The sequence below is a fragment of the Streptomyces sp. NPDC044061 genome (assembly GCF_056434305.1).
The window spans coordinates 44,609-100,236 of record NZ_JBWKFL010000032.1; the positions used below are offsets into that span (position 1 = coordinate 44,609).

52 protein-coding genes and 1 pseudogene are annotated in these 55,628 nt (G+C 70.2%); 27 read left to right on the top strand and 26 right to left on the bottom strand.

Annotated features, from left to right (window positions below; all coding sequences use genetic code 11):
- Together AC07CM_RS37235 and AC07CM_RS37240 are read right to left on the bottom strand one after the other, a co-directional pair.
- Positions 1 to 1,290 (bottom strand): annotated as a pseudogene (locus tag AC07CM_RS37235) (thioredoxin domain-containing protein); the annotation flags it as partial.
- On the bottom strand, positions 1,271 to 1,861 hold the full coding sequence (locus tag AC07CM_RS37240; protein ID WP_478880928.1) for a helix-turn-helix domain-containing protein: 591 nt from the start codon (positions 1,859 to 1,861) through the stop codon (positions 1,271 to 1,273). The pseudogene AC07CM_RS37235 and the gene AC07CM_RS37240, both read right to left, overlap by 20 nt.
- Before the next feature lie 119 nt (positions 1,862 to 1,980).
- Between AC07CM_RS37240 and AC07CM_RS37245 the strand changes: the two genes are divergently transcribed.
- Together AC07CM_RS37245 and AC07CM_RS37250 are read left to right on the top strand one after the other, a co-directional pair.
- Positions 1,981 to 2,370 carry a hypothetical protein gene (locus tag AC07CM_RS37245; protein WP_478880929.1) on the top strand — a complete coding sequence of 130 codons (390 nt, stop codon included), beginning with the start codon at positions 1,981 to 1,983 and terminating at the stop codon, positions 2,368 to 2,370.
- 109 nt (positions 2,371 to 2,479) lie between these two features.
- The gene (locus AC07CM_RS37250) at positions 2,480 to 5,683 is read left to right on the top strand and encodes a tetratricopeptide repeat protein (protein ID WP_478880930.1); all 3,204 of its coding nucleotides are present in this window, start codon (positions 2,480 to 2,482) and stop codon (positions 5,681 to 5,683) included.
- A gap of 101 nt (positions 5,684 to 5,784) precedes the next feature.
- On the opposite strand, the gene AC07CM_RS37255 is transcribed toward AC07CM_RS37250, so the two are convergent.
- Together AC07CM_RS37255 and mca are read right to left on the bottom strand one after the other, a co-directional pair.
- Positions 5,785 to 6,030: a hypothetical protein gene (locus AC07CM_RS37255; RefSeq protein ID WP_478880931.1), complete on the bottom strand. Its 246-nt coding sequence runs from the start codon at positions 6,028 to 6,030 to the stop codon at positions 5,785 to 5,787.
- The gene (mca, locus tag AC07CM_RS37260) at positions 6,023 to 6,904 is read right to left on the bottom strand and encodes a mycothiol conjugate amidase Mca (RefSeq protein ID WP_478880932.1); all 882 of its coding nucleotides are present in this window, start codon (positions 6,902 to 6,904) and stop codon (positions 6,023 to 6,025) included. Before mca ends, AC07CM_RS37255 begins: the two co-directional genes overlap by 8 nt.
- Before the next feature lie 101 nt (positions 6,905 to 7,005).
- On the opposite strand from mca, the gene AC07CM_RS37265 reads away from it, so the two are divergent.
- A complete protein-coding gene (locus AC07CM_RS37265; protein ID WP_478880933.1) occupies positions 7,006 to 7,404 on the top strand; it encodes a DUF4307 domain-containing protein in 399 nt (132 codons plus the stop codon).
- Positions 7,405 to 7,602: 198 nt separating this feature from the next.
- The gene (greA, locus tag AC07CM_RS37270; protein ID WP_478880934.1) at positions 7,603 to 8,103 is read left to right on the top strand and encodes a transcription elongation factor GreA; all 501 of its coding nucleotides are present in this window, start codon (positions 7,603 to 7,605) and stop codon (positions 8,101 to 8,103) included.
- 64 nt (positions 8,104 to 8,167) lie between these two features.
- Here greA and AC07CM_RS37275 read toward each other — a convergent pair whose 3' ends face one another.
- The 3 genes from AC07CM_RS37275 to ilvA form a co-directional block, all read right to left on the bottom strand.
- Positions 8,168 to 9,025: an ABC transporter permease gene (locus tag AC07CM_RS37275; protein ID WP_478880935.1), complete on the bottom strand. Its 858-nt coding sequence runs from the start codon at positions 9,023 to 9,025 to the stop codon at positions 8,168 to 8,170.
- A complete protein-coding gene (locus AC07CM_RS37280; RefSeq protein ID WP_478880936.1) occupies positions 9,022 to 10,005 on the bottom strand; it encodes an ATP-binding cassette domain-containing protein in 984 nt (327 codons plus the stop codon). The genes AC07CM_RS37275 and AC07CM_RS37280 overlap by 4 nt, the downstream gene beginning before the upstream one ends.
- 198 nt (positions 10,006 to 10,203) lie before the next feature.
- Entirely contained in the window at positions 10,204 to 11,433 is a 1,230-nt protein-coding gene (gene ilvA / locus AC07CM_RS37285; RefSeq protein WP_478880937.1) for a threonine ammonia-lyase, read from the bottom strand.
- 162 nt (positions 11,434 to 11,595) lie between these two features.
- Here ilvA and AC07CM_RS37290 point away from each other — a divergent pair, with 162 nt between their 5' ends.
- From AC07CM_RS37290 to AC07CM_RS37300, 3 genes are all read left to right on the top strand, one after another.
- A complete protein-coding gene (locus AC07CM_RS37290) occupies positions 11,596 to 12,102 on the top strand; it encodes a MarR family winged helix-turn-helix transcriptional regulator (RefSeq protein WP_478880938.1) in 507 nt (168 codons plus the stop codon).
- 130 nt (positions 12,103 to 12,232) lie between these two features.
- Positions 12,233 to 12,766, top strand: coding sequence for a sigma factor-like helix-turn-helix DNA-binding protein (locus AC07CM_RS37295; RefSeq protein WP_478880939.1), 534 nt, complete (start codon positions 12,233 to 12,235; stop codon positions 12,764 to 12,766).
- The gene (locus tag AC07CM_RS37300) at positions 12,763 to 13,011 is read left to right on the top strand and encodes a hypothetical protein (protein ID WP_478880940.1); all 249 of its coding nucleotides are present in this window, start codon (positions 12,763 to 12,765) and stop codon (positions 13,009 to 13,011) included. The genes AC07CM_RS37295 and AC07CM_RS37300 overlap by 4 nt, the downstream gene beginning before the upstream one ends.
- A 12-nt stretch (positions 13,012 to 13,023) precedes the next feature.
- On the opposite strand, the gene AC07CM_RS37305 is transcribed toward AC07CM_RS37300, so the two are convergent.
- Positions 13,024 to 14,178 (bottom strand): cystathionine gamma-synthase, encoded by a 1,155-nt coding sequence (locus tag AC07CM_RS37305; protein WP_478880941.1) that lies wholly within the window; start codon positions 14,176 to 14,178, stop codon positions 13,024 to 13,026.
- 141 nt (positions 14,179 to 14,319) lie between these two features.
- Between AC07CM_RS37305 and AC07CM_RS37310 the strand changes: the two genes are divergently transcribed.
- From AC07CM_RS37310 to AC07CM_RS37330, 5 genes are all read left to right on the top strand, one after another.
- The gene (locus AC07CM_RS37310; RefSeq protein ID WP_478880942.1) at positions 14,320 to 15,438 is read left to right on the top strand and encodes a hypothetical protein; all 1,119 of its coding nucleotides are present in this window, start codon (positions 14,320 to 14,322) and stop codon (positions 15,436 to 15,438) included.
- A 184-nt stretch (positions 15,439 to 15,622) separates the two neighbouring features.
- Positions 15,623 to 17,260, top strand: a complete 1,638-nt coding sequence (locus tag AC07CM_RS37315; protein WP_478880943.1) for a M48 family metalloprotease — start codon at positions 15,623 to 15,625, stop codon at positions 17,258 to 17,260.
- Between the two features lie 48 nt (positions 17,261 to 17,308).
- On the top strand, positions 17,309 to 18,400 hold the full coding sequence (locus tag AC07CM_RS37320) for a hypothetical protein (RefSeq protein ID WP_478880944.1): 1,092 nt from the start codon (positions 17,309 to 17,311) through the stop codon (positions 18,398 to 18,400).
- 161 nt (positions 18,401 to 18,561) lie between these two features.
- Positions 18,562 to 19,275, top strand: a complete 714-nt coding sequence (msrA, locus tag AC07CM_RS37325) for a peptide-methionine (S)-S-oxide reductase MsrA (RefSeq protein ID WP_478880945.1) — start codon at positions 18,562 to 18,564, stop codon at positions 19,273 to 19,275.
- Between the two features lie 116 nt (positions 19,276 to 19,391).
- Positions 19,392 to 19,706: a DUF4291 family protein gene (locus AC07CM_RS37330; RefSeq protein WP_478880946.1), complete on the top strand. Its 315-nt coding sequence runs from the start codon at positions 19,392 to 19,394 to the stop codon at positions 19,704 to 19,706.
- On the opposite strand, the gene AC07CM_RS37335 is transcribed toward AC07CM_RS37330, so the two are convergent.
- The 3 genes from AC07CM_RS37335 to AC07CM_RS37345 form a co-directional block, all read right to left on the bottom strand.
- Entirely contained in the window at positions 19,658 to 20,068 is a 411-nt protein-coding gene (locus AC07CM_RS37335) for an ATP-binding protein (protein ID WP_478880947.1), read from the bottom strand. The genes AC07CM_RS37330 and AC07CM_RS37335 overlap by 49 nt on opposite strands.
- Before the next feature lie 236 nt (positions 20,069 to 20,304).
- Positions 20,305 to 20,730 (bottom strand): tautomerase family protein, encoded by a 426-nt coding sequence (locus AC07CM_RS37340; RefSeq protein WP_478880948.1) that lies wholly within the window; start codon positions 20,728 to 20,730, stop codon positions 20,305 to 20,307.
- Between the two features lie 31 nt (positions 20,731 to 20,761).
- Positions 20,762 to 21,463, bottom strand: coding sequence for an SDR family oxidoreductase (locus AC07CM_RS37345; RefSeq protein ID WP_478880949.1), 702 nt, complete (start codon positions 21,461 to 21,463; stop codon positions 20,762 to 20,764).
- A gap of 85 nt (positions 21,464 to 21,548) precedes the next feature.
- Here AC07CM_RS37345 and AC07CM_RS37350 point away from each other — a divergent pair, with 85 nt between their 5' ends.
- Positions 21,549 to 22,136 carry a winged helix-turn-helix transcriptional regulator gene (locus tag AC07CM_RS37350; RefSeq protein ID WP_478880950.1) on the top strand — a complete coding sequence of 196 codons (588 nt, stop codon included), beginning with the start codon at positions 21,549 to 21,551 and terminating at the stop codon, positions 22,134 to 22,136.
- A gap of 422 nt (positions 22,137 to 22,558) precedes the next feature.
- Here the strand turns inward: AC07CM_RS37350 and AC07CM_RS37355 are convergent, their stop codons facing one another.
- Complete coding sequence (locus AC07CM_RS37355; protein WP_478880951.1) at positions 22,559 to 26,425, bottom strand: AAA family ATPase; 3,867 nt, start codon at positions 26,423 to 26,425, stop codon at positions 22,559 to 22,561.
- 170 nt (positions 26,426 to 26,595) lie between these two features.
- Here AC07CM_RS37355 and AC07CM_RS37360 point away from each other — a divergent pair, with 170 nt between their 5' ends.
- The 7 genes from AC07CM_RS37360 (at position 26,596) to AC07CM_RS37390 (ending at position 31,294) form a co-directional block, all read left to right on the top strand.
- Positions 26,596 to 27,030 (top strand): DUF4291 family protein, encoded by a 435-nt coding sequence (locus tag AC07CM_RS37360; RefSeq protein ID WP_478880952.1) that lies wholly within the window; start codon positions 26,596 to 26,598, stop codon positions 27,028 to 27,030.
- Between the two features lie 527 nt (positions 27,031 to 27,557).
- Positions 27,558 to 27,746, top strand: a complete 189-nt coding sequence (locus AC07CM_RS37365) for a hypothetical protein (protein ID WP_478880953.1) — start codon at positions 27,558 to 27,560, stop codon at positions 27,744 to 27,746.
- Complete coding sequence (locus tag AC07CM_RS37370; RefSeq protein WP_478880954.1) at positions 27,743 to 28,447, top strand: cytochrome b N-terminal domain-containing protein; 705 nt, start codon at positions 27,743 to 27,745, stop codon at positions 28,445 to 28,447. The genes AC07CM_RS37365 and AC07CM_RS37370 overlap by 4 nt, the downstream gene beginning before the upstream one ends.
- Positions 28,447 to 29,421 (top strand): hypothetical protein, encoded by a 975-nt coding sequence (locus AC07CM_RS37375; protein WP_478880955.1) that lies wholly within the window; start codon positions 28,447 to 28,449, stop codon positions 29,419 to 29,421. Before AC07CM_RS37370 ends, AC07CM_RS37375 begins: the two co-directional genes overlap by 1 nt.
- Before the next feature lie 165 nt (positions 29,422 to 29,586).
- Entirely contained in the window at positions 29,587 to 29,937 is a 351-nt protein-coding gene (locus AC07CM_RS37380; RefSeq protein ID WP_478880956.1) for a hypothetical protein, read from the top strand.
- A 167-nt stretch (positions 29,938 to 30,104) separates the two neighbouring features.
- A complete protein-coding gene (locus tag AC07CM_RS37385) occupies positions 30,105 to 30,728 on the top strand; it encodes a DUF6230 family protein (protein ID WP_478880957.1) in 624 nt (207 codons plus the stop codon).
- A gap of 86 nt (positions 30,729 to 30,814) precedes the next feature.
- Entirely contained in the window at positions 30,815 to 31,294 is a 480-nt protein-coding gene (locus AC07CM_RS37390; RefSeq protein WP_478880958.1) for a DUF6114 domain-containing protein, read from the top strand.
- Between the two features lie 100 nt (positions 31,295 to 31,394).
- Here the strand turns inward: AC07CM_RS37390 and AC07CM_RS37395 are convergent, their stop codons facing one another.
- Positions 31,395 to 31,892, bottom strand: coding sequence for a hypothetical protein (locus tag AC07CM_RS37395; RefSeq protein ID WP_478880959.1), 498 nt, complete (start codon positions 31,890 to 31,892; stop codon positions 31,395 to 31,397).
- Between the two features lie 450 nt (positions 31,893 to 32,342).
- Between AC07CM_RS37395 and AC07CM_RS37400 the strand changes: the two genes are divergently transcribed.
- The gene (locus tag AC07CM_RS37400; RefSeq protein WP_478880960.1) at positions 32,343 to 33,314 is read left to right on the top strand and encodes a trypsin-like serine peptidase; all 972 of its coding nucleotides are present in this window, start codon (positions 32,343 to 32,345) and stop codon (positions 33,312 to 33,314) included.
- Positions 33,315 to 33,396: 82 nt separating this feature from the next.
- Here the strand turns inward: AC07CM_RS37400 and AC07CM_RS37405 are convergent, their stop codons facing one another.
- Positions 33,397 to 33,696 carry a hypothetical protein gene (locus AC07CM_RS37405; protein ID WP_478880961.1) on the bottom strand — a complete coding sequence of 100 codons (300 nt, stop codon included), beginning with the start codon at positions 33,694 to 33,696 and terminating at the stop codon, positions 33,397 to 33,399.
- Positions 33,697 to 33,857: 161 nt separating this feature from the next.
- On the opposite strand from AC07CM_RS37405, the gene AC07CM_RS37410 reads away from it, so the two are divergent.
- Both AC07CM_RS37410 and AC07CM_RS37415 read left to right on the top strand, forming a co-directional pair.
- Positions 33,858 to 35,135, top strand: coding sequence for an ATP-binding protein (locus tag AC07CM_RS37410; RefSeq protein ID WP_478880962.1), 1,278 nt, complete (start codon positions 33,858 to 33,860; stop codon positions 35,133 to 35,135).
- A gap of 313 nt (positions 35,136 to 35,448) precedes the next feature.
- Positions 35,449 to 36,177 (top strand): hypothetical protein, encoded by a 729-nt coding sequence (locus AC07CM_RS37415; RefSeq protein WP_478880963.1) that lies wholly within the window; start codon positions 35,449 to 35,451, stop codon positions 36,175 to 36,177.
- A 130-nt stretch (positions 36,178 to 36,307) separates the two neighbouring features.
- On the opposite strand, the gene AC07CM_RS37420 is transcribed toward AC07CM_RS37415, so the two are convergent.
- Positions 36,308 to 37,351 carry an NAD(P)-dependent alcohol dehydrogenase gene (locus AC07CM_RS37420; RefSeq protein ID WP_478880964.1) on the bottom strand — a complete coding sequence of 348 codons (1,044 nt, stop codon included), beginning with the start codon at positions 37,349 to 37,351 and terminating at the stop codon, positions 36,308 to 36,310.
- A gap of 170 nt (positions 37,352 to 37,521) precedes the next feature.
- Between AC07CM_RS37420 and AC07CM_RS37425 the strand changes: the two genes are divergently transcribed.
- Complete coding sequence (locus AC07CM_RS37425) at positions 37,522 to 38,418, top strand: helix-turn-helix domain-containing protein (RefSeq protein ID WP_478880965.1); 897 nt, start codon at positions 37,522 to 37,524, stop codon at positions 38,416 to 38,418.
- A 17-nt stretch (positions 38,419 to 38,435) separates the two neighbouring features.
- Here AC07CM_RS37425 and AC07CM_RS37430 read toward each other — a convergent pair whose 3' ends face one another.
- The 6 genes from AC07CM_RS37430 to AC07CM_RS37455 all read right to left on the bottom strand — a co-directional run bounded on the left by AC07CM_RS37430 (position 38,436) and on the right by AC07CM_RS37455 (position 47,016).
- Positions 38,436 to 39,206 carry a globin domain-containing protein gene (locus AC07CM_RS37430; RefSeq protein ID WP_478880966.1) on the bottom strand — a complete coding sequence of 257 codons (771 nt, stop codon included), beginning with the start codon at positions 39,204 to 39,206 and terminating at the stop codon, positions 38,436 to 38,438.
- Between the two features lie 82 nt (positions 39,207 to 39,288).
- Positions 39,289 to 42,591 carry a S8 family peptidase gene (locus AC07CM_RS37435; RefSeq protein WP_478880967.1) on the bottom strand — a complete coding sequence of 1,101 codons (3,303 nt, stop codon included), beginning with the start codon at positions 42,589 to 42,591 and terminating at the stop codon, positions 39,289 to 39,291.
- 242 nt (positions 42,592 to 42,833) lie between these two features.
- A complete protein-coding gene (locus AC07CM_RS37440; protein ID WP_478880968.1) occupies positions 42,834 to 43,517 on the bottom strand; it encodes an ABC transporter ATP-binding protein in 684 nt (227 codons plus the stop codon).
- 105 nt (positions 43,518 to 43,622) lie between these two features.
- Complete coding sequence (locus AC07CM_RS37445; protein ID WP_478880969.1) at positions 43,623 to 45,074, bottom strand: ABC transporter permease; 1,452 nt, start codon at positions 45,072 to 45,074, stop codon at positions 43,623 to 43,625.
- Positions 45,075 to 45,206: 132 nt separating this feature from the next.
- On the bottom strand, positions 45,207 to 46,454 hold the full coding sequence (locus AC07CM_RS37450; protein ID WP_478880970.1) for a L,D-transpeptidase: 1,248 nt from the start codon (positions 46,452 to 46,454) through the stop codon (positions 45,207 to 45,209).
- Positions 46,455 to 46,671: 217 nt separating this feature from the next.
- Positions 46,672 to 47,016, bottom strand: coding sequence for a hypothetical protein (locus tag AC07CM_RS37455; protein ID WP_478880971.1), 345 nt, complete (start codon positions 47,014 to 47,016; stop codon positions 46,672 to 46,674).
- Between the two features lie 110 nt (positions 47,017 to 47,126).
- Between AC07CM_RS37455 and AC07CM_RS37460 the strand changes: the two genes are divergently transcribed.
- A complete protein-coding gene (locus AC07CM_RS37460; protein WP_478880972.1) occupies positions 47,127 to 47,462 on the top strand; it encodes a hypothetical protein in 336 nt (111 codons plus the stop codon).
- Between the two features lie 42 nt (positions 47,463 to 47,504).
- Complete coding sequence (locus tag AC07CM_RS37465) at positions 47,505 to 48,299, top strand: hypothetical protein (RefSeq protein ID WP_478880973.1); 795 nt, start codon at positions 47,505 to 47,507, stop codon at positions 48,297 to 48,299.
- 58 nt (positions 48,300 to 48,357) lie between these two features.
- On the opposite strand, the gene hutH is transcribed toward AC07CM_RS37465, so the two are convergent.
- The 3 genes from hutH to AC07CM_RS37480 all read right to left on the bottom strand — a co-directional run bounded on the left by hutH (position 48,358) and on the right by AC07CM_RS37480 (position 52,022).
- Positions 48,358 to 49,896, bottom strand: a complete 1,539-nt coding sequence (gene hutH / locus AC07CM_RS37470) for a histidine ammonia-lyase (RefSeq protein ID WP_478880979.1) — start codon at positions 49,894 to 49,896, stop codon at positions 48,358 to 48,360.
- Between the two features lie 80 nt (positions 49,897 to 49,976).
- Positions 49,977 to 51,128 (bottom strand): GGDEF domain-containing protein, encoded by a 1,152-nt coding sequence (locus tag AC07CM_RS37475; RefSeq protein WP_478880974.1) that lies wholly within the window; start codon positions 51,126 to 51,128, stop codon positions 49,977 to 49,979.
- A 99-nt stretch (positions 51,129 to 51,227) separates the two neighbouring features.
- Positions 51,228 to 52,022 (bottom strand): enoyl-CoA hydratase/isomerase family protein, encoded by a 795-nt coding sequence (locus AC07CM_RS37480; protein WP_478880975.1) that lies wholly within the window; start codon positions 52,020 to 52,022, stop codon positions 51,228 to 51,230.
- Positions 52,023 to 52,226: 204 nt separating this feature from the next.
- Here AC07CM_RS37480 and AC07CM_RS37485 point away from each other — a divergent pair, with 204 nt between their 5' ends.
- On the top strand, positions 52,227 to 52,808 hold the full coding sequence (locus AC07CM_RS37485; protein WP_478880976.1) for a hypothetical protein: 582 nt from the start codon (positions 52,227 to 52,229) through the stop codon (positions 52,806 to 52,808).
- Positions 52,809 to 52,811: 3 nt separating this feature from the next.
- Here the strand turns inward: AC07CM_RS37485 and AC07CM_RS37490 are convergent, their stop codons facing one another.
- On the bottom strand, positions 52,812 to 53,927 hold the full coding sequence (locus AC07CM_RS37490; RefSeq protein WP_478880977.1) for an adenylate/guanylate cyclase domain-containing protein: 1,116 nt from the start codon (positions 53,925 to 53,927) through the stop codon (positions 52,812 to 52,814).
- A 606-nt stretch (positions 53,928 to 54,533) separates the two neighbouring features.
- Positions 54,534 to 55,394, bottom strand: a complete 861-nt coding sequence (locus AC07CM_RS37495) for a biotin--[acetyl-CoA-carboxylase] ligase (RefSeq protein ID WP_478880978.1) — start codon at positions 55,392 to 55,394, stop codon at positions 54,534 to 54,536.
- Positions 55,395 to 55,628 lie beyond the last annotated feature (234 nt).

Genomic DNA, 55,628 nt, shown 5'->3' on the forward strand with positions numbered 1-55,628 from the left:
GTCGGCCTGATGGAGGTACCCCCTGGTCTGGAAGAGGAGGGAGCTCTGGACCCCTTTCGGGGGGGCGACGCCTTTGTCGTCCTGGCCGGGCGGGCCCCCTCCCCCCCCCCCCGCCAGGAGACGCTCCCTGATCGACTCGACCTTCCCGGCGTCGAAGACGCCCTCGCTCACCGGAAGCTGAAGAACCGACTGCCCGTGCTCGAAGGTGCCCTCCTGCGTCACCCCGAAGTACTGCGCAGCGAGTTCGGCGTCCTCCTCCCCGAGGACCCGGCGGAGCTGCTCGGGAGTCCACACGTAGTACGCGCCCTCGACGTGCCGCCCGCTTCCGTCGTCGCTGTCGGCGTCGAAGGCCGAGGCGAACCCGCCCTCGCCCGTGCGCAGTTCCCGCACCAGGAAGTCGGCGGTCTCCAGCGCGACCCGCCGGGCGAGGTCGGAGCCGGTGGCCCGCCACAGATGGGCGTACACCCGGCACAGCAGGGCGTTGTCGTACAGCATCTTCTCGAAGTGCGGCACGACCCAGTCGCGGTCCACGGAGTACCGGGCGAACCCGCCGCCGAGCTGGTCGTAGATGCCGCCCCGGGCCATCCGCTCACACGTGTCCCGTGCCATCTGCAGGGCGCCCTCGGCGCCGGTCCGCGCGTGATGCCGCAGCAGGAACTCGAGCACCATGGACGGCGGGAACTTCGGCGCCCCGCCGAATCCGCCGCGCTGCGGGTCGTACTCGCGGGTGAGCCCGAGCAGGGCCTGCGCGAGCTCCTGCTCGCCGGGAACCTGGGCGATCGCGTAGCCGATCTCCCGCTGGGCGAGATCGCGCACGATCTTCCCGGCCACCTCGCCGACCTCGTCCCGCCGCTCGTCCCAGGCCTGCCGCACCCCTTCCAGCACCTGCCGGAACGAGGGCATCCCGTGCCGGGGCTCCGGCGGGAAGTACGTCCCGAAGTAGAACGGCTCGGCATCCGGCGTGAGAAACACGGTCATGGGCCAGCCGCCCTGCCCGGTCGCCGCCTGAACGGCCTCCATGTAGACGGCATCGACGTCGGGACGCTCTTCGCGGTCGACCTTGACGTTGACGAAGTGCTCGTTGAGAAAGCCGGCGGTGGTCTGGTCCTCGAAGGATTCGTGAGCCATCACGTGGCACCAGTGACAGCTCGAATAGCCGACGCTCAGCAGTACCGGCTTGTTCGTCCTGCGGGCCTCGTCGAAGGCGCCGGCCGACCAGGGCCACCAGTCGACGGGGTTGTCGGCGTGCTGGAGCAGATACGGGGACGTCTCATGGGCCAGTCGGTTCACCGTTCCACTCTCCCACGCGCTCCGGCACCGCGTAGAAACGCATCGACACCGGGCGTGCCCCGTCGGGGGCCTTTTCGCGGGGGTGGCCGTAGCGGGTCAGCAGGGCTTGGTAGTCGTGCATGAAGGCGAGCAGTTCGTCCCTGGTCATCCAGGTGCCGTGGCGCTGGACCTGGGCCCAGCCCTCGGGGCCGCGGTACTCCTGGTGGGCGCGGCGGAAGAGGGCGGTGTCCACCTCGATCTTGAGGTGGGCGAGTTGTTCGGCCGCCGCGTACTCCTCGGGGGACATCGTGGCCGGGTCCGGCGTGGTGTGGCTGAAGGGGAGGGAGCGCCACCAGCGCTCGCGCCCGCCGGACTTCTCCGGGATCTCCTCGATGAGCCGTTGCTCGGCGAGTTTGCGCAGGTGGTAGCTGGTGGTGCCGGAGCTCTCGCCGAGCTCGCGGGCGAGGACGGTGGAGTTCGCCTCGCCGTGCCGGCCGAGGTAGTCGAGGATCCGGCGGCGCAGGGGGTTGCCGAGGGACTTGTAGAGAGCGGTGCGCTCCAGGCTGGTCATCTCGGGCATGCCGTCGGTCATGCGGTCACCGTAACGCCGAGAACCCTGAGCCGTCCCCGATGTCTGCCGATTTTTCTTTGCAGAAATTTCTCTGCGGTCTATGGTGGGAGCAGGCGACAGACGACGGACGGGGGTTCTTCATGAAGGTCGCGCTGAAGAGGTGGGCGCTGGTCCTGCTCGGGACAGGAGCCGTTCTGCTCGTGCCGTGGATGGTGGTCCTCGCCCGCACTCTGCCGGGCAGCACGGAGGTACGGCACTGGTCACTGGCCTGGATCGGCCTCGACGTCCTCATGGCGGCGGGCTGCGCCACCACGGCCCTGCTCGGACTGCGCGGCGATCCACGGGCACGGCTTACGGCCTCGGCGACGGCGGCGGTCGCGGTGCTGGACGCCTGGTTCGACATAACGACCTCACCGACCGGCGCCCCGCTTGTCGAGGCGCTCGCGTGCGCGGTGGCGGAGGCGGCGCTGGCGGGTGCGTGTGTGTACCTGGCGCTGTCCAAGGGGCGCGGCCCACGGGAGTCCTCGTAGCCTCGGCCACCAAATCCTCACCCACCCACTGATCTTCGCCCCCTCGCGCTCCCGCCTTCCCCGAAGGACACTCGTAGGCAAAGGAGTTGTCGCCGGAGGGGGACGGGACATGCGGGACGGCCATCGGGTGGAGGCCGAACGGCTGCTGGAGCGGGCCGTGGAGGAGGAGGTACGGCGTTCCGGCGGGCGGACCGACGGGCAGGCGCTGCTGACGCGGGCGCGCGGCGCGCTGGACGCCATGGCGCAGTCGGCCGCCGAGGAGTACGAGGTCTACACGGACGCACTCGACGAGTCCGAGGCCGGCCGTCTCACCTTCGGCCAGCGTTACGCACGCGAGGGCGCGGGAACGGCCCTGCTGGTGGCCGCCGTCGCCGCGGTGGCCGCCGCCGTCGCCGACCTGTCCCTGGGCACCGGCGCCGGTACGGCCGTCGGCGCGGGAGTCGCCGCGGGCGTGGTGGGTGCCGCGGCCACCGTGCTGAAGGTGGCGGGCTCCCATCTGCCCGCCGCCCATCATCGGGCGGGCGAGGTCGGACAGCCCGGCGGCCCCGAGCAGTTGCGGCTGCAGTGGCTGACGGCGCTGGAGGTGCGCGGCATCCGCCCGTTCCTCGACCAGCAGCGGGTGCTCAGTGCCTCCACGGGCCCGAAGAAGGCGAGCGGCCCGGCGTTGCGCGGGGCGGACAAGAGCGCGGCGGCCCGCAGGCGTACGGTGCTGGAGCAGTCGTTCGGTCAACTGCCGGAGCCGGACGGACCGTTCGCGGGGCGCCGCGAGGAGCTGGCGCGGATCAGGCAGTGGGCGCAGTCGGCCCGGGCGGCCACGGAGACCCGGCCGACGGTGGTCGTGCTGCACGGGGAGCCGGGCTCGGGCCGTACGACGCTCGCGGTCCGGGCGGCGCACGATCTCAGGGACCACTTCCGGGGCGCGGTCGTCGTGGATCTGCGCGGCGGCAGCCGGGAGGAGCCCCCGTTGCCCGTCCGGGACGCCCTGCTGCATCTGCTCAACCGGCTGGGCGCGCCCCGCGAGCAGCTGCTGTTCCGTGAGCGTTCCTCCCCAGACCAGCAGGTCAAGCGGCTCGGGGAGCTGTACCACCGGCATCTGACGGGCTTGCCTGTGACGATCGTGCTGGACGACGCCTCGGACGCGGAGCAGGTGTGCGCGCTGTTGCCCGAGCACTCCGACAGCCTGGTCCTGGTGACCGCCCGGACTCCGCTCGAGCTGCCCACGGGCCTCCCGGCCTGGGTGCATCACCTGCCTGTTCAGGCGCTGGACGCGGCGGGCGCCGAGGAGCTGCTGGGCGCGGCGGCGCAGGACGCGTCGGGGCCGTACGACGCCGAGTCCGCCGACCTGATCCGTCAGTTGTGCGGGGGGCTGCCGCTGGCGCTGCGGGTCGCGGGTTCGTCGCTGGGTCCGCGCTCGCCCCGGCAGCTGGCCTCGGATCTCGGCGCGTACGGGCCGGTGGAGCCGGTGGAGCGGGTGCTGTGGCTGCGCTACACCGACCAGCAGGAGAGCGGGCGCCGGCTGCTCAGAAGGCTGGCGCTGGCCGGCCGGGCGTCGCTCGGTGCGGCGGCGGCCGCGGCCCTGCTGGCGACGGACGAGCGGGAGGCCACGCGTCATCTGGTGGCGCTCGCGGGGGCCGGCCTGATCGACCATGTGCGCGGCAGCCGTTACCGGTTGCACGACCTGGTGCGGGCCTTCGCGCAGGCGCGGCTGCTGGACGAGGAGGACCCGGCCGAGCGCACGGCGGCCCAGGAGCGGCTGATCGTGAACTACGCGGAGCTGGCGGACTCGGTGCTGCGGCTGGTCGACGGCAACATGTCGACGCGTTCGGACCGGTTCGGCTCGCACGGTTTCACGTCGCTGGACGAGGCGTTGCGCTGGCTGGACGACGAGTCCAGCTTCATCACGGCGGCGTTGCGTCACGCGGAGGGCGTGAACCAGGCGGCGGTGCTGAACCTGCTCGGCGCCCTGTGCGACTACTGCCTGCTGCGCGGCGATCTCTACCGGCTCGGCGAGATCAGTGAGCTGGCCCAGGCCGTGGACGAGGGCCTGCTGGTGCGCTCGGTCCAGTGGCGCACCGGTATCGCGGCCCGCCAGCTGGGCGAACTCGACAAGGCACGCGCCACGCTCTCCTCGGTCGTGGACCTCTACCGGGAGGCGCACCACGACGCGGGCGCCGCCCGTGCCCTGACGTCTCTCGGGATCACCCTGCACCATCAGGGGAACCTCACCGAGGCGGCCGCCAGGCTCCAGGAGTCCCTGGATCTGCAGGCGGCCCCCGAGCTGGCGACGGACCGTGCCTGGACGATGCACGCGCTGGCGGCGGTCCAGCGTGACCGCGGTCTCCTCTCGGAGGCGCTGGACCTGCTCACCCGTTCCCTGGTCCTGCATCGCGAGGGCGGCTCGGTGCACGGCGAGGCCTGGGCGCATTTCCAGCTCGGGCAGCTGGCGCTGCGCATGGGCGATGTGCCGCGCGCGGAGACGGAGCTGCGGGCGGCGCTGGAGCGGTACGGCCGTACGCGCGACGCCCGCGGTGAGGCGTGGGCGCTGACCCAGCTGGCCCGGGCGCGGCTGGTCGACGGCGACGCCTCCCCGGCCGTGGAGGGCCTGCGCCGGGCGGCGGGCCGGCATCGGGAGAACGAGGACGCGCGCGGTGAGGCGTGGACGCTGTACTACCTCGGTCAGGCTCTGGAGGAGACCGGTGAGCTGGATCAGGCGGTGCGGGACCTGGAGCGCTCCCGGCAGATGTTCTCCCGGATGCGTGATGTCTACGGCCTCGCCTGTGCCCGGCACCACTCGGCCCGGGTGACCCGAGACGAGCGGGCCGCGCAGACCGGCTCGCTGCGCAACTCCGGCTTCGCCCGCCAGTTGCTCGTGGACGCCCGCGCGGACTTCCAGCGCATCGGGGTCGCCCACGGTGAGGCCTGGACGTGTCTGGAGCTGGCGGTGGTGGACGCGGGCAACGCCCGGATCCAGCAGGCGCTGTCGCTGTGCGACGAGGCGCTGACGCTGTTCATGTCCTACGGCGACCGGCGTGGTGAGGAGTGGGCGCGCTTCCTGCGCTGCACTCTGCTGCCGTACGCGGCGCCGGGCGGGGTGGAGGTGGGCACGGCGGTGGCCCTGGAGGAGCTGGCCCAGCTGGCCCGCGCGGGTCATCCGCTGCGCGACGAGAAACTGGACGACTGGGTGGCCGCCTACGCCCTGCTGCTGGAGCGGGGTGTGGACCTGGAGGCGGGCTGGCAGGCCTGGCGGCTGCGCATGACGCCGGACCGCCACGCCCGGGAGGTGATGGGGGTGGCGGTTGCGGCGCGCGGCTGAGGCGCCCTGTTCTCCTGCGGTGCCGCTCTCCGGATCGGCCGGGGCGGCGGGCGACCACGACGGCGCGGCCCGGCGGTGCCGGGCCGCCCGTCACCGGCCGCTCAGCCCTGTCGCGGCTCGACCCGGTCGGAGATCTCTTCGGCTTCCCGGCCGGAGGGGCTCTCCTTGAAGTCGACCTTCTGCATGTGCTTGTTCATCGACTTCATCAGGCCCCACACCGCCAGGGCCATCACCGCGAAGACGACGAAGCCGAGGACGCCGGGGGTGACCTTGTTCTCGTCCACCTCCTTGGCGAGGGGGACGAGGTGCGTCACTGCCAGGCTCACGCTTGCGCTCATGTCAGGCATTGTCGCGGATGCCCGCGAAGAGGTCGTCCTCGGGGAGGGAGGTATCGACGAGGGACTTCGCCAGCTCGTACTCCTCCGTCGGCCAGACCTCCTTCTGCAGATCCATCGGCACCCTGAACCAGCCGCCGTCGGGGTCGATCTGCGTGGCGTGCGCGATCAGCGCCTTGTCACGGATCTCGAAGAAGTCCGCGCACGGAACGTGCGTGGTCAGCGTGCGCTCCTTGCGCTCGAACTCCTTCCAGCGCTTGAGCCACTCCCCGTAGGGCGACTCCAGGCCGCGGTCGAGCATGGCCTTGTGCAGGGCCTCGGTGCGGGGGCGGTTGAAGCCCTGGTTGTAGTAGAGCTTCTGCGGCTGGTAGGCGGGGCCGTACTCGGCCTCGGGGTACTTCTCGGGGTCCGCCGCGCCCTCGAACGCCACCATCGAGATCTTGTGGGTCATGATGTGGTCGGGGTGCGGGTAGCCGCCGTTCTCGTCGTACGTGGTGATCACCTGCGGGCGGAAGGAGCGGATCTGCTTCACCAGCTCGCCGGCCGCCTTGTCGATGTCCTCCAGGGCGAAGCAGCCGTCGGGCAGCGGGGGCAGCGGGTCGCCCTCGGGCAGGCCGGAGTCGACGAAGCCGAGCCACTCCTGCCGGACGCCGAGGATCTCGCGGGCCTCGTCCATCTCCTTCTTGCGTACCTCGTGGATGTGCTCCTCGATGTACTTGTCGCCCTGGAGCTTCGGATTGAGGATGGACCCGCGCTCTCCGCCGGTGCAGGTCACCACCAGCACGTCCACCCCCTCGGACACGTACTTCGCCATGGTGGCCGCGCCCTTGCTCGACTCGTCGTCGGGGTGCGCGTGCACGGCCATCAGTCGCAGCTGGTCAGTCAAGACTCAATCCTCGTTAAGTCGGCGCCCCGCGTCTTGGGGTGCGATCGGGGCTTCTATAGTGACCGAATCGGGGGGCGAAAAATTCCGCGGAGAGGACGATCATGAGTACGGCGAGCACGCGGCTGCCCGAGGGCCGCTACGGCCGCTCCTCGGACGAGCGTGCCGACCGCAGGCTCAGGGTCGCCGGTTCGGTGCTGGGCGCGGCTCTGCTCGCCCTGGTGGGCTACTTCGCCTACCACTACGTCGCGCAGAGCGAGATCAGCGCCCAGGTGATCGCCTTCCAGGCCTCCGACGACGCGGTGAAGGTGCATCTGGAGGTCCACAAGGACTCCGGTGCCTCCGGCTACTGCACCCTGCGGTCCCAGTCGGCCGACGGCAGCGAGGTGGGGCGGGCGGACTTCCGTTTCACCGGTTCGGACACGCGTATCGACAAGGTCGTCACGCTGCGTACGACGGCCAAGGGGACGACGGCCGAGCTGCTCGGGTGTCACACGGGCTGATCCGTCCGGTCCGTCCGGTCCGCCGGGTCCGTCACCCGGAATGCGTACGCGCTGACCTGCGTTGATGTGATTCTGATGGCTTATGTCCTCCCCCTTCCGCCATTGAATTGTTAGGCTCGTGGTTTCGCCCATCCAAGAGGGAACATTCTTCTGGGTAGGGCGATGCTTTGTATTCCCAGTACCGACGAGGAGCACCCTGTGACCCAGACCAGCGAGAACGTCACCTGGCTGACCCAGGAGGCGTACAACAAGCTCAAGGACGAGCTTGAGTACCTTACTGGTCCTGCGCGCACGGAGATCGCCGCCAAGATCGCGGCCGCGCGCGAGGAGGGCGACCTGCGCGAGAACGGCGGGTACCACGCGGCCAAGGAGGAGCAGGGCAAGCAGGAGCTGCGTGTGCGCCAGCTGACCCAGCTGCTGGAGAACGCCCAGGTGGGCGAGGCTCCGGCCTCCGCGGACGGTGCCGTCGCGCCGGGCATGGTCGTCACGATTGCCTTCGACGGTGACGAGGACGACACGCTGACGTTCCTGCTCGCCTCCCGCGAGTACGCGAGCGCCGACATCGAGACGTACTCGCCGCAGTCCCCGCTCGGCGCCGGTGTCATCGGCCACAAGGTCGGCGAGGACGCGGAGTACGAGCTGCCGAACGGCAAGAAGGCCTCGGTGCGGATCCTGAAGGCCGAGCCGTACTCGGCCTGACCCCGCCCCCAGGCTCGCACCACGCCCCCGGCGTCCACGTGACGCCGGGGGCGTCGCCGTACCGTCAGGCGGTGGCCGAGCGGTACTTGCGCACCGCCAGGGTGCGGAACACGACGATGATCAGGACCGAGTAGATCAGTGAGGCCCAGACCGAGTGCTGCATGGGCCAGGCGGTCGAATCGGACTGTCCGGGGTTGCCGAAGAGCACACGGGTCGCCTGGACGGTGGCGCTGAACGGGTTCCACTCCGCGATGTGGCGCAGCCAGGGGGTCATGTTGCTGGTGTCCACGAACGCGTTGGAGAGGAAGGTCACCGGGAAGAGCCAGATCAGTCCGCCGGAGGTGGCCGCCTCCGGGGTGCGCACGGTCAGGCCGATCAGGGCGCCGATCCAGGTGAACGCGTACCCGAGCAGGAGCAGCAGGCCGAAGGCGGCGAGGACCTTGGCGGCGTTGGTGTCCTGGTAGGTACCGACCCGCCAGCCGACCAGGAGGGCGACGACGGCGAGGACCAGCAGGGTGAGCGCCGTCTGGACCAGGTCCGCGAGGGTCCGCCCGGTCAGCACCGCGCCGCGTGCCATGGGCAGGGAGCGGAAGCGGTCGATGAGGCCCTTGTGCATGTCGTCGGCGATGCCCGCGCCGGAGCTGGCGGTGGCGAAGGTGACGGTCTGCGCGAAGATGCCCGCCATCAGGAAGTTCTTGTAGTCGGTCGCGCTGGTGCTACCGTCGATCTTCATGGAGCCGCCGAACACGTAGGTGAACAGCACCACGAACATGATCGGCTGGATCAGTCCGAAGATCACCATCTCCGGGATTCTGGACATCCGGATCAGATTGCGCTTGGCAACGATCAGCGAGTCGCGGACGGACCGGCCGATCGGGTTGCCGGGCGCCGCGAGGGGCGCGGCGTCGCTGACGGCACTCATTTCACGGCCTCCTTGCCGTTCTCCTCGTCGCCTTCGGCTGCCTCGGCCACGTGTCCGGTCAGGGACAGGAACACGTCGTCGAGGGTGGGGCGGCGAAGCCCGATGTCGTCGATCTCGATCCCGCGGGTGTCCAGTTCCCGGATGACCTCGGCGAGCAGCTTGGCGCCGCCGGTGACGGGGACGATGAGCCTGCGGGTGTGCTCCTCGACCGTGGTGTCACCCTTGCCGAAGCCGCGAAGCACCTCGGCGGCGGACTGTATGTGCTCGCGCTCGTGCACCACGACCTCCACGCGCTCGCCGCCGGTGCGGGCCTTGAGCTGGTCGGAGGTGCCGGTGGCGATGACCCGTCCGGAGTCGACCACCGCGATGTCGTGGGCGAGGTGGTCTGCTTCTTCCAGATACTGGGTGGTCAGCAGCAGGGTCGTGCCGCCGGAGACGAGCTGCTTGATGACCTCCCACAACTGCTGGCGGTTGCGCGGGTCGAGGCCGGTGGTCGGTTCGTCCATGAACATCACGGGCGGTGAGACCACGAGGGCGGCGGCGAGGTCGAGCCGGCGACGCATGCCGCCGGAGTAGGTCTTGGCGGGGCGGTCGGCGGCGTCCGCGAGGTTGAACTGCTCGAGCAGCTCCGCTGCCCGCTGCTTGGCCGCCTTGGCCCTCATCTGGTAGAGCTGCCCGACCATCTGCAGGTTCTCCCGGCCGGTCAGGTATTCGTCGACCGCCGCGAACTGGCCGGACAGGCCGATGGAGCGGCGCACGGTGTCGGGGTGCTTGAGCACGTCCACACCGGCGACGACCGCCCGGCCGCTGTCGGGGCGGAGCAGTGTGGTCAGGCATCGGACCGTCGTCGTCTTGCCGGCGCCGTTGGGCCCGAGCAGGCCGAGGACGGTGCCCTCGGGGACATCGAGGTCGACGCCGTCCAGTGCTCTCACGTCGCCGAAGGTCTTCACCAGACCCTCGGCATAGATGGCGCCTGGCATGTGGTCTCCACGTCGTCGGGGATTCTTCGGGAAAGGCTAGGTTTGCGCGCCCGGCTCCGCCTGCGGTTTTCCACCTGGGGCTTTTCCGCGTACAGGCCGACGGACCGACGGGACACGACACACCCTAACGCGATGTATCGCGTCTCTCAATGGGTTTTCCCGGACGAGTGACACCGCCGCTCCGGGCCCTGGCCGGCCTCAGTCGATGACCGTGTAGCCCGCCTCGCGCAGGGCCTGGCCGACCTCGGCGCAGTGCACCGGTCCCTTCGTCTCGAGGTGCAGCTCCACCTCCGCCTCCGTGAGCCCGAGCCGCGGGTCGGTCCGTACGTGACTCACGTCGAGGACGTTAGCGTCGACCACTGACAACACCCCGAGAAGCGTGGCGAGCGCGCCGGGACGGTCCGTCAGCCGCAGCCGAACAGCCAGGTAGCGGCCCTGCGCGGCCATGCCGTGCCGCAGCACCCGCTGCATCAGCACCGGATCCACGTTGCCGCCGGACAGCACCGCGACGACCGGACCGGGGAAGGCCCCGGGCTCGGCGAGCAGCGCCGCGACCGGGCTCGCCCCGGCCGGTTCCACGACCAGCTTGGCCCGCTCCAGGCACAGCAGCAGCGCGGCCGACAGCTGGTCCTCGCTGACCGTGCGCACCTCGTCCACCAGCTCGTCGACGATCCCGAACGGCACCAGACCCGGTCGCCCCACCTTGATCCCGTCCGCCATCGTGGCCGGGTTCTCCAGCGACACCGGGCGGCCGGCGGCGAGCGAGGGCGGATAGCAGGCGGCCCCCTCCGCCTGGACCCCGACGATCCTGACGTCCGGCCGCAGGGCCTTCACGGCGACCGCGATGCCCGCGGTGAGGCCGCCGCCGCCCATCCCGACGACGATCGTGCGCACCTCCGCGCACTGCTCCAGGATCTCCAGCCCGACCGTGCCCTGCCCCGCGATGACGTCGGGATGGTCGAAGGGGTGGATGAACACCGCGCCCGTCTCGGCGGCGTACTCCTCGGCCGCGGCCAGCGTCTCGTCCACCACCTGGCCGTGCAGGCGCACCTCGGCGCCGTATTCCCGGGTGGCGCTGATCTTCGGCAGCGGGGCGCCCCTCGGCATGAACACGGTGGCGTGCACGCCGAGCAGCGACGAGGCGAGCGCCACCCCCTGCGCGTGGTTCCCGGCGCTCGCGGCCACCACGCCGGCGGCGCGCTCCTCCGGCAGCAGCCCGGCGATCCGGACATAGGCCCCGCGCAGCTTGAACGACCCGGTCCGCTGCAGGTTCTCGCACTTGAAATGCACCGGCGCGCCGGCCAGTTGGGACAGGTGCCGGCTGCCCTCCATCGCGGTGACGCGGGCCACGCCCGAGAGCATCTTCTGGGCTCCGCGCACATCGTCGAGGGTGACGGAGCGCAAGGAGTCAGCCGTGCCGTAGCTCATGACACAAGTCTCGCAGTTCACGGTCGCACACGACGGGTGTGACCAAGCTCCGAGACCGGTTTGCGCAGCGCCGGTACGGTCCGCCCCCGGGCCGCGTACCCTGTCCCCCAACCCAGCAGCCCTTCATGAAGCGAGCCCCCCGCCATGCCCACAACACCTGAAATGTCGATGGACATGACGACCGTCGGTGACCCCGGTCTTCTCGACACCCTCCAGCACGAGGTGGCGGTCTTCGCCCGCCGTGCCGAACAGACCCGGCTCGGCGGCGTCGGACAGGTGCGCAACTCCATGGACCGCGCCGCGTACCTGCTGCTCAACCGCCTCGACAAGGAGGGCCCCATGGGCGTCAAGGCGCTCGCCGCGAGCATGGGGATCGACTCCTCCACGGTCACCCGGCAGGTGGCTCCCCTGGTCGACACCGGACTCGTCAAGCGCACCTCGCACCCGGAGGACGGGCGCGCGGTGGTGCTCCAGCTGTCCCCGCGCGGGGTCTCGCGGCTGGAGGAGGTGCGCTCCTCCCGGCGTCAGTTGATGGCCGAGCTGACACACGACTGGGCGCCGGAGGAGCGCGAGCAGTTCTGCACGCTCCTGACGCGCTTCAACACCGCGCTCTCCGCACGGATGACGGTCCAGGGCATGCCGTCCGCGGAGCAGCCGCCCGCTTCCTGAGGAACACCGCACCGCTGCGGTCCGAAGTCTTGACCCCGGGCCGTCGCTGGCCTCATATGAGACCGGGTCCTGCGGCGTACGCGGTTCGACCGTCGCGTACCGGACGGGGCCCCCTCAGGGGGGAGGCGCGGTGCGTGATCGTCGGGCGTCCCGCGATGCCCGCCGGGCCCGGGAGTTCGAGGCGTTCGTCGCGGGTGCGGCGGGCCGGCTGCAGCACACCGCCACGCTGCTCACCGCGGAGCCGCCGGCCGCCAACCCGCGCGCGCGGCGCCTGCTGACACTGGCGCTCGCCCACACGTACGCCTGCTGGGACCGGCTGCGCGGCGAGGACCCCTACGACTGCGCCCGCCAGTACCTCGCCGCCCGCTTCCAGCACGGCACGTGGCACGAGAACGTCTCCTTCGGCCGCGTCCGGCCGCATCCGGGCAGCCCGCTCGCCGCCCTGACGGCGCAGGAGCGGCTGATCCTGGTGCTGCGGATGTACGAGGGAATCGCCGAGGAACAGACGGCGGCCCTGCTCGGCCTGCCCGTCGAGCGGGTGCACACGATCTGCGACCGGGCCACGGCCACCGTGCTGCATCCGGCGCCTGCGGCCGCCCCGCGCGCGGTGGGCGGGAAGACGTCGCCGTCATGGGCCTCCCGGCCCGCGGGGAGGCCCCGGTGAACCGTCCCCAGAGAGAGGCCGCCGTACGGCGGACCCTGGAACAGACCCCGGCGCCCGTGCCGCCGGACCTGTACGGCGAGGCCGTCCGCCGCGGCGACCGCCTGCTGCGGCGCCGGCGGCTCGCCCACCGCGTTCTGTGGCTGCTGCTGTGCGCCGCGGCCGTGGCGTTCACCGTCTGGGCTGCCGAGGTGCACCCCTGGGTGGAGCCGCCGTCACAGACGACTCCACCGGTCAGCGGCTGGTGACCCGGGCGGGTGCTAGCCCAGGGCCTGCTGCAGGTCCGCCAGCAGGTCGTCGACGTTCTCGATGCCCACGGACAGGCGCACCAGGTCGGCCGGGACCTCCAGGGCCGAGCCGGCGGCGGAGGCGTGCGTCATCCGGCCGGGATGCTCGATGAGGGACTCGACACCGCCGAGGGACTCGCCGAGCGTGAACACCTTGGCGCGGTTGCACACCTCGACGGCGGCCTCCTCGCCGCCCTCGACCCGGAAGGACACCATGCCGCCGAACGCCTTCATCTGCTTGGCGGCGACCTCGTGGCCGGGGTGCTCGGGCAGGCCCGGGTAGAGCACGCTGGTCACGCGCGCGTGCCGGGTCAGCATGTCGGCGATCTTCGTGGCGTTCTCGCTGTGCCGGTCCATGCGCACCGCGAGCGTCTTGGTGCCGCGCAGCACCAGCCAGGAGTCGAAGGGACCGGCGACGGCGCCCATCGCGTTCTGGTGGTAGGCCAGTTCCTCGCCCAGCGTCTGGTCGGCGACGATCAGCGCGCCGCCGACCACGTCCGAGTGGCCGCCCATGTACTTGGTCAGGGAGTGCACGACGACGTCCGCACCGAGCGCCAGCGGCTGCTGCAGGTAGGGCGTGGCGAAGGTGTTGTCGACGACGAGCTTCGCGCCCGCGTCGTGGGCGACCTGAGCGACGGCGGCTACGTCGGTGATGCCGAGCAGCGGGTTGGAGGGGGTCTCCACCCACACGGCCTTGGTCTTCGGGGTGATCGCGGCCCGTACGGCGGCCGGGTCGCTGGTGTCGGCAACGGACCACTCCACGCCCCAGCGGGTGACGACCTTGGCGAAGAGGCGGAAGGTGCCGCCGTAGGCGTCGTTCGGGATCACCACGTGGTCGCCGGGGCTGAGCAGCGTACGCAGCAGGGTGTCCTCGGCCGCGAGGCCGGACGCGAACGCGAGGCCGCGGCGGCCGCCCTCCAGCGCGGCGAGGTTCTCCTCCAGGGCGGTCCTGGTCGGGTTGGCGCTACGGCTGTACTCGTAGCCGCCGCGCAGGCCGCCGACGCCGTCCTGCTTGTAGGTCGAGACCTGGTAGATCGGCGGGACGACCGCGCCGGTGAGGGGATCCGCGGTGTTGCCCGCGTGGATCGCGAGGGTCTCGAAGTGCTGACTGATGTGCCTGTCGCTCATTGCACCGAGCGTAGTGCGCTCGGCCGGATGGTGGTGTCCCCACCGGCGACCGGCGCGGTCCCGAGCCGCCGTGCGCGAGGTTTTCCACAGGCCCGGGGGCGGGGTTGGCCATTTGTCGGCGGCGTCTGGTTCGCTTGACGCATGGCGATTCTCTGGCTGCTCATGGCGCTGCTCCTGCTGAGCTTCGTGCTGCTTCCGCTGGTGCGGCGCAGGCGCGGGGCGATCGGGCTGGTTCCCGCGGGCCACCCGGACGGCGCCGACCCGGAGAACTACGGCTTCGTGCGCCAGGAGGAGCTGGACGTGCGGATGCCGGGCCTCGACCAGGACCTGCTGGACGTCCTGGAGCTGGTGCAGCGCACCCAGGACTACCGGGCGGCGCAGCAGCTGCTGGCGGGCTCCGAGGCGGAGGGCGAGCTGCGCTGGCAGCGTGTGCAGGCCTTCGCCGGCGCGGCGGCCCTGGAGCTGCGGCAGCGGCCGGGCGGGGTGCACGAGACGCCGGGCGGCCAGTGGCTCAGGGTGTGGCGGGCCGAGCAGCCCAAGGACGCGGGCGGCGCGGCGGTGCACGCCGAGTTCCTGGTGCAGCAGGCGTGGCGGACGTCGACGCCGGGCACGGACGACTTCCGGATCATCATGGAGGAGGCCGGTCAGGCCTGCGGTCAGGCGGCGCTCCTGGCACCCGGCGACCCGGTGCCGTACATCGTCGAGCTGTCCATCGCCCGGGGCCTCGCCCACCCGCAGCCGGAGTTCGAGAAGCTCTGGCTGAACGTCCTGGACCGCGCGCCCCACCACATGGGCGCGCACCTGGCCGCCCTGCACTACTGGTGCGAGAAGTGGCACGGCTCGCGCGAGCAGGCGTACGCCTTCGCCGAGGCCGCGGCGGCCCGCGCCCCCGAGGGCTCGCTGCTCGCCGCGCTGCCGCTGTTCGCGGTCTTCGAGCACCTTCCCGAGGTGAACCTGGTCGCGAGCTTCTACCAGAGCGAGGTCGTCACCAAGGCGATGCACGGCGCGCTGCACGCGGTGCACGCGGCAAGCCCGGACGATCCGGTGCTCGCGCACGTCCGCCATCTGCTGGTCTTCTTCCTGGTACGGGCCGAGCGCTGGGCGGAGGCCATGGACCAACTGGTGCACGTCGACGGCCACGTCGGCGCGCTGCCCTGGACCCTGTCCGCCGATCCGGCCGCCGATTTCGCCGTCCACCGCGCGCTGGCGGTGGCTGGATACGAGGCGAACGGCGGCAGCCCGGCGAGCCTGACCGACTGACCGACGATCATCGGGATTGCCCCGCTGACCTGCGGTAGGGCATACTCCGCTTACTCTGAGTTTGCTCGCGCTTTGCCATGAGCACACTCCGGGCCTGCACCGAGTCCCCCCACACTCACCGGCAGCACCGCAACCCGGTGTTCGCCATGTCCATGTCTCCGGGTCCTGTGGGGGGATCTGCCCGATGGGCGCAACTCTGCGCGCGCTGCGCGCGCTCGTCCTGCTGTGCGGCTTCTATCTGCTGAGCCTGCTGCTGCTCGCGGCACTGGCCGGTCTCGACGCCGCCGTGTTCACCTGGGTGCACGGCGCAGCCGGCATCAAGATCGTCATCGTCACCGTGCTGCTCGCCATCCCCGTCGTACGCGGCGTGTTCATGCTGCGCACTCCCCGGGGCGAGCCGCGACCCGGCATCGAGGTCACCGAGGCCGACGAGCCCCGGCTGTGGGCCCTCGTCAGGGAACTCGCGGCGGCGACCGGCACCCGCGCCCCGGACCGGATCCTGCTCACCGCCGAGGTCAACGCGGCCGTCAGCGAACAGGCGCGTCTGCTCGGCCTGCTCCCCGGCCCGCGCCGCCTCTACCTCGGCGTACCGCTGCTGACCGGTCTGACCGAGGCACAGCTGCGCGCCGTACTCGCCCATGAGTACGGCCACTTCACCGGCGGCGACACCCGGCTCTCCGCGCTCGTCGTGCGCGGCCGGGTGCAGATCGCGCGGGTGATCGGGCAGTTCCACGCCAGTGCCGACGGCAAGGTGGCCGCGGAGCGCGCCCGTCAGGAGAACGCCGCCGCCAAGCGGGTCGCCAAGGGCAGGAAGGCCAAGAAGGTCGACACCGGTGGGACCGGGGCGACGTACCGGATGATGGCCTCGCTCTACACCCTGTACGGCAATCTCTACCTGCGCGCCTCCCTCACCACGGCCCGCGGCCAGGAGTACGCCGCCGACCTGGCCGCCGCCCGGATCGCCGGGCGCGACGCGACCGCCTCGGCGCTGCGCGAGATCCCGGTCCTGGCCGCCTCCCACGAGTTCTACCTCGACTCCTACGCCACCCTCGGCCTGACGGCCCGGATGCTGCCGCCGCGCGGCGAGTTCTTCGGCGGCTTCGGCCGGCTGCTGACGGCCCGCGAACCGGAGCTGGCACGACTGCGGACCGAGCTGCCGACCGAGCCCGCCTCGCCGTACGACTCCCATCCGCCGATCGCCGAACGGGTCCGCCGGATCGAGGCGCTGCCCGCCGACGGGCGCACCGAGGACGCCAAGAGCGCGGCCCTCGCCCTGCTCAGCGACCCCGAGCGCACCCTGGCCGCGCTGGAGGACGCCGTCCTCACGGACGAGGTCCTCGCCTTCTCCCGCGCCACCGAGTGGCGGCAGCTCCTCGAGGCCTCCATGGCCGAGGGCATGTCCTCCGCGCACACCCCGCTGCACCGGGCGCTCGCCGACTACACCGGGCAGCCGCCGACGCTGTCCGCGCTGCTGGACGTCGTCGACGACGGCCGGCTGTGGCGGCTGGCGGAGCGGCTGCCGCTGTCCGAGCAGGCGGCCGAGGCGAAGGGCCGGGCCTTCCGCGAGTTCGTGCGGCCGCAGTTGCGGAAGTCGCTGCGCACCATGGTGCTGGCCGAGTTCAGCGCCCGTTCGCTGCTGCACTGGGAGTTCTCCTGGTCCCAGGCGGCCACCGTACGGCTGCCCGGCCGGGCCTCGAAGAACACGCCGGACGACGGCCCCGAGGCCGCGCTCGATGCGGCCGTGGACGCGGCGCTCGCCGACCACCCCGACACGGGCCCGCTGCGGGCGCTGCTGCCGCCGGCGCAGACGCAGCCCGCGTGACCGGCCCCGCCCCCGCGACGCCGCCCCTTTGACGAACGGACCCCTCCCATGACCGTCCTGCTCTGGATCCTGGCCGTCCTGGCCGTCCCCACGCTGATCATCGTCCTGTGGCTCGCCGGGGTGTTCCTGAAGGAGTTCTTCAAGCCGAGCCCCGACGACGGCACCGAAGCCGCCGAGACCGCCGAGAAGCTCGGCCTGCTGCCCGCCGGGCGGCAGAACACCGACCACGCCTCCCCGCTGCCCGCGGACTGGGCGGCCGCGCTCACCGCGGTGCGCGCCGGCGACTGGCAGCCCGCCGCCGAGCTGCTGAGCGGCATCGGCCGGGACTGGGAACGCCGTTCGGCGGTCGGCTACCTGCTCGCCGAGTGCGCGGCCGAGGAGGACGAGTGGCTGCTGGCCTGGGAGACGGCGCGTCCCGAGGACCCGGACGCGGCCATGGTCCGGGCGCGCAGCACGGTGATCCTCGCGTGGAAGCTGCGCGGCGGCAGGATGGCGAACCACACCACGCACGAGCAGTTCGAGGGCTTCCACCGGACGCTGAAGAACGCCCGCGAGGAGATCGCGCGGGCCGCGGCCCTCAACCCCGACGACCCGACGCCGTACATCGCCGAGATCTGGGTCGCGCTGGGACTCGGCTACCCGAACGCCGAGATGGACAAGCTGTGGGCGGAGATCACCACCCGCGCCCCGCATCACTACGAGGCGCACTTCTCGGCGCTGCAGTACTGGTGCGCGAAGTGGCGGGGGTCCGAGCGGCTGGCGTTCGAGTTCGCCGAGCGCGCGGCGGCCGAGGCACCGCTGGGCAGCCTGCTGACCGCGCTGCCGCTCATCGCGCACTTCGAGCACGACGAGTCGGAGGACACCGCGGCCGACAACACACCGGAGATGGTGGCCCGGGTCGACGCGGCCCTCGCGGACGCGGCCGCGGCGGACCCCTCGCACCCGCGCCTGCCGGAACTGCGTCACCTGCTGGCCTTCTACCTCAACCTGCAGGACCGCGACGAGGCGGCACTGGAGCAGTTCAAGCTGGTCGACGGGCATGTGAACGCACTGCCGTGGCGGTACCGGGGTGACGGCATGGCGGCCTACTACTGCAAGGTCCGCAACACGGTGGCACAGGCGGCGACGTCGGGGGCGTGAGTCACCCGGACCGGCACCAAGGGGCCCCTGACCGGCACTCAGGCGGCCCCCTGACCGGACCCTGAAAGGGCTCCTGACCGGAATTCGGCGGGCATGGCGACCGTTCTACGACGCGCCGGCCCGCTGAGGCCGCCCCGCCCACAGACCGACAGGGAGAGCCCATGCTCTTCGGCCGCACACCCCGGCTGCCCACTCCCGAACAGGCCCTCAAGGGCCGCGACATGCCCGCCTTCGTGGTCCCCGAGCGCCACACCGTCCTGGGCACCCCGCTGCTCGGCCCGTACCCCGAGGGCCTGGAGGTCGCCGACTTCGCCCAGGGCTGCTTCTGGGGCGCGGAACGCAAGTTCTGGCAGCTTCCGGCGGGCGTCCACACCACCCTGGTCGGCTACCAGGGCGGCTACACCGAGCACCCCACGTACGAGGAGGTCTGCTCGGGCCTGACCGGCCACACGGAGGTGGTCCGGGTGGTCCACGACCCGGCGGTGATCTCCTACGACCGTCTCCTGAAGACCTTCTGGGAGTCCCATGACCCCACCCAGGGCTTCCGCCAGGGCAACGACGTGGGCACGCAGTACCGTTCGGCGATCTACACCCACACCCCGGCCCGGGCCGCCACGGCCGAGGCCTCCCGCACCTCGTACCAGAAGGCCCTGACCTACTCCGGCCACGGCACGATCATCACGGAGATCCTCCCCGCACAGGACCGCCCCTTCTACCCGGCGGAGGCGTACCACCAGCAGTACTTGGACAAGAACCCGGCCGGCTACTGCGGGCTCGGCGGGACGGGGGTCAAGCTGAGTACCTCGGTCGAGACGAACTGGAGTGCGTCTTGCCCGACCGGCGTCGCCCCTGCTCCAGAGGCCACGGACAAGTAGCCGGCGTGAGCCCAGGTGCCTGAAGAGGGCGGCCGTGGCACCGACAACCCGCCCGGCGCTGCAGTGCGGCCCTCCCTCTATGGCGAACGGCAGTCGAAAATCAGTGGCCGCCTGCAGTGGCCGACCCCACGCTGTACGCCATAGAAGAACCTCAACGCGGGATCCGTGCGGCCTACGCGGAATCCACGATCACCGTCTACCAGGCATACTCCTCGGAGATCGGTCTGCCCGCCGCCTGCGAGGGCCGTTTTCCCGCCGCCTGGAAGCGGGACAGGACGACTTGGATCACCCCGCGCGTTTCCGAGTGGATACCTGCCAGCGCAGGCACCTCGTCGGCTTTCCCGCCTCGCGCGCGACCTGCCTTGTGCGCTGGTCGATCGGGTCAGAGCATCTGCTCGGCACAGACCGTCTTGCCGCCCTGGGAGTGGTGAACGCCCCATTTCTCTGCGAGTTGGGCGTCGATGAACAAGCCGCGCCCGCCTTCGTCGACGATCTTCGCGTGGCGCAACCGCGGCGCGAGGGCATGGCTGTCGTGGACTTCGCAGGTGAGTGTGTGGTCGATGATGAGGCGCAGCCGCAGAGGCAGGGTGCCGTAGCGGACGGCGTTGGTGACCAGTTCGCTGACGATCATTTCTGTGGTGTAGACGGTGTCCTTGTCGACACCCCAATGGACGAGCTGGTCTCGGGTGCGGGCACGCGCCGTGGCTGCAGCTTGGGGGGTGGAGGTCGAGTTGCCACGCCGCGACATGGTCAGCGGGCAGTGTGTGGGCGCGGGCGAGGAGGAGGACGACATCGCTGCGGCGGTCGCCGATCACCAGCCGGTAGACCATGTCATCGCACAGATCCTGCAGCGGCCGGTCAGGGTGGGCCAGCACCTGTTGGAGGGTGTCCGGGGACGGGGAGGTGAGCATGAGGGCTGCGGTGCAGAAGGCGAGGATGCTGCCGTCGGCGACAGAAATCGTGGTGGCGGCGAAGGGGGAGACCCTCGGCACTGCCCAAGGCAGGTCCGCTCGGCAGGTCGAAGCTCGGTCAGTAAGGGGAGGCCGCGTTGCTCTCAGCCCAGAGCTTCTCGACATCGGAGCCTCCGGGGGGCGGCACAAGACCGTTGATCATCCAGAGGTCCTCGCTGGTCTCGTCGACGTGGAACTCCCAGTGCAGCCCTGCGATCCGTTCGAGGTGGGGCTGCAGAATGCCCTTGACCCACTGGGCAGTCCGGCGCCGGCTCTCCCGGTCGGGGTTGTGGCGGGCGATGTGGTCGATGGTGATGCGGACCCCGACCGTCGTGGGCTCTCCACCGACGTAGAAGTCCTCGGGCCGGGTCTCGTGGAACACCGTGACCACGTAGAACCGGGGCAGCCCGATCTTTTCGTAGTGGTCAGTGATGCGGGAGGCCAGTCGGTGCTTTTCCTCGTCGCTGAAGATTCCGGGCGCGTGGTGAATGGTCCACAGCGGCATGGCGGTGCTCCTTGGGTGTCGGGATGCGATGTCAGCGGGCGAACGAGAAGGTCAGGCCCTCCACAGGGCCGGACAGTGCCGCCTTGGCGGCGACGGTGACGTCGTCGGCGAGCACCTCCGTGCCCCCGCCTTCCAGGCCGTCGACGATCCGCGCGGCCACCTCGGTCGGCGTCACCTTCGGCAGATCCATGGCGGAGACCATCTCTGTGTCGATGAACCCTGCGTGTACGCCGACGACCTGGGTGTTCTGGTTCGCCAGTTCGAGCCGGAGCGAGTTCGTGACGGACCACGCCGCCGCCTTGGACGCCCCGTAGGCGCCGCTGCCGGCCAGCCAGGACAGCACGGAGTGCATGTTCACCAGTGCGCCCCCGCCGTTCGCGGCCAGGATCGGCGCGAAGGCCCGTGCCACCCGCAGCAGCCCGAAGACGTTGACGTCGAACGTCGTGGTGGCGGCCTCGAGGTCGCCCGTCAGCAGAGGAGCCGGCAGCAGGATCCCGGCGTTGTTGAACACGATGTCGACGTCGGCGGCGACGTCCGCCAGGGCGGCGACCGATGCCGTCGAGCGGACCTCGAGCTCAGCGGTGACCACCCCTGGACGGTCGTCGACGTACGTCGAACGCGCGGTCGAATACACCTTTCGCGCCCCGCGTGCCAGCACTTCGTCCACCAGTGCCGAGCCGAGTCCCCGTCGACCCCCGGTCACCATGACCACCCTGTCTGCTATTGCAACCATGGCGTCTCCCATCTGAGTAACGAATCCGTTAGTGAGATGGAATCACGCCCTGCTGGATAACGCAAGCGTTAGTTACACTGATGGTATGGCGATGAATTTCGAGGAACGGCTGCGCGACCGGGATCCGTGGCCGATCGGCGACGAATGCTCGGCGAGTCGGGTGCTGAACCTGCTCAGCACCAAGACGGCGTTCCTGGTGGTCCGGGAATGCTTCTACGGCACAACCAGATTCGACGACTTCGTGGCGCGGATCGGGGCCTCGGCACCGGCGGTGTCACGGGCACTCACGCAGCTGAAGGCCGCGCAGATCGTCGCGCCTGTTCCCTACCGGGAGCCCGGGAGCCGGGCCCGCGACGAGTACAGGCTGACCAAGGCCGGCGAGGACCTGCTGCCGGTGCTCCTGTCGCTGGTGCAGTGGGGCGATGCGCACCTGCAGGAAGGTCGCCCGCCCCTGTCATTCGTCGAGGCCGACACCGGCCGTCCGATACGGGTCTGCGTAACCGCCGACCCAGCACCGGAAACGGTGTCCGACGCCATCGAGATCCGGCTGAGCCCCGCCTGCCGGTCGCCGCTTGCAGCCGCGGTCGGCAGCTCGCGGGAACACCACGATTCCGAGAGTCGCAGCTCTACCGATCATGATGAGCATGGGTTGGAGCGAGGCTTCTCAGCATAATGATCTTTCAGCCGGCTGCGCATGACAGCAGGGCCGCCGTGACGATCCGGAGCCGACGGCGGGGATGGCCGAGGGGGATGCCGGGAATGAAGGTCACGACGTGCAGCGTCCCCATGAGCCCGGGCTTGTGCCACCGCTCGGCGGACCAGGATGTCGCATCCGTTTCCACAGGGCTCCTGCCCGAACTCGGGAGTACGTCAGCTGTTGAGCAAGGCGGAAGCGCGCCATGGGACCGAAGTGTGGATCACGGAGTGGTGAAGAAGTCGACCAATGACACAGCTCCGGGCCCCGTTGGTCGCTATCGCGGTCGCGCCGAATTGGCAAAAGCGTCTATGAACAAGGCTTGACCTGGGTCATAAACCCGCGTTCATGAACTCTCTTTCGTGGGCTGAAGAGGGTGGGATTACTTCGTTGATCGCTTCTCAGGCGTGCTCGAATCGACTGAGCAGGCGGGAGCCCAGTTCGAGAACCATGATGCCGCGTGGCCCGGCCACGACGGCTCGGTTGCCGGGAAGGAACCTGGTGCTCCGCAACGGTGATCCGACCCGTAGATGGTGCTCTCGTCGACTTTCCGCGGACCACAGGGCAGCGGAGCAGGTGTGTCCGCCGGAGAGGATGAGCGGCTGCCTGTCGATCTGGGTGGTGTCCACATCGGCCAATTGCATGTGATGGGCCTGCTCGAGTTGGGCATCGATCATCGGGGAACCGTCTTCGGTGTTCCAGATGTGCAGACGAGAGTAGCCGCCGACTCCGACGGCGACCGGGATGTCACCTATGTGGCTGAAGGAGACAGCCGTTATGGGAAACGGGTCGCCGTTGTCCATTCTGAGGACGCGATGCCGCGTCTCGTCGTTCGTCACGGTCCACAGCCGGGCCTGGAAGCATTCCCAGTCCCATGTGACGAACCGGTGTGCTTCGTCCGGTTGCTCTGGGAGCGGAGCCACCATGAAGCTGCCGGTGTGGCAGGCCAGCGGTGGCCGAATAGCATCACAAGTGGCTAGGTCGAAGAAGCCCAGTCGCCCGCTTGTCGCAGTGACGAGGAGTAGTGGCCGCTCCCTGTTCACGACAGCGATGGACCTCCACTCCTCGTCCGAGGCCAACTGGAAGTCGTATGACGGTTGGCCGTCCGGGAAGACCCGTAGCGTGATGTGCCTCTGCCTATCCAGCGTGACGAAGGACCGCGGGTCGCCCGGGACCACGGCTGCGCTGCGGAAGCCTTCCTCGGCCGATCGACTCAGTTCGGCGAGGACGTCACCGCCGTCCGCCTCGAAGATCACGAGAGAGCCGTCGGCCTTGATGGACGCGATGCAGCTCTGTCGGGTGGAGTTGGTTCCCGTGACGACGCTGTGGTGGTCGCCGACAGAGACCACCGGGCGGGCTGCTTGGATGTTCCAGGCACGTACGGCGCCGTCACGTCCTCCCGAGATAAGCAGGCGGGCACCGTTCAGTTCGCACTGTGCCAGCGATTGCACCCCGCCGTCATGAACGGCCAGTTGCCGTACCTCCTCTTGGGCGGCGCCACGTATGAACAGGTTGCCGTTCCAATCGCCCCAACACCACAGATCGTTGTCGTGGCCCGTGATGAGGGTGGTGAATACTCCCGCGTCACCATGATGCGGGTCCCCGACAATCTCTCCACGGACTGGGTCCCAAGCGATCACCTGGCCTGCCGCAGCTCCCAGAAGGATCACGGGGCCATCCTGGCGCTCAGCGAGCGATGCTGCCCAGAAGCGCGTGTCACTCCGCCAGCCCGGCACGTGTACTCCGGGATGCAGCGATTCACTGAGCGGACGACCGGTGTTGAGGTCCCACGTCTTAATGTCACCACTGTTGCCGCTCACCACGGCAAGGCACCGCCCGCCTACGTTGTCCACCACGAGAACTTGGTCTTCTCGACCGATCACGACGGGCGGCAGATCCAGCACATGACCGTCCCGCACGGACAAGACCTCGACTACGTGATCTCGGCTGATCGTAGCCACTGCGGATTGACCTGCGACGTCTATCGACCAGACACCGCTTGGCGCACGACCTTCCGCGAGAATCTGCTGCGGATCGGTCGCGTCCGGCGTGGTCCGCAGCAAATGCCCATCCTCGTGAAGGGTCACGATGGCGATGCCGTCACCCTGCCGAAAGGTAGCCATGTCGAGGATGGGTGAATCCGGCTCCCGTACGCCGGTCACCATGGGTTCTCCATCGGCGAGGCGCCACGCCTGGATGCCCCATGCGCTCGCCGAGAGCACCACGATCCCCCTCGCTGTCTCAACGGTGCCGACAGCAAGGACGTAGTCGTCATGGTGACCGAGCATGCGGCTCTCAACGAGAGTGTCCCAGCGAGCCCAGAGCACCGACCAGGGACGATCGGGAGCTGTAGCTGCCAGTTCGCCCGCCAGGCGTGCGTCGCCGGCCATGTGGGCCGCCATCTCGAGGTAGCAGATGCGCTCGTCTTCCGGTGCCACAAGCAGCTGCTGGCCGACTCGTTGAATGATGCGAGCCACTCGCCGGCCCGACCCGGTGCGAGCGGTGGGGAGTGCCGTCAGCAGCCGAGCCGGATCCACGGCAGCCAAAAAGCCCGCGTCATCGAGAAGCTGGTCCAGCACCTGGCCCTCGCCCGCATGGAAAGGCAGATATGTACGCGTGTAGCTGTCGGCGTGCGCCCAGTCCCGCTCGTCCAGGGAAGACGATGACAGCTTCTCGAGGAGGATGTCCGCAAGACGGCGGTGGACCTCGGCTGCCGGACGCTGACGAGTGCTCAGCTGGCGCAAATGCTCGCCCAGCGCTTCGTGGAAGAGCCGGAAGGTGACACGGTCTCCGTGGGTGCTGCGGTGGAGCAGGTCCACCGCAGCGCTGTCCAGGAGCAGCCGGGTGACATCGCGTTCGGAGTACGCGGCCGTTCCCAGCATGGTGGCCGCGGCCGCCCAGGTTCCTGGGTCGCTGAAGCCATCGCCCTGGGACCAGGCCAGAGCCATCAGCAGATCGCGTAACCATGGCCCACCCGGCTGGACGTCACGAAGGTATCGGTCCATGGCGGCACCCACTGTGGTGGGAAACGTCTCCGCCCACCCAGAGCTCCCTGTATCCACGGGTTCGTCAGATCCCATCAGGGACAGCGCCGTGAGCTGTGCCACGAGAAAACTGGAGCCGGCACGAGCTGCTACGGCCGCAGCGACCTTTTCCGCGAGTGCAGGGCGGGCACGGTAGGGAGTGCGGACCTGCGGGTCCGGATCGGCCAGCAATGTGCTACAGACGTACTCAGCAACATCGCGTCGATCCAGATACTGTTCCTCGTCGAGATCGAGTACGAGCGCCGAAGCTCCGAACAGCCGCACCAGGTGGTCCTCGCCACCTCGGCGCGTGCCGACGAGCAGACGGATACCCGTCCGCTCCGACGCCGCCGCCAGCGGCTCGAGTAGGTCAACGATGAGCCGATGGGCGTCGGCAGCCTCATCCACCCCATCGACGACGACCACAGTTGGTCGATGCTCGACATCCTCGCGGAGATGTGCGAGGAGACCGCTGCACGTCCCCTCGTCGATCGTCAGGGCCTGTGAGATCTCGGCGGCCACTTCGTCTGCCGTGCGGCCACGTACGTGCACCGCGATGCTGATGGAGCCGACCGGCGGTCGCGTCCCGGCTGGTGCAGTGGCAAGCACCTCATTGGGTTGTCCGGCATCGGCCAGACTCACCAGCCTTCCGAGAACCGCTGACTTACCGGATCCCGGGGCACCGGTCACGACACGAGACCACGCAACGTCCAGACCGGCGCCGTTGATCCAGTCCACCAGCTCACGCAGCACTCGAAGCCGACCCATGAAGTATGAACCCTCGCGCACGAGCGAAGGCAGAATTCCACGCCCTCTAGGGTGGAAGTGACTGCGCAACTGCTCCGCCCGCTGCGCAGCCGCGGTATCAGACCTATTAGCCAGCATTTGCTGGTGCTGCGCCCGCCTCGAAACTCGATCGCTAAGCGCATCAACCGCAGGTGGTACCGCAAATCCGCATACCATGACCAGGGCTGTGAGGACCACCAGGACAGGGGAGACGCGGTCAGACGTGAGGAGCCCCAGCAAGGCCCCAATCGCGACTGCTAGGCCCGGCAGCATGTAGAGCAACAGGCGCTCGGTCAGTGACCGTCGATTGTCACGCTGGCGCAGTGAGTACACGGTTTCATTCGTATAGGCAATCGCGCCTCCTCGTCCATGGAATCCGCGGACGATCATCAAGCTGTACTCACCGCAGGGCATCGGAGCGCGGGCCGCCGTCGCGCTCGAGCGTTCTGCTGCGAGCACGGCTCGACATGGGCATCAAGCCGCGTTCAGGCGACCCAACCTGACCATTGCTGAAGGTCATCGCGATTGAGGCGTGGCGGCTGCATGACGCGGTCCGTGCCAGCACTGTGGCACTCAGCAGCACCGAGCTGACAGTGTGCACAGACCCAGAAAAGGACTATGAACGCGACTTGACTTGGATCAAGCCGTCGTTCCCGTGGATGATGTGCCGCTGCGGCTGGGGCGCCAAGGAGGGGCAGGAGACCGTGCTCGCCGTCGAGATCAACCGACGGCTTCGAGTGGGCGCTGCGCCACGCGTGTCTGTCGAGCCATGTGTGCGGGGTACACCCCGACCGAGCCACCTGGCAGCGTCAATTGAAGCGCGCGCCCGCCCGCAGTGGGACCCGGAGCGGGACCTGCACCTACAGCCGCTGCCCTACCGGTCCCTGCAACTCGGCATCTCCGGTGAGGCTGTACGACGCTATGCGGACGAATGGACGGTCGCCATCCGCGACGTGACACCACTCGCCCACGAGATACACGCCCTCGTCAGCGGTGGTGACCTGGACTCCGCCGCCCGCCTGCTGCCCCAGGAGGCGCCTATCCCGTTGAGGGCGAGCTTCTAGCCCACCTGCGGGGATGACAGCGGAACCCGCCGCCCATGGATCACATGACAGCACAGGCTCGGCGGGACGGGGGTCAAGCTGAGTACCCCGGTCGAGACGAACTGGGGGGCGTCGTGCCCCACGAGCATCGCTCCCGCGTCCGAAGTCACTGACGAGTAGCCCGCCCGTCGCCGGCAGCGCGCCTCCCTTTGCTGATCAGAAGCGGAGGAAGCCGCTGGCCGGCGAGCGGCTGAGCAGCGTCATGGGGGAATTGACGCTGTTCCCAGCCGCACCTGGTCAGCCGACCGCCCCTCGTCGAGGACCATCGAAGAGCGGCGGATCTCGGCGAACCAACGCCGGTGGCCGCACCTTGGTATCCTCCTGGCCGAAGATCTCCGGAGTGCGGGCGAAAGCGGACAGAGCGCCCGCACTGAAGCATGTTCCCCTTCGGCCTTTCAGCCTATGGTCCGGGCGAGCCCGGATGCCCAGAGCGCTACGAGGCGCTTCGCTTGTCATCGGCGGCGCGGAGACGAATGGGCGGCGAGATCATGACAATCACGGGACTCGTGCTGTCGGGTGGGCGGGCGCTGGCCGCGCCCATCGATCTGAACGGGACCGGGCGCTATGTGCACTGGGGCGTCATCCAGGTGTCCGTCGCGAACCTCGTGGTCATCGGCCTGATGGTGGTCGTCTTTGTCGCCGCCCTGCTGCTGCCCTTCCCTGGAGGCCGCAGATGAGTGGTCCAGGTGAGGGCGGCGCGGCCATCGGGCCGTACAAGAACGTGTCCGCCAGGGGCGGCTGGACCGGAGCGGTGCGGCGGCGGGCGGTCGCGGCTCTGCCCCCGGACAAGCTGCTGCCGGACGCCCAGCCGGCATACATGGCCTCATGGGTCTATGTCTTCGGCGTGCTCACCGTGGCCTCGCTGATCGTGGTGCTCGTCACCGGTGGGGTGCTCGCGTTGAAGGGACCCGCCTGGTGGCACATCTCGGCGAGCGGGAAATACGTGAACAGCCTGCACCTGTGGAGCGTCGAGCTGTTCATGTTCTTCATGGTCATCCACCTGTGGGGCAAGTTCTTCATGGCCGCCTGGCGCGGCCGGCGGGCCCTGACGTGGGTCACCGGCGCGGTGTGTTTCTTCACCTCGATCGGCACCGCCTTCACCGGCTACCTGGTCCAGCAGAACTTCGACTCGCAATGGATCGCCGGGCAGGCCAAGGACGGGCTCAACTCGGTCGGTATCGGCGCGTTCTTCAACGTGCTGGACTTCGGGCAGATGCTGATGTGGCACATCGTGCTGCTCCCGTTCGTCCTTGGTCTTCTGACCGCATGGCACGTCCTGCTGGTCCGGCGGCTCGGAATCGTGCCGCCCATCGGGGCGACCGATCCCGCGGACAGCGGCACGATCTCGCCCGCGTCCGCACCGGGGGAGGTGCCGTGATGGACCGACACTCTCGGAAGTACCCGGTACCGGACCCCGCCGCCTTCCCCACCCGACCATACGACTTGGTCAAGGAGTTCGTGATCGCCCTGGTGGTGGTCGCGCTTCTCACCGCCGGTCTGGCTGCTGTCTTCTCCTCCCCCGACGTCAAGCCGGTCACCTTGGCCTCCTGGTCGCGGGCAGCCGGCGGCGACTTCACGACGACCGCCGTGGCCGAACTCGGCGGCACCAGCGGAACGGCACAGTACGGACCGCCGTACAACCACACACCCGGCGCGGCACAGAAGCTCGGCCCGCTCGGGCTACAGGGCGCCGCCGGAGTCCGTATCCCGGTGGACACCGCCAACGACTTCGTGCTCCGCCCTCTGGCACAAGCCCCCGAACCGCCCGGCGTCAGGGGGGCCCTCACAGCCTGGGCCGCTGCTCCGGCCACCCGGCACCAGGCGTGGACCAAGGCCTACTCCGATGCGCTGGCCAAGTCTCCGGGCGGCGACCCCGCGAAGGTCGCCGAGGGCGACTACGGCCCGGTCCCTGTCCTCACCGCCCGCCTTCTCGACCTGGCCAGGTCCGGTGCACTGGACGGGCAACTGCAGGCCGAGGGCAAGTTCTACCAGACCGATTACACCCGTCCTCTGCTCTTCCTCTCCGACGGTTCCTACCTGGAGTCCCTGGCCCGCGCCGAGCACCTGGGCGGCGACCAGTGGGGAATGATGAACGAGACCGGAAACTACCCGGGCCAGGCGTGGCTGTGGCTCTACACGTTCTGGTACCAGATCGAACCCTTCAAGTCGTCCGGCAACGCAGATGCGCTGATCTGGGGCCTGATGGCTCTGCTCAGTCTGGGTCTGCTCCTGGTCCCCTTCATCCCCGGAGTGCGGTCCATCCCGCGCTGGACGCGGGTGCACCGTTTGATCTGGCGCTCGTACCACCGTGACCAGGAGGCTGCAGTGAGGGCCAGGCAGTCGGAGAGCTGAAAGGCAGCCAAGGCATCGAAGAGGGCCCGATCGTCAAGGTTCCCGGCCTGACCGCGTTCTCCACGCCCGCACTCGAAAGACGAAGTCGAGTCCTTCGCCGTCCGACGCCACGCGGAGGAGGCGGCGGGCCGACGTACTCCACGCCGCGTCACCATGCCGCTGTCAGTGTTTCGATGGCCCGGCGAGACGGCCCCCTCTCGCCTGGGACTCATCGCCGACGTCGCGAACCGCCACACCGCGTTCTGGCGTTTCCCCTTCCCCGACGAGAGCCTCCACCGCGACAGCCAGGGCCGGCAACTGGCCGGCCTGCACGCCTGTATCGACAGCTGTGCCGCCTCGTACCTCACGAACCTCGGTCGCGTGGACGCCCCGACGCGGGACGCCTTGGCCGAGGCGATCAGCGGAAGCGAGAGCCTTCTTCAACAGGGCTGGGCGCCCCTGAACGGTCATCCGCTCGTGTGGCTGCGCTTCGCGAACCTCGTCGCGTACGCCGCAGCGGTGCCGCCTGGCTCGTGAGCACTGCATCGCCCGAACGGCCGAGCAACATGTGCGTCACCCGTACGGCGGCCCTGGCGTGCAGCCGATCGGCACAACCGGAAGCCTAGGATCCGTCACTGGACAGCGAGGCAAATGTCTGCTTCGTCCAGGTAGAGGCGGCTCGCGCCATGACCGAAGGAGACGGGATGTCGCCCCGCGTCGGCAAAACCCGCTGGCGGCGCTTTGCGGCGGTCCTGGTACCCAGCGTCGCAGCCTGCGCGGCCCTCGGCATCGCCATGGGACAGGGTGTACTGGCCGCGTCGTTCCTCATCTCCGGCAAGGAGTTCCAGGTCACCGCGGACACGCTGACCGCTCGCGGGTTCAGCGTGTACGGCATGGTGGACGTGACCAGGCAGGGCCAGCATGTGCCGGTGATGGTCACCGGATCCCGGCACTCGACGATCAGCGCGCTGTGCCAGTCCGTACTGGTCGAGATCCCGGTCCTGGGCGTACAGACGCTGAAGCTCACCGGCGGGGACGAACGACCGGTCGAAGCATCGAACCTGTTCCTCGACACGACGTCCCAGTCGGCCGGGCAGGCGAATTTCCGGGGCCTCGACCAGGGAATCGCGCAGGGGGAGATCACCAAGGGTCCGATCAATCCGGGCGACAGGAACTCGCGCTTCTTCGACCCCGACGGCTTCGGGCAGCAGGCCACGTCGGTCACCCTGACCGACGTGCGCGTGACCGCGGTCGCGCTGACTGCCGGTACGTTCAACATCCCCGGCCTGCGCGTGCGGCTCGAGCACGGCCGTCACGAATGCTTCTGAGTCCCGGGCGGGCCGAACCTGCCGAACGCCCCCGCAGCCGCCTCACACGGCCCGTGCGCACCCCGCACCGCTGATCAGGAAGACACGTGATCACCGACTTCCAGGGCAGACGCCCCCGACCGCGCGTCACCGCAGCGCGCGCCCGGCGCAGATTCAGAACCTGGCGTGGCGAACGTCCCTTCTGGGCGGGGCTCTTCACCCTGACGGCGGGATTGCCCATCCTCTACTGGCCGTACGCGAAGCTGGACCTGGGCGGGATTCCGCTGGCCATGTCGACCACGTCCGGTGCCGGAGCCCTGGTCATCGGAGGCCTGCTCATCACCCTGGGGCTCACCCTCTGGTACCACCCGCACCTCCGCATGTTCTCCGGGATCGCCGCTCTCCTGCTCACCCTGATCTCCTTCCCCGTCGCGAACTTCGGCGGTCTCTTCCTCGGACTGATCACCGGTCTGATCGGCGGCTCCTTGGCCTGCTCCTGGGCTCCCGTCGCCACCGAACCCTCGACGGCGCCGGCGGACGGCGGGTCCACGGCCGTTCCGGCAGGAGAGGGTCAACGGGGCACTTGACCACGCCCATCGGCCCACGGACAGCTCCGCCGTCCCGTCCGACGGGCGTGGCTCAGGTGGATGACGGATCTTCTCTCGGATCGCGCCCTCGCCCGTGCGTTCACTGGCTCTTCGCCGAGAAGTCGTGGGTGGCTTCGAGGAGGGGCAACTTGTGGACACCCTCTGCCGGCGTGGCGTCGGAGGGCGGTCCCTGCGGCTGGACCGACATGACGACGACCACCTGGTAGTCGCCGCTGAAATCGGCGTGCCGAACGCGTATCAGCGCGGTGTTGATCGTCGGGTGGGCCTGCTTGGCGGCGGCGATCAGCTTCGCCGCCCGGGCGCTGTCGGTGGCGAAGAGGGTGACGAGGCCGCCGTCCTCGTCGACGTGCAGGTCGCTGTAGCTGTCGGCGAACGCCCCACGGCCCTGCTCGCCGAGGGCGTTGGCGACGGCGTTCAGCGGTGCGACCTTCTTGGCGTGCGCGAGGAGCGCGGCGTCGGTGCTGGTGGCTCGCTGTCCGTCGTTGGCCTCGGCCGCCGGCGTCACGGTGACGGCGAGCAACGCGCCTGAGGACGAGGCGGTGGCGAGCGCGAGGAACCTGGTTCGGAAACCGGGCACGAGAATCCCCCTGAATGATGTGAATTTCCCCGTGTGACCAAACGGTCGATCGTCATCGAAACCCAGAGCCGAACATGCGTCAAGGGAATTGCCTTGGGCGCGCACCCCTACATGGAATTACCAACTCCGAATGTCCGCAAGAGGGCCGGCAAAGCGGAGTAGGAATCCATGAATTTCCCGCCCGACATACCTGCCGAAGCATCCCACCAGCAGGTCAGGGCACGATCGAACCCCTTAAGGCGAATGATTAATTCGGAAACTTTCCGATGAAGGTTCCACTCTTGAAGCAAAGAAAAAGTAAAAGTAAATAGTTCGACTCACGAGCAGTCGCCGCCTATTCTCTGCTCGTCCTGTCCAGTCACCCGCCGGGGGAGCGCAACCCAAGTGAAGAGCCATATAAAGAGACGCATATCACAAAGGCACCGTGCAGGCCGACGCGGTGCCTTTCTCATGGCCGCGGGCGCGATCGCCGGCCTGCTCTCCACGTCTGGTGTGGTCGACACGGCCAGTGCCGCGGACGGGAAGGCGGCGCCGCGCTGGACCGCCGCGGCGGCGCAGCGGTTCTGGACCGACCGACGGATGGCCGAGGCGATGCCGCTTCCGGACGACCGGAGCCCGGCGACCGCCGACGCACCGTCTCCGGACGCGGCGAGGCCCCTGTCACGGCGCGCCGGGGTCGGCCCGGGAAGCTCGCACTTCGGCGGGCTGCCGATGATCGGGCGGATGTACGTGCAGCGGGGCAGTGGCTCCTACTTCTGCACCGCGAGCGTGATCAGCAGCCCGCACCACAACATCGTGCTCACCGCGGGCCATTGCCTGGACTCCAGGGCAGGGACCGGCTCCTTGGCGTTCGTGCCGCAGTGGACCGCGGCCAGGCCGCGACCGCATGGGATCTTCCCGGTCGCCACCGACTCCAGGGGCCGCAGCCAGGTCTGGATCGATCAGCGCTACTACGACCGCGGGCACACGAAGGGCGCGCCGTGGGACGTGGCGTTCGCACGGCTCGGGGCGCGCACCGACGGCAAGCAGGTGCAGGACGTCGTGGGCGGCAACGCCCTTGCCACCGGGCGCGGTTACGCGTTTCCCCGAGTGCGGCTCGTCGGCTATCCGAACACGGACCAGCAGCCGCTGACCTGCACCGACTCCACGACGCGGTTCACGCCGAGCGACGGCACGCCCGGCTCGTACCTCCGGATCGCCTGCGACGACTACCGGTCGGGTACCAGTGGCGGCCCGTTCCTGGCGAACTTCGACACGCACACGGGGAAGGGCGACGTGGTCGGGAGCATAGGCGGTTGGAAGACAGGGGGACCCACCGCCGACGTCTCCTACAGCCCGTATTTCGGCTCCGACATCCGGCGTCTGTACGACGCGGCCGTGGCCGGTTCCCCGCCCGCCCGGCCCGGGGCGCTGCCCCAGTGACGTGATCGACGGAGCCCCCTTCGGGACGGAGGGGGCTCTGCACGTACCGGCACCGGCAGTCGTGTCCGCGGCCACGCCGGTGTCAGGACACGATGATCACGACGAACCCGTTGTTGAAGCCGTGATCGAAGCGGTTGTCGAAGCGATGGTTGAAGTGGTCGAAGCGGTCGAAGCGGTTGTCGAAGCGGTCGAAGCGGTTGTCGAAGCGGTTGTTGAAGCAGCGCCAATCGCCACGGTCCCAGCACCGGTCGGTGCTCACCTGGGTGTGCGCGGCAGGGGTCGCTGCCGCGGCCGTGCCCGCCACTGCGACCGCGGCGCCGCCGGCCATCAGGATGCTTGCCGCGGACGCCGCGGCGAGACGCCTGGCGCGTTGTGCTCGCATGATGGATACACCTTTCCTTCCATCGTCTCGCGCGTGCCCAGAGTTCAGGGCCTACTTCCAGTACGTCGGCGGCGCCCTTTGGGATTGGTGCCCGTGCCCGCATGTGCGGCCGCCCGCCCACGGGGGACAATGGGACTCCCGGTCCAGATGAGGTGGTGGCGATGCCCCCCTGGCATCTGCGCGACTATCACGACGACGATCTCGACCAGGCCATCCAGATCTGGGACCAGAGCCGCCAGGCCGAGGCGGAGTCGGTGTTCCCGGTCTCCGAGGTGATGACCGCTGCCAAGGCCGGTCAGCCGGCGGTGGTCGCCGTGGTGGGCGACGAGCTGGTCGGCATGGCGGTGGCGGAGGCGCACGGCAAGCGGGCGTGGGTCGTCCTGGTGGCGCTGGCCTCCCGCTGGCGTGAGCGCGGGATCGGCAGCGCGCTGCTCGCCGAGCTGGAGCGCCGGCTGCGTGCGCTGGGTGTGCGCCACATCAGTGCGCTGCTGCCCTCGGGCGCCGCCGGGACGAAGGCGCTGGAGAACTCCGGCTACCGGTTCCGCGACGGCCTGACCTACTACGAGAAACTCGAACCGCCCGGAGCCGCCAACGCCGACGTCCTCGCGGCGCTGGGCGGCCGCATGCTGCCCGAGGGGCTCTGGGAGGCGATGGCCGGCATGGAGCGGGAGAAACAGGTCGTCGAACGCCGTGTCGTGCTCCCGCTGACCGAGCCGGCGCTGGCCGACCGGTACGGCGTGCTGCCGCCCAAGGGTGTCATCCTGTTCGGGCCGCCGGGCACCGGAAAGACCAGCTTCGCCAAGGCCGTCGCCTCGCGGCTCGGCTGGCCGTTCGTGGAACTGTTCCCGTCCCGGCTCGCGGCCGACACCAGCGAGGGGCTGGCCGCGGCGCTGCGGGAGGCCTTCTCGGACCTGGCGGAGCTGGACTCGGTGCTGCTCTTCATCGACGAGGTCGAGGAGATCGCCGGCGCACGGTCCGGGAAGGCGGTCGACCCCGGGCACGGGGTGACCAACGAGCTGCTCAAGCTGATCCCCGGCTTCCGTGAGCACGACGCGCGGCTGCTGGTCTGTGCCACCAACTCCGTGCGCTCTCTCGACGCGGCGTTCCTGCGCCCGGGCCGGTTCGACTACGTCATTCCCATCGGCCCGCCCGACCCGACCGCCCGCGCGGCGATCTGGGGCCGCTACCTCAGGGCCGCCCGCGACTCGGTGGACATCGGCCAACTGGTCGCTGCGAGCGAGCTGTTCACCCCGGCCGACATCGAGTTCGCCGCCCGCAAGGGCGCGCAGGCGGCGTTCGAGCGCGAGGTCGCGCAGCGCCAGGGCCGGCCCGCCACCACCGAGGACTACATGACCGCCATCGCCGACACCCGCCCGACGCTCACCGCACGCGCGATCGAGGAGTTCACCGAGGACATCGGGAAGTACAGCCGCCTCTGAGACCCGTCCCGGCCGGCCCCGCGCCATCCCCCACCCAACTCCGCCACGAGCCGCCGTAGTTCCTTCCGCTCCTGGTCCAGCCTCGCCGCGCTCCGGTCCAGTTCCGCGAGGCGGCTGCGCAGGGCCTCGGGCAGGCCGGGCACGGCGTGAGACCGCGTGCTCGGCGGCAACGCGGCCTGGCTGCCGGGCGCCGCGTAATTCCGGCGACGGCACCACCCGCGGCCCCGTACATTCGCCCCTCGTGTCATGAGACGGGAGACCGGAGAACCGGAGAACCGGGAAACCGGGAACCGGAAAAGGGGAGGGACCGGAGATGAGCAGTCGCACGTTTCTGATCGGCGGCGGGTGGGACCGCGCCGAGGTGTACGAGCCGTTCCTGCGGGCCGCCGTGGGTGACGGGCCGCCGCGGGTCGGCTGCCTGGTCCTCGACGAGGGGGACGGGACGGCGCAGTTCGAACGCCATGCGGCGGCGCTGGGGAAGGCGGGCCCGTGCACGCCGGTGGCCCTGCTGGTACCGCTCGGCGGCCGGTTCGAGCCGGAGGCCGCGCTGGCCGGGATCGACGGGCTGCTGGTGTGCGGTGGGCTCACTCCCGCCTACCAGGACGCCCTCGCCGGCTGCCTCGACCGGCTGCCGGGGCTGCTCGCCGCGCGCGGTGTCCCGTACGCCGGCTTCTCCGCCGGGGCGGCCCTCGCCGCGCGGCGGGCCGTGGTCGGCGGGTGGCTCGTGGACGGGGTGCCGGTGTGCCCGGACGAGACCGGGGAGGACCTGGAAGAGGTCGAGGTGCGGGCGGGTCTCGGGCTCGTGCCGTTCGCGGTGGACGTCCACGCGGCCCAGTGGGGGACGCTGGGGCGGCTGGTCGCGGCGGTGGGGCGCGGTGCCGTGCCGTACGGGGTCGCGGTGGACGAGAACACGCTGCTCACCGTGACGGACGGCGAGGCACGCGTGTCGGGGGCCGGACAGGTCCATGTCGTGCGACCCGACGGTGACGGGGGCGCGCTGGTGCGGGCCCACCGCGCCGGGGAAGGATTCCCCGTCGAGTAGCCCGCACCGCGCGGTCGAGGGCACGACGCCCGAGTCCTTCGGAGGCGCGGGGAACCGCGCGACCAGCCCGCCACGGACCCGCACCCGGCCGACGGACCCGCGCCCGCGCTCCCCCGCCCGATCGACGGAGTCAGATCGTCGCCGTGTCGATGACGAAGCGGTAGCGGACGTCGCTCGCCAGCACCCGCTCGTACGCCTCGTTGATCTCGGCGGCGCTGATCAGCTCGATCTCGGCACCGATGCCGTGCTCGGCGCAGAAGTCGAGCATCTCCTGGGTCTCGGCGATGCCGCCGATGCCGGAGCTGCTCAGGCTGCGGCGGTTGCCGAAGAGCGACTGGAGCACGACCCGCACCGGCTCCTCGGGGAGGCCGACGTTCACCATGGTGCCGTCCGTGCGCAGCAGGGACAGGAAGGCGGCGAAGTCGAGCGGGGCCGAGACGGTGTTGAGGATCAGGTCGAAGGTGCCCGCCAGCTCCTCGAAGGTCTTCGGGTCGCTGGTGGCGTAGTAGTGATCGGCACCGAGCTTGAGGCCGTCCTCCTGCTTGCGCAGGGACTGCGACAGGACGGTGACCTCGGCGCCGAGCGCGTGCGCGATCTTGACGCCCATGTGGCCGAGACCGCCGAGGCCTACGACGGCGACCTTCTTGCCGGGGCCGGCGTTCCAGTGCTTCAGGGGCGAGTACGTGGTGATGCCGGCGCACAGCAGCGGCGCCGCCACGTCCAGGGACAGGCCGTCGGGGACGCGGACGACGTAGTTCTCGTCGACGACGATCTTCTGCGAGTAGCCGCCGTACGTGGGCTGCCCGTCCTTGCCGACGGAGTTGTACGTCCAGACGGTGCCGCCCGTGGAGCAGTACTGCTCGAGGCCGGCCTTGCAGTTGTCGCACTCGCGGCAGGAGTCGACCATGCAGCCGACGCCCACCCGGTCGCCGACGGCGAACTTCGTCACACCGGAGCCCACCTCGGAGACGACGCCCGCGATCTCGTGGCCGGGGACCATCGGGAAGGTGCCGGGCCGCCAGCCGTCCTGGGCCTGGTGGATGTCGGAGTGGCAGATACCGGCGAACTCGATGTCGATCAGGACGTCGAACTCGCCGACCGCGCGCCGCTCGATGGTGGTCCGCTCCAGCGGAGCCTTCGCGGCGGGCGCGGCGTACGCAGCAACAGTGGTCATGCCGGGGTTCTCCTAGCAGGGGTTCCGTGCCCGGTCGCCTTCCGACCGGGTACGGCGTCCAGCCTGCCGCAGGTGCGGTCCGGCACCCAGACCACGCCTCTTCGTACGACCGCTGTGCCTACCACTGGCGGGATCAGGCTGGTGTGCGTACGACCATGAATACTGGACGTATGGACGAACAGCAGGAAGCAGCCGCAGGCCGGCCCCTGGACCGGCGGGCCGAGCTGAGCGAGTTCCTGCGCAGCCGGCGGGCCCGGCTGAAGCCGGAGGACGTGGGGCTGCCGGACTTCGGCAGGCACCGCCGGGTGCCGGGGCTGCGCCGTGAGGAGCTGGCCCAGCTGGCCGGGGTGTCGGTCGCCTACTACACCCGTCTGGAACAGGGCAACGGGCGGAACGTCTCGGCCGAGGTGCTGGGCTCGATCGCCCGCGCCCTGCGGCTGACGGACGCCGAGCACGCGCACCTCACCCACCTGGCCAAGCCGAAGACGCAACGGAAGAAGCCGGCGGCACGGCAGCAGCAGGTGCGGGCGGCGCTGTGCCAGCTGCTGGACACCATGGACGCCGTGCCCGCGTACGTCGCCGGCCGCCGCGCGGAGATCCTGGCCTGGAACCGGATGGCGGCCGCGCTCTTCGGCGACTGGTCGGAGCTCGCGCCCGCCGACCGCAACTGGGCCCGGCTGGTCTTCCTGCGCCCCGAGTACCGGGACCTGTTCGTCGACTGGGAGCAGAAGGCGATCGACATCGTCTGCGCCCTGCGCATGGACGCGGGCTGCTACCCGGACGACCCCCGCCTGTCGGCGCTGGTCGGCGAGCTGTCGGTCAAGAGCGAGGAGTTCCGGCGGCTGTGGGCGACCCACGACGTCAAGGAGAAGAGCTACGGCGTCAAGCGCCTGCACCACCCGCTGGTCGGCGACCTCTCCCTGAACTTCGAGACGTTCCGGGTGGCGGGCGACACCGACCAGGCCCTGATCACGTACCATGCCGAGCCGCACTCCCCCTCGGCGCAGTCCCTGCGCCTGCTGGCCAGCTGGGGCACGGACGCGGCGAGGGTCGTGCCGTCCTCCTGAAACCCTGACGGATCCCGTCACCCCTGGTACGGCGGTGCGGCCCCCCAGTTCCACTTCGGCACCGGCTGCTCCGCCGGCGGCTTCGCGTCGGAGCCGGAGAAGTAGAGGGCCAGCCGTGTGCCCCACTCGACATAGGCCAGGAAGGCCGAGCGGAACTCCGCGTCGGTGGGGAGGCCCGCCTCGTCCGCGGCGTCCTGGATGAGGTTGACCCAGCGGCGGCGCTGGGGCTCGGTGATGTTGCGGCCGAGATGCTTGGCGACCATGTGGCCGTGGCCGCCCTGACTCTGGGAGTAGTGGGCGGGGCCGCCGAAGACCTCGCCGAGCCAGAGGGCGACATGGGCGGCGTGCTCGGCGGGCAGGTCCGCGAAGAGCGGTGCCAGGAGGTCGTCCTCGAGGACCTTGTCGTAGAAGACCTCGGTCAGGCGGGAGAAGGCCTCCGCGCCGCCCGCCCAGTCGTACGGAGTCGGGGTCGCCGCGCCCGTGCCCCGGACCGGCGTGGGCCCGTAGTGGCGCATCTCCTCGATGTTCTCGACGTACGGGCGGATCTCCGCGAAGAACGGCGGGAACGAGGCCGACTTGCGGAAGCCCTCGAGATGGTCCTCGGTGGACTTCCAGGTGATCCGGAGGACGTGATGCTCCGGGTCCTCCTCGCAACGGGTGAGTTCGTAGTCCACGCACTGCGGTGCCGCCGCGAGATGCGTCACGGCGCGGGTGTAGGCGGCCAGGAACTCCGCCGACTGCTGCTCGGGGATGCGGTACCGGATGTATTCGACCGTGTGAGCCGTCATGAGTGCACACAAACACGGACGGCCCGCCGGAAGCAGCGCTTCCGGCGGGCCGTTCGCTCACGGCCTACTCAGATGCTGAGGCTCACTTGCCGAAGTAGGCGTTGTAGATCGTGATCGTCGACGTGTTGCCCTTCTTGTCGGCGATCTTGGCGCGGAACGAGATGGCCTTGTTCTTCGCCGGGTTCTTCACGGTGATCCTGCCGCCGCGGACGTCGACCTTCGTGAAGGTCTTGCCGTCGTAGGAGACGTACACCGTCAGGGACTTCAGGTTGCTGCCCGCGGCCGCGCCCTCGACGGTGACCGGGAAGGTGACCTTCTTGCCGGCCTCGACACGGCTGTCCAGGCCGGTCGTGGCGCCGAAGTGCAGCGCGGACACGGGGAGCTTGGCGGAGCCGCTCGACGGCTTCTTGGAACGGAAGGTCCACGCCGCGTCGATCCGCGAGGAGGCCTCCGCGACCTTGGCCGAGCGCTTGACCGAGGTGGTCAGCTTGTACGCGGCGTCACCGGCGGGAACCTTGAAGGACTCCTCGCCGAACAGCGGGTCGTGGTTGGAGCCGACCTTGCTGCCGTTGCGGTACAGGGTCGTGTTCACCGAGGTGAACAGCGAGGAACCGGCGTGCTTGGCACCGTCGGCGAACAGCGGCAGCGAGCCGGAGATCTCGTTGCCGTCCCGGTAGATGCCGAAGTCGGCGTTGACGTGCGGGCCGAAGACGGCGGTGTTGAACGTCTTCGTGTACGTCTTGCCGGCCGTGAAGGACTGCGCGCCCAGGCCGTAGCCCGCCTCGGCGATCGGGAAGCCGTCCTGGTCGACCCCGCCGTCCTGCTCGAACTCCAGGTCCCACTTCACGCCGCCCTTGGCGGACAGGTGCAGGGTGCGGGTGCCGGGCAGCTTCTGCGGCATGCTGACGGAGGAGGCGCCGGAGCTGCCGGGCAGCCAGCCGACCGCGCTGACCGAGCCCTTCTTGCCGCTCGCGGGGGCTCCCAGCCGGGCCTTGACCGTGGTCAGGTCGCTCGTCTTGTAGTGCTTGGTGAAGCCGGTGGCGAGCTGCTTGACCGGACCGCCCGAGGTGACGTCGTACTCCTCGGTGGCACCCTTCGTCCAGTGGCCGTCCCACTGCTGGGACAGCGTGCCGGCGGGCAGCTGCGGACCCAGGTGGGCGGTGTGGAAGTTCTTGTACGAGTCGAGGAACCAGCCGTAGCCGTACTGGCCGTCGCCGATCGTGACGTCCCACTCGGGCGAGGCGAACACGGACTTGGCACCCGAGGCCGGGACGGTGATGTCCACCGGCTTGGCCTTGCGCGCGTCGATCGTGATCGTCTGCTTCTTGGAGACGGTCAGCTTCGGCTGGGCGATCGAGTCGATGCCCTTGCTCGCGTCCTCCGGGTCACCGTAGACGGCGGTGTTGAGGATGTACGTGCCCTTGGGCGCGCGCACCTTCACCGTGCCGGACTTGTCGTACGGGTTCAGCCACTGGCCGTTGGCCAGGCCGGCCACACCGGTCAGGTCGGCGGCGTAGTACGGGGCGGGCTTGCCGTCACGGCCGATGAACTTCAGCGTGACGTCGTACGACTCCACCTCGCGCTGCACCGCGGCGGCCGTGCGGACGGTCTGCCCGCCGCCGGTCGCGGTCACGTAGGAGGAGTAGGCGCCGTCGACGGTGCCGCCCAGCTTGGTGTTGACCGTGAAGTCGACCGAGGCCTTGCCGTGCGCCGGGACGGTCACCTTCGTCGCGCCGAGCTTGAAGAAGCCCGCCGGAGCCGCCTGCCCCTTGGGGTTCGTGGCGGTGCTGCCGAGGTCGAGCGTGACGTCCTTGTCACCGAGGTTGCGGTACGTCAGCTTCTTGGTGGCCGGCTTGTCGTCGGTGTGCGGCCACTGCTGCACTCCGAAGCTCACCGAGACCGGGTCGGCGACCACGGACTGCTTGATGGCCTTGTCGACCGCGATACGGCCCGAGCCCTGCTGGAACGGCGTGTACTTGCCGCCCTTGGCGGAGCCGGTGAGCGCGCCCTTCAGCTCGGCGTAACCCCAGTCGGGGTGCTCCTGCTTCAGGATCGCGGCAGCGCCCGCGACGTGCGGGGTGGCCATCGAGGTACCGGAGATGGTCAGGTAGCCCTCGGGCTTCTCACCGACCTCCTTGTCGATGACGCTGCCCTTGGCGGCGGCGGCGGTGATGTCCACGCCGGGCGCGGTGACGTCCGGCTTGATGGCACCGTCGCCGACCCGCGGGCCGGTGGAGGAGAAGTCCGCCAGCTTGTCCTTCTTGTCGACGGCGCCGACGGTGAGCGCGGCGTCCGCGCTGCCCGGCGAACCGATCGACTGGGGGCCCTCGTTGCCCGCGGCGATCGCGAACAGGACGCCCTTCTCGGCGGAGAGCTTGTTGACCTCGGCCTCGAGCGGGTCGACCTCGGGCGTGTCGTAGCCGCCGAGGCTCAGGTTGATGACGGAGGCGCCCTGCGCGGCCGCCCACTCCATGCCGGCGAGGATGCCGGAGTCGTCACCGGAACCGCTGTCGTCCAGGACCTTGCCGTTGAGGATCTTGGCGTCGGGAGCGACACCCTTGTACTTGCCGCCCGACTTGGCGCCGGTGCCCGCCACGATGGAGGCGACGTGCGTGCCGTGACCGAAGTGGTCGGCGGCGTCGGCGGCGGTGGAGAAGTTCTTGGACTCGATCACCTGGTCCTTGAGGTCCGGGTGGGTGGTGTCCACACCCGTGTCCAGGACGGCGACCTTCACGCCCTTGCCGGTGTAGCCGGCGGCCCACGCGACCGGGGCGCCGATCTGCGGCACGGACTTGTCGAGGGCGGCCTTGCGGACGCCGTCGAGCCAGACGTGGGCGATGCCGGAGGCGGCCGTGTCGCCGTTGGTGACGGCGTTCCACAGCTCGGCGGTGTCCTTGACCGGGGTCTGCACGGCGTCCGCGTTCAGGGCCTTCAGGCTGCGGCGCAGGTGGCCCGCGTCCCGGACGTCGGCCTTGGTGGCCGCGGCGGCGCCGCTGTAGCCGACGATGACCTTCAGGCCGTTCTTCTGGGCCTTGCGGGTGGCGGCCTTGTTCAGCTCGGTGATGTCGAACAGCCGCTGGTCCAGCTTGCCGGAGGCGACCAGGTGGGCCGCGTCGGCGGGGACGACCAGCGTGTGTCCGCTCGCCTTGCGAACCTGGAAGGGTATGTGCTCGCGGCCCTTGGCCCGCTGCAGGCCGACGACGCGGCCCTTGGCGTCGAGGGCGACGCGGTCACCGGTGATCAGGGTGACGTGGTGCTTGGCGGTGAGTGACGCGGCAGCGACCGAGGTCTGCTGCGCGGGCTTCGCCGACGCCGGGCTGGTCATACCCGCTGCGAGGGCGACGGCTGCGGCGGTGGCCACCGTGGCCGCAGCTGCTCTTTTCACTTGTCTGCGCAAGTTCTCCCCCTGGAGATGGAGTACCGGGCGAAATCCCCATTCACCCGGCCGGGGGATGTCTCGCACATCTGAACGTCAATCCCCCGGATCACGAAGTATGCCGGGGGGTGATCAGACGGCTCAATAGATGAGAGGGCGGTGAGAAAGCGCTGCCCGGAACTGTTACGCGCCGGGGCAGACACCGTTACAGAATCGCGAAGTCCCTTGCGTGCGAACGGTGTTATGAGGCGTCAGGCGCCCGCGTTCTCGCGCACGGTGATCTTTCCCTTGCGGATGGTGGCCACGCGCGGGGCCTTCTTCGCGATCGCGGAGTCGTGGGTGACCATGATGAAGGTCAGCCCGTGCTCCTTCCAGAGGCGCTCGAGCACGTCCATGATCTCGTCGCGCATGCCCTCGTCGAGGTTGCCGGTCGGCTCGTCGGCGAGGAGCACCTTCGGGCGCTTGACGAGTGCGCGGGCGATGGCGACGCGCTGCTGCTGTCCTCCGGACATCTCGGAGGGCAGATGGTTCAGACGCTCGCCGAGTCCCACCGAGTCGAGGGCCTCGGCGGCCCGTTCCCGGCGTTCCCTCACCTTCACGCCGAGCGGCACCAGGGCGGTCTCGACGTTCTCCTGCGCGGTGAGCGTCGGGATCAGGTTGAAGGACTGGAAGACGAAGCCGATGTTCTCGCTGCGGACCCTCGTCAGGCGGGCCTCGGAGAGCCTCGCCAAGTCGGTTCCGTCCAGGACGACTTCGCCGGAGGTGGGGCGGTCCAGGCCGCCGAGCATCTGCAGCAGCGTGGACTTGCCGCCGCCGGTGGGGCCCTGGATGACCAGCCTGTCTCCGTCGCCGATGGTCAGGTCGATGCCGTCGAGGGCATCGACGGTGTCCTTTCCTCTGGTGTAGCGCTTGGTGACGTTCTTCAGTTCGTACATGGTGGCTCCTGGAAGGGTTCGGGGGCGGGGCGCATCGTCGCCGCCGCGGGTGAGTGGGGGTTGTTCGCGCGGTTCTCCGCGCTCCTCGGGTCGAACGAGCGCGTCCTACTCGACACGGCGCAGGGCGTCCGCCGGACGCAGCCGGGCGGCACGCCAGCCGCCGAACGCGCCCGCGACCAGGCCGCCGGCCACCGCCAGGCCCACCGCCAGGACGATCGTCGCCACGCTGACCGGTGCCGTGAGCGCGACCTCCAGGGTCTTGGCCGTCTGCCGCCCCGGCCCGCCGAAACCGCCGCCGCCGGGGCCGCCGCCCCCCGTGCCGCCGCCGAGCTGGGCCTGCAGGCTGGGGCTGACGGCCGTGACGGCGTACGCGCCCGCCAGGCCGAGGGCGATGCCGAGGGCGCCGCCGACCAGGCCGTTGACGACGGCCTCGCCGACCACCTGCCGGGTCACCCGGCCGGACTTCCAGCCCAGCGCCTTCAGCGTGCCGAACTCGCGCACCCGGCGGGAGACCGCCGAGGAGGTGAGCAGACCGGCGACCAGGAACGCGGCCACGAGCACCGCGATGGACAGCCATGTGCCGACCTTCGTGGCGAGGGAGGAGGCGGTGGAGAGGGAGCCCGAGACCGTCTTGGCGAGGTCGGAGGAGGTGGTGACGGTCGTACCCGAGACGTTCTTCTGGATCGCGCTCTTGACGGTGTCGATCCGCTGGGAGTCGGTCGCCTTGACGTAGATCGTGGTGACCTTGTTCTTCTGACCGGCCAGCGTCTGGGCCTGCTTCAGCGGGATGTAGAGGTTGGCCGCCGAGTCACCGCTGTCGGCGGTGGCGATGCCGATCACCTCGAACTCGACGCCCTTGACGGTGACGGTGGAGCCGACCTTGTACTTCTTCTGCTTGGCGTAGGCCGAGTCGGCCACGGCCACCTTGGCGTTCGTCTCCGTGGCCTTGAAGGAGCGACCGCTGGTGATCTTCGACGAGGTCAGCGGGCCGAGCGCGGTCCTGGTGACGTCGGTGCCGAAGACGGTGTACTGGTTGACGTCGAAGTCGGCGCCGCCGCCACGGACTTCGCCCTGCGGCTGCCCGCCGGTCCCACCGCCCGGCCGGCCCTGCTCGCCGCCGCCGTTGCCGTTCTGCTGGAACTGGCCGCGGGTGAACTGGCCGTTGACCTTGAGCACGTTGAGGCTGAGCCCGCCGACGGCCGACGAAACACCCTTCTGATCCGCGACCTTGGTGACGGTCGAGGAGGCCAGCGTGGTGAAGCCCTGCACCATGACGCGGTCGCTGCTCTGCCGGGAGTCGTCGTCGCCGTTGCGCGCGTCGAACCGGAACCGCGGGCGCTGGGAGCTGCTCGCGGTCGGTGTCGAGGCCTTGGTGACGGTCATGTCCGTACCCAGCCCGTACAGCGACTGCAGGACCTTGTCCTGGGCCTTCCCCATGCCGCTGGACACGGAGTTGACCACGATGACCAGCGCGATGCCGAGCGCGAGGCCGGAGGCGACGACGAGGGCCGCCTTTCTGCGGCGGCGCAGTTCGCGCCTCAGGTAGGTGAAGAACATGCCCGCAAGCTAGGGACGGACCGTGATGACTCGATAAGGCCGAAATAAAAGAACCATGAGAAGGCTGTGGCACGCCCCGGAAACACCGATGCCGCCCCTTGGGGCGGCATCGGTGTGACTGTGAGCGGGCTGTCAGACGGCCGAACCGGCCTTCCACTGCGCCCAGTCGAGGTTCCAGCCGTTGAGGCCGTTGTCCGGGGAGACGGTCTTGTCGCCGGTGTGCTGGACGACCACGACGTCACCGACGAGGGAGTGGTCGTACATCCAGGCGGCCGGCGTGTGCGGGTCCTTCGCGCCCTTGGTGTCGGACAGGCCCACGCAGCCGTGGCTGGTGTTCACGCTGCCGAAGATGGACTTCGCGCCCCAGTAGTTGCCGTGCAGGAAGGTGCCGGAACTGGTCAGGCGGATGGCGTGCGGCACGTCCTTGATGTCGTACTCGCCCTTGCCGTCGTCGTCGGTGAAGCCCACGGTCGCGCCGTTCATGCGCGTCTCCTTGAACTTCTCCTGCATGACCATGACGCCCTCGTACGTCTTGTTCTCCGGCGAACCCGCGGAGATCGGTATGGTCTTGACGACCTTGCCGTCCTGCGTGACCTTCATCTGCTTGGTCTGCGCGTCGACGTAGGAGACCTGGTTGCGGCCGATGTGGAAGGTGACCGTCTTCTGCTGCACGCCGTAGACGCCGCTCGCGCCCTGGACGCCGTCGAGGTCGAGCTTCAGCGTGACGGTGGAGTTCTCCTTCCAGTACTCCTCCGGACGGAAGTCGATGCGGTTGGCGTTGAACCAGTGGCCCACGACCTCCTGACCGCTGCTGGAGGTGACCGTGATGCCCTTCTGGACGGCGGCCTTGTCGGTGATCGCCTTGTCGAAGTTGATCGACACGGGCATGCCGACGCCGACGGTGGAGCCGTCCTCCGGCGTGAAGTTGCCTATGAAGCTGTTGGCCGGGGAGACCGTGGTGAAGGAGGCGTTCTCGTGGGCGACCCGGCCGGCGGAGTCCTTGGCCTCGGCGGCGACCTTGTAGGTGGTCGAGCGCTGCAGCTGGGTGGTGGGCTTCCAGCTGGACTTGTCGGCGGACAGCGCGCCCGCGACGGCCTTGCCGTCGACGGTGGTCATCGTCACACCGGTGAGCGTGCCCTTGGCGACCCTGACGGCGGCCGAGTTGTTGATGGAGGCGTTGTTGGAGCCGTCCTTGGGCGTGATCGTGATCTGGGCCTCGGACGACTTCTTGGCCGCCGCCTCGTCGGCCTTGGCCTGGGAGGTGTCGCCGTTGTCGGTGGCCTTGGCGTTGCCGCCGCCGGAACATCCGGTGAGTGCCAGCACACCGCCGAGCAGTGCGGACGCGACCGTCAGGCCCTTGCGCCGCTTACTGTTCGTCATCACACGCTTCTCCATCGTTGCCGTAATCGCGGAAACCCCAGTCCCCGTTGGGGAACCTTCAACCTACGGGCGGTCCGTCCCTTATCACATGGTCGCCATGTGTGGGCCGCACCACGTCCGCCCGCGGCGGGTGGTGCGGAAGTCGTCCGTGCGCCCCCTGAGACGTCGAAACCCCGGACGGCGGTTGCCGCCCGGGGTCATGGGTGCCCCGCGACGTTCAGCCGATGCCGTCCTCTTCGTCGTCGTCCTGCCCATCATCCTCGTCCAGGTCCCAGTCGGGCGAGTCAGGGTCGTACTCGATGCGTTCGCTGGACCAGGAGGCCTGCTGGAGCTCCACGCCGGGTACCTCACTGACCAGGTCGAACGGGTCCACGAGATAGGCGAGGGCCTCCGCGGTGTCTTCCGTCACAGCGGCCTCGGCGTGCGTCCGCTCCTGCGGAGGCAGCTCCGGATCGGCGGCCAGCCGGCGCAGCGCGGCCTTGGTCAGCCCGTCCTCGTCCTGTACCTCGAGGACCAGCTCCACCCGAAGTCGTACAAACTGTGATGTCTCTTCCGTGCTCATGCCCGGAGCGTACGACCGAAACCTCCCGTGACTTTCCTGTGACCCGCGACTTTCACTAACATCGCCCCACACGGCCAATTCGCCAGCGTCACAAGGGGGATCGATATTCCGTGTCATCCGCTCGCCGCCCGTTGCTGACCGCCACCGCCGCGGGGACCCTGCTGTGCGCCCTGTGGTTCGTCCCGTCCGCCAACGCGTCGCAGGACGACTCGGCGAGAGCGACCACGGCCACGAGCACGACGTCGCAGGTCACGCAGCAGGCCAAGGCCCTGTCCGAAGCGGCGGCCACCGACGCCGCGGAGACCTCGGACACCGCGGACGGCACGCGGCTCGCGGACACCGGCAGCTTCGACACCACGCCGTACGTCATCGGCGGCAGCGCCTTCCTCGCCATCGGCGCCGGATTCGTGGTGTATTCGGTACGTCGGGAACGCCTCGGCTTTTAATTCCGCTTGACGATTCCTTGACTGGGAACGCATAGTCCGCCCATGAAGAGATCATCGGGCGTGCGGCTGTGCGCCACCGCGGCTGTGGGCGCACTTTCGCTCGCCCTCATCACGGGCTGTTCCGACGGGGGTTCGAAGGACTCCGGCGACGGCAAGGGCGGCAGGACCGAGCAGGCGGACGCGAAGGCGCCGAGCGCCGCGGAGCTGCAGAAGCTGATCATCGCCAAGGGCGAGGTGCCCGGCTTCAAGGTCGAACCCGTCGAGGGCGGCATCCCCGCCAAGAGCAAGGTCACGTCGGACGACGCCCGGTGCGACCCGGTGCTGCGGGCCCTGACCGGCATCGCCCCCGGCGACCCGGCGGCGAACACCAGCCGCATGGCCACGGAGGACAAGAAGGACCCCACGGACGACGCCACGTCCCTCGACGACCTGGCCGACGGCAAGTTCGAGGACGCCCTCGGCAAGTCCATGGACCTGGACGTCACCGTGGTCACCCTGGCCTCGTACGACGGTGACGGCGCCGCGGCGGGCCTGAAGTCCGTCTCCGACGCCGTGAAGGCCTGCTCGGGCGGCTTCTCCGGCGTGCAGGACGGCGAGAAGGGGAAGTTCACCAAGGTCGCCGTGGAGAAGTCCTCCGGCACGGGTGAGGAGTCGGTGGCCTTCACCGCGACCAACGACTCGGGCAAGGACGGCGCCCTGCCGTTGCACGCCGAGGTCGTGCGGCACGGGAACACCCTCGCCACGTACACCACCATCAACATCGGCGCGATGATGAGCAAGAAGGCCTACACGGTGTCGGCCCCGGTCATCAAGGCCCAGGCGGCCAAGCTGAAGTGACGTCGAAAAGGGGCCCTGCCGCACGGACAGGGCCCCTTTTTACTGTTCCGCTCGCCTCTTACCGCAGCGGTCCGGTGACCGACTCCACGGCGGCGACGAGATGCCCCCCGCGCACGAACGCGTCGGCGGCGGCCAGGTCGGGGGCCAGGAAGCGGTCGGGGCCCGGGCCCTGCACGCCCGCGGCGCGCAGAGCCCCGATCACGGCCTGCGAGGCCGGTGCCGGGGTCAGGCCCTCGCGCAGTTCGACACCGCGGGTGGCGGCGTACAGCTCGACGGCGATGATCCGGGTGAGGTTGTCGACGGCGGTGCGCAGCTTGCGCGCGGCCGACCAGCCCATGGACACGTGGTCCTCCTGCATCGCGGAGGACGGGATGGAGTCCGCGGAGGCCGGTACGGCGAGCCGCTTCATCTCGCTGACCAGGGCGGCCTGCGTGTACTGGGCGATCATCAGGCCGGAGTCCACGCCGGCGTCGTCGGCGAGGAACGGCGGCAGGCCGTGGCTGCGGTTCTTGTCCAGCAGCCGGTCCGTGCGGCGCTCGGCGATGGAGCCGAGGTCGGCGGCCGCGATGGCGAGGAAGTCCAGGACGTAGGCCACGGGGGCGCCGTGGAAGTTGCCGTTGGACTCCACGCGGCCGTCGGGCAGCACGACGGGGTTGTCGACGGCGGAGGCGAGTTCCCGCTCGGCGACGAGGCGGGCGTGCGCGAGGGTGTCGCGTCCGGCGCCGGCGACCTGCGGGGCGCAGCGCACGGAGTAGGCGTCCTGGACGCGGGGCGCGTCGTCCTGGTGATGCCCGGTGAGTCCGGAGTCCTTGAGGACGGCGAGCATGTTCGCGGCGGAGTCGCCCTGGCCCGGGTGGGGCCGGATGGCGTGCAGCTCGGGCGCGAGGACCTTGTCGGTGCCGAGCAGCGCCTCGAGGCTGAGGGCGGCGGTGACGTCGGCGGACTTGTAGAGGGTGTCCAGGTCGGCGAGGGCCATGATCAGCATGCCGAGCATGCCGTCGGTGCCGTTGAGGAGGGCCAGGCCCTCCTTCTCGCGCAGCTCGACGGGCTGGATCCCGTGCTCGGCGAGCAGTTCGCCGGCGGGCCGCACGACTCCGTCGGGGCCTTCCGCGTCCCCCTCGCCCATGAGCGCGAGGGCGCAGTGGGAGAGCGGGGCCAGGTCGCCGGAGCAGCCGAGGGAGCCGTACTCGTGCACGACGGGGGTGATGCCGGCGTTCAGCACGTCGGCCATGGTCTGCGCGACCTCGGGCCGGACACCGGTGTGTCCGGAGCAGACGGTCTTCAGGCGCAGGAACATCAGGGCCCGGACGACCTCCCGCTCGACCCGGGGGCCCATGCCGGCCGCGTGCGAGCGGACGATGTTGCGCTGCAGCTGGGCGCGCAGTTCCTGGCTGATGTGCCGGGTCGCCAGGGCTCCGAAGCCGGTGGAGACGCCGTAGACCGGATCCGGCTTGGCCGCCAGGGCGTCCACGATCCCGCGGGCCGCCGCGAGGGCCGCCACCGCCTCCGCCGACAGCTCGATGCGGGCACCGCCGCGCGCCACGGCGAGAACGTCGGACGCCGTGAGACCGGACGTCCCCACCACCACAGTGTGCATATCCATATTCAGGAGCGTACGCATTGAATGCGTTGATGTCACTAGTGGGGAACGGGAGAGCCCCTTACCGATCCGTGCGCTCAGGACCGGCGGCCGCGGAAGCGGCGCCGCTCGCCCCGCTCGGCCTGCCCGGGCGACGGCTCGTCGGCGAGACGTACGACAGGGTCGTCCGGCCCCTCCCGGCCCGCCACGACCGGCCGGTCCGCCCGCACGGCCTTGGCCCGGTACTGCGCCGCGTCGGCCAGCCGGAACAGCCGCCGTGCGGAGCGCACGGGGCCGATGGCGTCCTCGGTCGAGGCGAGCCCGCACGCCACGCCCTCGCCCAGTTCCAGCTCCGCCGCCCTGCGGCACAGCTCGTCCGCCGCTTTGACCACGTCGTCCGCCGGCGGCCCCACGGCCAGCAGACAGAACTCGTCACCGCCGAGCCGCGCCGCGAGCGCGCCCGGCACCATCGCCCCGCACAGCGAGAGCACGGAGCCGAACCGTTCGAGCAGCCGGTCACCGACGGCATGCCCGAGGGTGTCGTTGACCCGCTTGAGCCCGTTGAGGTCGCAGACGACGAGGCTGACGACCACGCCGTCCACGCGGTGCCGCTCGACGGCCTCCTCCAGGCGTACGTCGACGGCGCGGCGGTTGGCCAGGCCGGTGAGGGCATCGGTGTAGGCGAGCCGGCGGGCCTCCTCCAGCCGCTCGGTCTGGGCGAGCCCGGCGGCGACGACGGCGGCCAGGACCGTTGCGAAGTCGGCGTCCGCCCGCGCGAACACCCGCACGCCGACGGCGCGGGCGACATACAGCTCGCCCCAGGCCCTGCCGTGCAGCACGACGGGCGCCACGACACAGCAGCCGCGGCCCCGGCGGCGCAGGGCGGCGACACGCTGGTGGAAGTAGCCGGGGGTGCCGGCCGCCGTGCCCTCGGCGGTCTCCACCCAGGCGTTCGGCCCGCCGCCGCCCGCCCACCGCTCGTGCAGGAACTCGGTGATCTCCGGGAACTGGTGCACCGGATAGGTCTCCAGCTCCGGGAACTCCGCCTCGTCCTCGCGGCACTCCCCGACGTTCACCAGGACCCGCAACCGCCCCAGCTCCCGCTCCCACACCGACAGCGCGGCGAAGCTGCCGTCCAGCGCCCGGCACGCACCGAGAGCCGCGGCCCGCCACGACTCCCGTGGAGTGTGCGCCGCCGCCATCCCCTGAGCCAGCGCCACCACAGCGGCAAGCCGCTTGTCGTCACCCATCACTCCAGGTTAGGAAGAAATGGGCGCATTCGGGACATTGGTGCGGCGATCAGGTGGGAGTGCCCTTCACCGCCCGAGCAGCGGATCAGCCGGCCGCGCTCACTCCCCCGGCCACTCGGGCCTGCGCTTCTCGTTGAAGGCCGCCACACCCTCCGCCCGGTCCCCGGAGAACGCCACCGAGCGCCACGCCGCGTCCTCGACCTCGAGGCCGGCCCGCAGATCCAGTCCGTGCCCCAGCCGCAGCGCCCGCTTCGCCGCCCGCAGCCCGACCGGAGAGTTCCCGGCGATCCGCGCACCGAGCGCCAGCGCCTCCTCGCGGTCCCGGCCCTCCTCCACCAGCTGGTCCACCAGGCCCAGCTCGGCGGCCTCCGCCGCTTCCAGGCGCCGCGCCGAGAAGATCAGCTCGGCCGCCCGCGCCGCGCCGACCCGCCGCGGCAGCAGCTGCGTACCGCCACCGCCGGGGATCACGCCCACGGACACCTCCGGCAGCCCCACCACCGCCGTACGGTCCGCCACGATCAGGTCGCAGGACAGGGCCAGTTCGAACCCGCCGCCCAGCGCGAAGCCGTGCACCGCGGCGATCGTCGGCATGGGCAGCTCCAGGACCCCGGTGTACGCCCCGCGCGCCACGGGCCGCTGCCGCACCAGATCCGCGTCACTGAAGGAGTTCCGCTCCTTGAGGTCGGCGCCCACACAGAACGCCCGTTCGTGGGACGAGGTCAGGACGACCACGCGCGCGTCCCGGTCGGCGGCGAGGGCGGCGCACGCACCGGCGACGGAGCGGGCCATCTCCGTCGAGACGGCGTTCATGGCCTTGGGCCGGTCCAGCACCAGCTCGGCCACGTACTCGTGCCGCCGCACCAGCACGAACTCCCCGAACCGCTCCTCGCTCATGACACCCTCCGGTTAACGCGGGTTAACTCACTGTCGGGCCGATCATCGCAGCCGTACCCCGCTACGGGAAAGAGCCGACCCCGTCCACTGTTCTACGCCCGTTCGAGTGACATCCCGGTCGTCTCGCCCCACACCACCCACAGGAGCGCATAGCGTGCGCTCCGCCACGGCGCGCCCCCGGCGCGCGCGGCGGGGAGGACCTTCATGACACCGATACGCGCACAGTCCGGCACGGACCAGCGGTCGCAGGGCCTGCCTCGCGGCCGGCACCGCAAGCCCCACCCCCGCAAGGTGCTGCTCGCCGCCGGCGGCCTGGCACTCGCCGCCGGTGTCCTCAGCCTGGTGCGCGTCGCCCCGGAGTCCGGGGTCGGCGCCCCGGGGACGGCGGAGGCCGAACCCCGGCACGGTCCGGGCGGCGTCGCCACCGACGGCCGGACCGGCGCGGCCACGCACGGCGCCGACCCCACGGCACCGCCCTCGGCCACCTCGGTCATGGGCGGGGCGAGCGCCGCGCCCACGACGGCCACGACCACCCCCACGCCCTCGGCCACCCCGACCTCGCTCCCCGGCGGCACCGCGATCCCGACCACCATCCCGACGGGCGCCCCGCGGCCGACGGCCACCCCGACCGCCACGGCACCCCGCCCGGCGCCCACGACACCCACGCCCACCCGGACCCCGACACCGACCCCGAGCCACAGCTCGACAACGCCCCCGCAGAACAACGGGGCGTGCATACCGATCATCGGCCTGTGCGTGGACCTGCCTGGCGTCGCGCGGCCGTAGGGGTCAGGACTGGCCGTCGCGGCGGGCGAGCAGCCACGGCTCGACCACGCCGAGCCCGCGGACCGGACGCTGCCACATCGGCTGGAGCCCGAAGCGGTACGTCGGAGGCTCCTCGCCCTCCTTCTCCGCAGCGGCCGCGGCCTCGGCCGCCTCCGCCTCGGAGGCGGGCGCCTCAGCGGTGCGGATCAGCTCCTCGGCGAAGGCGCTGTCCACCAGCACGGCGTCGCGCGGCGCTATCGAGGTCAGCCGGGAGGCCAGGTTGACGGTCGTACCGAACACATCGCCCATCCGGGTGGTCACCGTGCCGAAGGCCATGCCCACCCGCAGCTCCGGCATGGTCTCGTCGTTCGCCATCGTCTCGACCAGCCGCAGGGCGATGTCCGCGGCCGTGCCGGCGTCGTCGGCGGCGTACAGCACCTCGTCACCGAGGGTCTTGATGAGCCTGCCGCCCCGCGCGGCGACCAGGTCGGCGGCGGTCGTCTCGAAGGCCTCGACCAGCTCCCCGAGCTCCTCCTCCTCCATCCGCCGGGTCAGCCGCGTGAACCCGACGAGATCGGCGAAGCCGACGGCGAGCCTGCGGTCCACCATCTCCTCGTCGTCGGCGGCCTGCACCACCCGGCCGGCCGAGGCGGCGAGCTGCCGCCGCCACACGTAGACGAGGAACTCCTCGAGCTCGGGCAGGAGCAGCTCGACGATCGGATACGTCACCTCGGTGCGGGTCATGCCCGGCTCCGGAGGCTCGGTCAGCCCCTCCAGAAAGGAATCCATCTGCCACTCCGCCAACCGGGCGGTGGTCTGCCCCGTGGACCGGGCCACCTGCACCGCCATGGCCTCGCTCAGCAGCCCCGCCTCGACCAGACCGGCCAGCCGCCGCAGGGCCAGCACGTCGGCCTCCGTGAGCGCCTTCGCCTGCCCGATGTCCGCGAACCCCATGGCCCGCCAGAACCGCGACGCCAGCTCCATGGAGACACCGGCGCTGCGGGCCGCCTGAAAAGGCGTGTAGCGCCGCTCGGCGCCCAGGATGAGCTGCTCGAGACGCAGGGCAAGCGGGTCCTCGCCGGAGTCGCCGGAGTCGGCGGCGTCCGCGTCCTCGCCGGAGTCCGTGTCGTCGACGGTCACGCCTGCTGCCCTTCCGATCTGCCACGGTCAGGTATCGACCGGCCTCAACTCTACGGCAGGTGTGCGCCAGCTCACTCCGGCGGGTTCGGCCGGCGGCAGGTGCTCGGTACCGGGACGGTGCAGCTCGCGCCGGTGGCAGTGCCGAGCAAGTCCGGAGGCCGCAGCACCGTCACGGAGCGCGGGTCGCAGGTGGCTTTTCGCGCAGTCACCCGCACCCGTGAGGCGACGCCGCCCGCACCGTCGGCCACATGGCCCGCAGCCGCCCACGGCGGGAAGGGGACGTGTCGGGGGGTGTCCGCCCGCAGCGGTTGGCGCGTCAACACCGGTAACCGGCCGGCCGACCGATTCCGCGCCGCTCCGAGGACGGACACCCCCCGACGCGGCCCCGACCCCCAAACCGCACTGGGCGCTACGCGCGCCCCCACCCGGCAGCGGAGGCGCCGCAGGCACCCACCCACCTACCCACACCGAACCCACGGCCGGACAGAGACGCCGAAGCCACCGCAGGCACCCCCACCCGGCAGCAGAAGCGCCGCAGGCACCCACCCACCTACCCACACCGAACCCACGGCCGGACAGAGACGCCGAAGCCACCGCAGGCACCCCTCAGGCAGGCCGCAGATGCACGATGTCCCCCGCCCCCACAGGCTCCTGCACCCCCGCCTCCGTGGCGATGACCAGCCGCCCGTCCCCGTCGAGGGCCACCGCCTCCCCCACCACGGACCGATCCCCCGGCAGCTCGGCCCGCACAGTGCGCCCCAAAGTCGCGCACCCCGCCGCGTACGTCTCCTGCAACCCGCTGACCACCGGATCACCCCCCGCAGCACGCCACCGCCCGTACCACTCCTCCAGCGACCGCAGCACCGCCCGAAGCAGCGGATCCCGGTCCGTGCTCACCGCCCCGGCCAGCACCAGCGACCCCGCCTGCGGCACCGGCAGTTCCCCGGCCCGCAGGGTGACGTTGATGCCGGCCCCGATGACCACACCGTCGTCGCCCGCCCGCTCCGCGAGGATCCCGCCGGCCTTGCGCTCCTCACCACCGACAGTCACCAGCAGGTCGTTGGGCCACTTGAGTGCCGTGTCCACGCCCGCCGCCCGGGACAGCCCCGTCGCCACGGCCACCCCGGTGAGCAGCGGCAGCCAGCCCCAGCGCGCCACCGGCACCTCGACCGGCTTCAGCAGGACGGAGAAGAACAGCCCGGAGCGCGCCGGCGCGGTCCACTGCCGGTCCAGGCGCCCGCGCCCGGCCGTCTGCTCCTCCGCGACCAGCACCGCCCCCTCGCCCGCCTTGCCGGCCGCGGCCCTGGCCACCAGGTCGGAGTTGGTGGAGCCGGTGCGCTGGACCAGCTCGACCTCCGACCACAGTCCGCCCTCCCGGACCAGCCCGCGCCGCAGCGCGGCGGCGTTCAGAGGCGGACGGTCCAGGTCGGACCAACGGCTGTCGTCTGATGCATTGTGCGGCGTCATGCAAGTCACCCTAGGTGTGGGAAACGCCGCACTGCCGACACGGAGGCACACCACTACGCTACGGATGAGTAACCGTCCCCCCTTTTGAGCAGGCAGGGAGCCGCGATCCCGATGTCCGAGCCGGAAGAGCGCCGAGAGATCGACATCCACACGACCGCGGGCAAGCTCGCGGATCTGCAGCGCCGTATCGACGAGGCGACGCACGCCGGCTCGGAGCGCGCCGTCGAGAAGCAG

Bases quoted from the DNA above. Each gene is read 5' to 3' on its own strand.
- AC07CM_RS37240 (WP_478880928.1), bottom strand. From the start codon at position 1,861: ATGACCGACGGCATGCCCGAGATGACCAGCCTGGAGCGCACCGCTCTC.
- AC07CM_RS37245 (WP_478880929.1), top strand. From the start codon at position 1,981: ATGAAGGTCGCGCTGAAGAGGTGGGCGCTGGTCCTGCTCGGGACAGGA.
- AC07CM_RS37250 (WP_478880930.1), top strand. From the start codon at position 2,480: ATGCGGGACGGCCATCGGGTGGAGGCCGAACGGCTGCTGGAGCGGGCC.
- AC07CM_RS37255 (WP_478880931.1), bottom strand. From the start codon at position 6,030: ATGCCTGACATGAGCGCAAGCGTGAGCCTGGCAGTGACGCACCTCGTC.
- AC07CM_RS37265 (WP_478880933.1), top strand. From the start codon at position 7,006: ATGAGTACGGCGAGCACGCGGCTGCCCGAGGGCCGCTACGGCCGCTCC.
- AC07CM_RS37275 (WP_478880935.1), bottom strand. From the start codon at position 9,025: ATGAGTGCCGTCAGCGACGCCGCGCCCCTCGCGGCGCCCGGCAACCCG.
- AC07CM_RS37280 (WP_478880936.1), bottom strand. From the start codon at position 10,005: ATGCCAGGCGCCATCTATGCCGAGGGTCTGGTGAAGACCTTCGGCGAC.
- ilvA (WP_478880937.1), bottom strand. From the start codon at position 11,433: ATGAGCTACGGCACGGCTGACTCCTTGCGCTCCGTCACCCTCGACGAT.
- AC07CM_RS37290 (WP_478880938.1), top strand. From the start codon at position 11,596: ATGTCGATGGACATGACGACCGTCGGTGACCCCGGTCTTCTCGACACC.
- AC07CM_RS37305 (WP_478880941.1), bottom strand. From the start codon at position 14,178: ATGAGCGACAGGCACATCAGTCAGCACTTCGAGACCCTCGCGATCCAC.
- AC07CM_RS37310 (WP_478880942.1), top strand. From the start codon at position 14,320: ATGGCGATTCTCTGGCTGCTCATGGCGCTGCTCCTGCTGAGCTTCGTG.
- AC07CM_RS37315 (WP_478880943.1), top strand. From the start codon at position 15,623: ATGGGCGCAACTCTGCGCGCGCTGCGCGCGCTCGTCCTGCTGTGCGGC.
- AC07CM_RS37320 (WP_478880944.1), top strand. From the start codon at position 17,309: ATGACCGTCCTGCTCTGGATCCTGGCCGTCCTGGCCGTCCCCACGCTG.
- msrA (WP_478880945.1), top strand. From the start codon at position 18,562: ATGCTCTTCGGCCGCACACCCCGGCTGCCCACTCCCGAACAGGCCCTC.
- AC07CM_RS37335 (WP_478880947.1), bottom strand. From the start codon at position 20,068: ATGTCGTCCTCCTCCTCGCCCGCGCCCACACACTGCCCGCTGACCATG.
- AC07CM_RS37340 (WP_478880948.1), bottom strand. From the start codon at position 20,730: ATGCCGCTGTGGACCATTCACCACGCGCCCGGAATCTTCAGCGACGAG.
- AC07CM_RS37345 (WP_478880949.1), bottom strand. From the start codon at position 21,463: ATGGTTGCAATAGCAGACAGGGTGGTCATGGTGACCGGGGGTCGACGG.
- AC07CM_RS37350 (WP_478880950.1), top strand. From the start codon at position 21,549: ATGGCGATGAATTTCGAGGAACGGCTGCGCGACCGGGATCCGTGGCCG.
- AC07CM_RS37365 (WP_478880953.1), top strand. From the start codon at position 27,558: ATGACAATCACGGGACTCGTGCTGTCGGGTGGGCGGGCGCTGGCCGCG.
- AC07CM_RS37370 (WP_478880954.1), top strand. From the start codon at position 27,743: ATGAGTGGTCCAGGTGAGGGCGGCGCGGCCATCGGGCCGTACAAGAAC.
- AC07CM_RS37375 (WP_478880955.1), top strand. From the start codon at position 28,447: ATGGACCGACACTCTCGGAAGTACCCGGTACCGGACCCCGCCGCCTTC.
- AC07CM_RS37385 (WP_478880957.1), top strand. From the start codon at position 30,105: ATGTCGCCCCGCGTCGGCAAAACCCGCTGGCGGCGCTTTGCGGCGGTC.
- AC07CM_RS37400 (WP_478880960.1), top strand. From the start codon at position 32,343: ATGGCCGCGGGCGCGATCGCCGGCCTGCTCTCCACGTCTGGTGTGGTC.
- AC07CM_RS37405 (WP_478880961.1), bottom strand. From the start codon at position 33,696: ATGCGAGCACAACGCGCCAGGCGTCTCGCCGCGGCGTCCGCGGCAAGC.
- AC07CM_RS37410 (WP_478880962.1), top strand. From the start codon at position 33,858: ATGCCCCCCTGGCATCTGCGCGACTATCACGACGACGATCTCGACCAG.
- AC07CM_RS37415 (WP_478880963.1), top strand. From the start codon at position 35,449: ATGAGCAGTCGCACGTTTCTGATCGGCGGCGGGTGGGACCGCGCCGAG.
- AC07CM_RS37420 (WP_478880964.1), bottom strand. From the start codon at position 37,351: ATGACCACTGTTGCTGCGTACGCCGCGCCCGCCGCGAAGGCTCCGCTG.
- AC07CM_RS37425 (WP_478880965.1), top strand. From the start codon at position 37,522: ATGGACGAACAGCAGGAAGCAGCCGCAGGCCGGCCCCTGGACCGGCGG.
- AC07CM_RS37430 (WP_478880966.1), bottom strand. From the start codon at position 39,206: ATGACGGCTCACACGGTCGAATACATCCGGTACCGCATCCCCGAGCAG.
- AC07CM_RS37440 (WP_478880968.1), bottom strand. From the start codon at position 43,517: ATGTACGAACTGAAGAACGTCACCAAGCGCTACACCAGAGGAAAGGAC.
- AC07CM_RS37445 (WP_478880969.1), bottom strand. From the start codon at position 45,074: ATGTTCTTCACCTACCTGAGGCGCGAACTGCGCCGCCGCAGAAAGGCG.
- AC07CM_RS37450 (WP_478880970.1), bottom strand. From the start codon at position 46,454: ATGACGAACAGTAAGCGGCGCAAGGGCCTGACGGTCGCGTCCGCACTG.
- AC07CM_RS37455 (WP_478880971.1), bottom strand. From the start codon at position 47,016: ATGAGCACGGAAGAGACATCACAGTTTGTACGACTTCGGGTGGAGCTG.
- AC07CM_RS37465 (WP_478880973.1), top strand. From the start codon at position 47,505: ATGAAGAGATCATCGGGCGTGCGGCTGTGCGCCACCGCGGCTGTGGGC.
- hutH (WP_478880979.1), bottom strand. From the start codon at position 49,896: ATGCACACTGTGGTGGTGGGGACGTCCGGTCTCACGGCGTCCGACGTT.
- AC07CM_RS37475 (WP_478880974.1), bottom strand. From the start codon at position 51,128: ATGGGTGACGACAAGCGGCTTGCCGCTGTGGTGGCGCTGGCTCAGGGG.
- AC07CM_RS37480 (WP_478880975.1), bottom strand. From the start codon at position 52,022: ATGAGCGAGGAGCGGTTCGGGGAGTTCGTGCTGGTGCGGCGGCACGAG.
- AC07CM_RS37485 (WP_478880976.1), top strand. From the start codon at position 52,227: ATGACACCGATACGCGCACAGTCCGGCACGGACCAGCGGTCGCAGGGC.
- AC07CM_RS37495 (WP_478880978.1), bottom strand. From the start codon at position 55,394: ATGACGCCGCACAATGCATCAGACGACAGCCGTTGGTCCGACCTGGAC.